The following is a 57,499-nucleotide window of genomic DNA, read 5'->3' on the forward strand; positions in this document are numbered from 1 at the left end:
AGATGCGATCTACTACCTTTCTTTTTCGCGCAGCTATTTTTCCAGACCCGATAGCCAGAATGTTCACCATGGCATGGCCGGTATGCGGCTCGAAGGGAATTACCTGCTGAACGGTACGGCCCGGCAACTGGTATGCATACTGCGCGAGAACAACCGAAAGGAACTGCTGCTGAACGGGGAGGAATACAAAAAGTTCTCGGATCATATCGGCCGTTTTCCCTGTGTTATGATAGCCCCCGACGACCTGGTGCTGGTAACGGGCAGCAGCGAGGAGCGGCGGAAATTTCTCGATACCCTGCTCTCCCAGATCAACAGGTCGTACCTGCTTACCCTGATCGACTACAATAAACTGCTGCAGCAGCGCAACAGCCTGCTGAAACAGGCCGCGGAATATGGCCGGATGGATGAGGCGCTGCTGCAGGTGCTGAGCGACCAGCTGGTTGAAAAAGGCAATGCCGTATTCAGCGAACGGAAACAGTTTCTGAGCAGCTTTTTGCAGCTGGCAGGCAATATCTATACGCGGATTGCGGGCAGCGACGACGGCATATCCCTTGCCTACGAAAGCCCCCTGCTGCACGGCGATTTTGCGGCCCTGCTGCGGGAAAACCGTCACCGCGACAGCCAGCTGCAGCGAACCCATACGGGCGTACACCGCGACGACCTGGTATTTACAATGAACATGGTTCCGTTTAAATCCGAAGCCTCGCAGGGACAAAGAAAAAGCCTGTTGTTTGCGCTGAAACTGGCCGAATGGCAGGTAATACAGGAAGCCAAACAGTTCACCCCTATCCTGCTGCTGGACGATGTGTTTGAAAAACTGGATGAGCAGCGTATGCTGCAGCTGCTGCGATGGGTCTGTGCCGAGAGCGATGGCCAGGTATTTATTTCCGACACCCATTTCGAGCGCCTGGATGCAAACCTCAGGCATACCGGCGTGCATTTTCAGCTTATCGGTTTGTAAGCCGGCTGCCGGGCCTGAAAAAAGCATTCCGGTCAAATTCCTTTCCGTACCCATGCGTCCTGCCCAATTCTTATCTTTGCACCATGTCTGAATCCCATATTGGCGATGCCATCAAAGGTTTTTTGCGCAAGAGCCCGCTGCGCAACGGAGTACGTGCGGTACAGATCGAAGATATCTGGGAAACACTGATGGGAAAAACGATCGCAAAGTATACCGATAAGATCCAGATCATACAGGACAGGCTCTTTATTACCACAGCCGTGGGCCCGCTGAAAAACGAACTCCTTTACCAGAAAAAACAGATCATCGAAAGGGTGAACGAAGCTTTTGGTGAAAAAGTGGTCAGCGAGGTGATCATCCAGTAGGAATTACCCTGTTACAGGGTTGTATTGTTGAATGGCTGAATTGTTTTTGCCATCTGCGACAATGTAACCATTCAGCCATTCAACAATATACCAATCTCCGTCTACACGGCAAAAGAAGTTCCGCAACCGCAGGTCTTGCTGGCATTCGGATTGCTGAAAGTAAAACCACGGCTGTTCAGTCCGCCCTGCCAGTCCACTTCCATGCCGTACAGGTATAACCCGTGGCTTTTGTTCATGACACAGGGAATGCCTTCTATCTCGAAGCGTTCGTCTTCATCGGTGGGCTGGTCAAATCCCAGCACATAGGTCATACCGCTGCAGCCGCCGCCCTTTACGCCGATGCGCAGGCGTTGCGATACATCAAATCCTTCTTCCCCCATCAGTCTGCGCAGTTCATTGATGGCGCCTTCGGTAAGGGTTACAGGAGCAGAGGTTGCGGTGGTCATAGTCAATCTTTTTTGCGGGACGAAATTACACCGAAACCTGTTAAAGAAACTGGTAAAACTTACGAGAGAAGGAATTTCGTCGGCCTGTATTTTCAGAGCCCACATCCTGCTATTTTTGCCAAAACAGCGATTTTGGATTCAACTACCCTTTTAACGATCGTGATCGGCGTCGCCGTGGTTGGCGGACTGTATTATGTGCTGACCAATAAATCCGCCGGGAAAACCGAACCTGTATTACCCGCGGCGCCTAAATCAACTGCGTTGCAGTTGCAGGCCTATGAAAGGCTGGCCCTGCTGGCAGACCGTATGGCCATTCCCGGCCTGATCAGCCGTACGGCGGCCGAGGGACTGACCGCACGCGAGATGCAGTTTCTGCTGACGAAAAACCTCCGCGATGAATTCGATTACAATATTACGCAGCAGATCTATGTGAGCGCCGAAGTATGGAATGCGGTAAAAAGCCTGAAAGAGAAAAATCTGCTGCTGATCAACCAGGTGGCGGCAACGCTTGCGCCACAGGCCCAGGGAATGGATCTGAACCGCGCATTGCTCGATTTTCTTGTAACGGACAAACAGGCCAACCTGCCCGAACTGGTAAGCCAGGCCATCAGTTTTGAAGCCAAAAAATTACTCTGACACCCGGTTCTTTTCAAAGCCCATACGATTGCCATGACCGAAAAGAAAGTATACACCGACAGCGGTATCGAGGTAAAAAAAGTCTACTACCCGCATCCCGGGCCTGAAACTGCCGCGGAAGCGCCTGGCGTATACCCGTATACCAGGGGCATTCAGCCCGATATGTACCGCGGTAAACGCTGGACCATGCGCCAGTATGCCGGGTTTTCCACCGCGGAAGAAAGCAACAAACGCTATCATTACCTTCTCTCGCAGGGGGTGATGGGACTGAGCGTGGCGTTTGACCTGCCTACCCAGATCGGTTACGACAGCGATCATCCGCTGGCGGAAGGAGAAGTGGGTAAGGTTGGCGTGGCCATCGACAGTCTGGCCGATATGGAAATACTTTTCCAGGGCATCAGGCTGGAAGAAGTGAGTACCTCCATGACCATCAACGCAACGGGTTTTATCCTGCTTGCCCTTTACGTGGCGCTTGCCAAAAAACAGGGGGCCGACCTGGGCAAAATCAGCGGCACCATACAGAACGATATACTGAAAGAATATGCGGCCAGGGGCACTTATATCTATCCGCCCAAACCCTCCATGCGCATCATCACCGATATATTTGAATGGTGCAGCAGGGAATTACCAAAATGGAATACCATCTCCATTTCCGGTTACCATATCCGCGAAGCAGGCAGCACGGCGGTACAGGAAATTGCTTTTACCCTCAGCAATGGCAAAGCCTATGTTCAGGCGGCACTGGCAAAAGGAATGGATATCAACGTTTTTGGCAAACGGCTCTCTTTTTTCTTCAACGCGCATAACCACCTGTTTGAAGAAGTGGCCAAATTCCGCGCGGCGAGAAGGATGTGGGCGGGGATCATGAAAGAACTCGGCGCCACGGATGAAAAAGCGCTGATGCTCCGTTTTCACACGCAAACAGGCGGCGCCACACTTACCGCACAGCAGCCGCTGAACAATATCTGCCGGGTAACGGTTCAGACACTCTCGGCCGTACTGGGCGGAACACAGAGCCTGCACACCAACGGATACGACGAGGCACTGAGTCTGCCCACGGAAGAAGCCGCACGCATAGCCCTGCGCACACAGCAGATAGTGGCTTTTGAGAGCGGTGCCCCCGATACCGCAGACCCGCTGGGCGGCAGCTATTACGTAGAAGCGCTGACCGGCGAAGTGGAAGCAAAAGCCTGGCAGTTAATGGAAAAAATTGATGCCATGGGCGGCAGCGTAAACGCCATCGAGGCCGGTTTTATGCAGGACGAGATCGCCAGAAGTGCGTATGAATACCAGCGGCAGATCGAGAGCGGGGAAAAGATCATCGTGGGCGTGAACAGGTTTACGGTGGATACGGAGCAGCCGGTTCCGGGCTTTAAAATAGACGACCATATCCGCACCCTTCAATCTGAGAAACTCAGGAAACTGAAACAGCAGCGTAACCAGCAACAGGTTGCGCGATGTCTCGAAACCATCGGCCGCTGCGCCCGGGATGGAAGCAACCTGATGCCCGCAGTGATCCAAGCCGTGGAAAACCACTGCACCCTCGGCGAAATTGCCGATGTGTTACGCCGGGAGTTCGGCGAACATAAATAATCAGTAACCAGTACCAACAGTGAACCGGCAGCAGCGAACATGGCTCACTGCTGCCGGTCATTCGTTGCTGATGTTGTTACGACAATACCACGATCAGCGCATAAATCACACCGGGTATCCAGAACAGCAGCGTGAGCAGCAGGCTCAGCCAGAACTTTCCGTTGATACCGCCTTCATGGAGGGCTACCGCTAACGGCGGAAGCAGGATAGCCAGGATGACCAGCAGCACGGTGTTGGTGGATGGCTCGGGTGCGGCAGCTTCCCTGGCGGCTTTTTTCTGGGCCTTGAATTCTTTCAGCACAGCTTTGGCCTGGGCAATACGGGCTTTACGGTCGGTGCGGCGCAGGCTTTTGAATTCGCGCATGGCATCCGTTACAGCTGCGTTGTCGAGCACCAGTTCTTTTTCTCCGGTTACCTTGGTTCCCGCAACGGTTTTGTCGGTGGGTTCGGAAACCACGGAAGAAGCGTTGAGACCGAAACAGGAGATCAGTGCAAAAAATAAGAGGGTAAAATTTTTCATCAGGCTGGTTTTTGGTAAATGAATTTTAACGGTTCCATTGTAAAGTTCGGGCGACCGACCGGCATCTGTTTACACGATTAGGAAAAAGTTTTGCATAATTCACACATGGGGCAAGACCGGCGACCGGGCAAAACCCCTGTATATTCCTTATCTTCCCCCGTCAACACACGTTATGAAAAAGGCTTTTTTGTGTTACCTGCTTTTCTGTCTGCCGGGTATCGCCGCATTGGCACAGGGCGAACGTTTCGTGAAAGACAGCCTGGACGCTTTTGTGCAGCGCGGTATGAAGGATTGGGATATACCCGGACTGGCGATTGCCGTTGTAAAAGACGGGAAGATCGTGGTGATGAAAGGATACGGCGAGCGTAATACCAGCACCCATGAACCGGTGGATGAGAACACGCTGTTTTTGGTTGCCAGCAACACCAAACTGTTTACAGGCACCGCGCTTGCACAGCTGGAATACGATGGCAGGCTGTCGCTTAACGACAGGATCACCAAATATTTTCCGGGTTTCAGGGTATACGACAGGAATACGACCGAACTGGTGACCATACGCGATATGCTCGGGCACCACCTCGGCACCGGCACTTTCCAGGGAGATTTCGTTTTCTGGAATACCCGGCTCAGCCGCAGCGAGATCATGGACAGGATGCAACTGCTCAAGCCCACAGGCAGGTTTCGTCAGAGTTATGGCTACTGCAACAGTTGTTTTCTTACCGCGGGCGAGGTGATTCCGAAAGTATCCGGCAAGCCCTGGGAGGTATATGTATACGACAGCCTGGTGGTTCCGGCAGGTATGACCAACACCCATACCCTTACCACCGGCATCGGCCAGCGTCCCAATGCCTCCCGCCCGTATACCAATGCATTCGGCGGCACGCTGAAAGAACTGCCCTATGACCAGGTGGATAATTTAGGCCCGGCAGGCAGCATGGTAAGCTGTGTAAAAGACATGGCCAGGTGGCTGATGCTGCAGCTCGACAGCGGCCGGATAGATGGGCGGCGCGTACTGCCCTGGGCGGTGGTTCGCCAGACAAGGGACATGAACACCGCCATTTCAAGCAGGAAGAATGCGGTATACCCGATTCATTTCAACGGCTATGGTTTGGGCATTTTTATGAACGATTACAACGGAAGACAGGTATTCACCCATACCGGCGGCGCATTCGGGTTTGTGACAAGCACCTGCTTTATCCCGGAAGAAAAACTCGGCATCGTGATCCTTACAAACAACGATAACCAGGAATTTTTCGAGCTGCTGCGTTACCAGTTGATGGACGCCTATCTTGGCATGCCTTATACCGACAGGAGCAGGCAGCAGCTCGGCAACCACCGCAAAGAAATGGACAGTTCGGTGAATGAGATCAACGCATGGAAAGCAAGGGTAAAAGGCAACACACCCCCTCTCCCGCTCGCCGCATTCACCGGCAATTATGAAAATGAATTGTATGGCAGCATCACCGTTTCGAAGAAAGGCGACGGACTCAATATCAAATTCAACAGCCATCGCTCGCTCGAAGCGTCTTTGCAATACATGGACAACGGTGAATGGCTGATGCGCTATAACCATATCGCATTCGGTATTTTCGCAACCAGGTTTATGCTCGCCAACGGTAAAGTGGAATCGGTCAGCATCAAGGCGAGCGATTTCGTGGAATACGCGCCCTATATTTTCACAAAAAAATAAACACACAATACCTGTATATGACAAAAAGATCGGTCGTTCTGCTGGCATCGTTTATGGCAACTGCTGCATCGGCGCAACTGCCTTCGGGTTATGAACAACTCGTAAAGGAAACCACACCAAAAGTGATTGAATGGAGACGGTATTTTCACCAGTATCCCGAGTTATCCAACAGGGAATTCAACACCGGCAAAAAAATAGAAACCCAGCTGAAAGAAATGGGTATCGCCACCAGGGTGGTGGCAGGCACCGGTGTGGTAGGCGTACTGAAAGGCGGTAAACCCGGGCCTGTTGTGGCCCTGCGCGCTGATATAGACGGGCTGCCCGTTACCGAGCGCAACGATCTTCCCTACCGTTCAAAAGTAACCACCGAATACAATGGGCAGCAGGTTGGGGTAATGCATGCCTGCGGACACGATTCGCATATTGCGATGCTGCTGGGCACCGCGCAGGTGTTGGCAAAAATGAAAAACGATGTTCCCGGAACGGTGGTGTTCCTTTTCCAGCCTGCAGAAGAAGGCACACCCGATAACGAAGAAGGCGGGGCGCCGCTGATGATCAAACAGGGCGCGCTCGACAACCCGAAAGTGGATGCGGTATTCGGGATTCATATCGAAGCTTTTGGCGACCTGGGCAAAGTATATTACAAACCAGAAGCGTTCATGGCTTCTTCGGACTGGTTCACCATTAAAATAAAAGGCCGGCAAAGCCATGGTGCAGAACCCTGGAAAAGCGTAGACCCCATCGTGGTGGGCAGCGCTATCATACAGAACCTGCAAACCATTGTCAGCCGGCAGATGGACCTGACCAAGGCGCCCGTGATCATTACCGTTGGTAAATTCACCGGGGGTGTTCGTCCCAATATCATTCCCGAAGAAGCGGTGATGCAGGGAACCATCCGCACGCTCGACAGTAAAATGCAGCAGGAAGTGCACGAGCGCATCCGCAAAACAGCAAAAAGCATTGCCGATGCCTATGGCGCCACCGCTGAAGTATTGATCGACACCAAAACACTGGTTACCTATAACGATCCGAAACTGGTGGCCCAGTCTGTTCCTTCGTTACAGAAAGCGCTTGGCGCCGCTAATGTGGAACCTTATCATTGGGTGACCGGTGCAGAAGATTTTTCATTTTACGGGACCAAGGCGCCGGCTTTCTTTTTCTATCTCGGCGCACGCAGTCCCAAATACACCATGGACCAGGCCCCTGCGCACCACACGCCCGATTTTGTGATCGACGACAGCCGGCTGGATGCGGGGATAAGGGCGTTCACGCAACTGGTGTTCGACTACGCTACTAAAAAATAAACGGTAAAAACAATACGGGCTGCGGCACCGGCCCGTATCGGCAAATCATCGTTGTACACTTAATGAATCCATCATGAAACCTTTTGTCATCAGTGCACTTGCAGTTCTTTTGTTCAGTACCGCCGGTGCACAGCAGCGATTAACCCCTGAAAAACTTTGGCAGCTGGGGCGTGTAAGCGGTATCGGTCTCAGCAAAGACCGGCAGTTACTGGTGTATTCCGTGGGCATACCCGATAAAAAAGAAAACAGGATCGTTCGCAAGACCTACCTGATGGCCACCAGCGGCGGCGAATCGATGCCGCTGACGCAGCCCATGGACAGTGTGATGACAAACAGGATGGTATCGCCCAATGGCAAATACCTTGTTTTTACGAGGGAAACACCGGTGATGAAAGTTACGGGCGCAGAGCTCTATCCCGATCTGCCCAAGGCCAATGTCTACGTGTACAACTCGCTCAATTACCGCCATTGGGATACCTGGGAAGACGGCAAATTCGATCATGTGTATGTGGCGCAGCTGGTAAACGGTCATCCCGCACCGGCAACCGATATCATGGCGAACGAGCCTTATGACTGTCCGCAGAAACCGTTTGGCGGCGATGAAGACATTGTCTGGAGTCCCGACAGCAAACGCATCGTCTATACAGCCAAGAAAAAATTCGGAACCGATTATGCGGTAAGCACCAACACCGATCTGTTTGAATACAGCCTCGAAACCAGGACCACCAAAAACCTTACCGAAGACAACAAGGGTTACGATATCAATCCTTCTTTCAGCAAGGCGGGCGTACTTGCCTGGCTGCAAATGAAAAGAGACGGTTACGAATCGGATAAACAGGATATCATCATCAGCGATGGCAGGACAAAGACCAATCTCACCGCGCAGCGCGACGATATTCATGTGGAAAGCTATCTCTGGAGCAACAGCGGTGAATCCATTTATTTCATCGCCCCCATCAACGGCACTTTGCAGTTGTTTAAAGTTACCAACCCCTTTGTTACCAAAACAACCGCGGTGATCACACAGGTCACTTCGGGCGATTTTGATATTAGCGCCATCGTTGGGTTGCATGATGATGCCGTATTCCTGGCGCGCAACGATATGAATCATGCCACCGAGTTATTCCGGTATACGCTCAACAATGCCAAATTCACCCAGCTGACACGGGTAAACGATACCGCTTATGCCAGGCTGGGCATCTGCCGTACAGAGAGAAGGTTTGTGACCACCACCGATAACCAAAAAATGCTGGTATGGGTTATCCTTCCCCCCGGTTTTGATGCGACAAAAAAATACCCCACCCTGCTTTTCTGCCAGGGCGGACCGCAGTCGCCGCTTACCCAATCCTATTCTTTCCGCTGGAATTTTCAGCTGATGGCCTCACAGGGTTATATCGTGGTGGCCCCGGCACGCCGCGGCATGCCCGGTTTTGGAACGGCCTGGAATGAGCAGGTAAGCAAGGACTGGGGCGGTCAGGTGCTGAAGGATTACCTGAGTGCCATAGACGCGGTATCCAAAGAAACCTATGTAGATAAAAACCGGCTTGGCTGTATTGGCGCCAGTTTTGGCGGGTACTCCGCATTTGCACTGGAGGGCATGCACGAAGGCCGATTCAAAACCTTTATCGCACACGATGGCATCTTTGATTTCCGCAGCATGTACGGAACAACGGATGAGCTCTTCTTCGAGAACTGGGAAAAAGGAGGTAACTACTGGGACAAGAACAATGCAGCTGCGCAACGCTCCTTTGGTCAGTCGCCCAGCAATTTTGTGGACAAATGGAATACGCCGATCCTGATCGTGCAGGGCGGCCGCGATTACCGGGTACCGATCGAACAGGGGCAACAGGCATTCCAGGCTGCCCAGCTGAAAGGCATCAAAAGCCGTTTTCTTTACCTGCCCGATGAAAACCACTGGGTGCTCTCCCAGCAAAATGCACTTGTATGGCAGCGCGAGTTTTTTAAATGGCTGGAAGAAACGCTGAAATAAGTCTGTGGTTTGTAGTTGATCAGCATTTGTAGGAGACCACAGACTGCAACCTACTCTCGCGCTCCAAACAACAGGCTCCCCACCCTTACCATCGTACTGCCTTCGAAAATGGCAAGCTGGTAATCGGCGCTCATGCCCATGCTGAGGATATTCCAGTCGGGGTTAACGGAAGGGTGTTCGGCAAAACGGTCGTATAATTTTTTCAGGAAGGAGAATTCTTCTTTTACCCTGCTTTCGTCAACGGTGAACGAAGCCATGCCCATCATTCCTCTTACCCGGACATTGCCAAGTGAAGGCAGTTTCTCCATTACTTCACCGAGCTCCTCTTCACTCATGCCGAACTTGGTTTCTTCCCGGGCAATATGCACCTGCAGCAGGCAGTCGATCACGCGGTTGCATTTATCGCCCTGTCTGCCGATTTCCTTCAGCAGTTTCCAGCTATCCACGCCATGCACCAGGTGCACGAACGGAGCGATGTATTTTACCTTGTTGGACTGCAGGTGACCGATACAGTGCCAGCGGATGTCTTTGGGCAGCACCGGCTCTTTCTCCACCAGTTCCTGCACATAGTTCTCCCCGAAGTCGCGCTGTCCCAGCTCGTATAATTCCCTGATATCGGCTTCGGGTTTGGTCTTGCTGACAGCAACCAGTTGCACATGCCCTGCAGCCAGTTCTTCTTTGATGCGGTGATACGCTTCTACATTAACAGACATCCGGATGTTTTTGTAAAAGTAGGCATTCGTGGATTAGCGGATTTGTGGATTAGCGGATGATGGATTATCGGATTTACGAAGCGGTTAGCCATTTGGAAGGAAGATGCGCCAGCGGTTCACGTAAAAAATCCACTAATCCGGAATCGTTCTTCCTACCCAAGCCCGTTTTTCTTGCGCCATACAAGGTTTTCTATAAACAGCACGTGGTTGTAGGCCGGGGCGTGGTAGTAGAATTTACCGGCGGAATGCAGCCACTGTTTCAGTGGATCGGGCAGCATGGAAGCCATGTTGGCGATGAAGAAGGAGAATCTTTCGTCTTCGATCAGTTCGGTAAGACCTGTTGCGTGCCAGGCTTTTCCCTGCGGCGGCACAGCACCCCATCGCAGCAAAGCCGTACTCAGTATCACTTCCTCCATAAAACTGCGGGCATCCGCAAACGCCTGCCCGGCCTCTGCAATCAGTTGGGGACGGTATTTTTCCAGGGAAGGTATCGGCCGCAGCGCCATCAGTCGCGATAAATGATACAGGATATTGGCAGACCGGTTATAATGCGGCGAAACATAGGCCGCAGCGTGCATGTGTTTTTTTTCCGAGAGCACTTTCTCGATCAGCAGCAGGGAAGCGGAGTCGGCCGCCGTCCATGGCAGGCGGTATGACTGCACGAAATACAGGGTGTTGGCAAGAACACATACATCAAAATCCACCGGCATTTTTTTTCCGAACCAGGTAGAATAGGCGGCAATATGCTTATACCCCGCAAATGTGTTATGGATATTTCGTTCACCGCTGTTGGTATAGCCCTGCATCAGCGCATGGACCGCTTTGGCCACGGAATCCTGTGCGCGCTGCGCCATCAGCAGGATCACCGTATCGTCCATATCATCGGGCAGCGCCTGACTGCGGTTAAACCAGTTCATCCAGCCCGCATTCGGGAATATCTGTGCGGTGTCTGTGGGCCAGAAATTATAGGTATACCGGCCGCTCCTGTTGCGGAATTTGGCAAAAACCGGCAATGCCCGGTGCACGATGGCATCGGATACCCGTTGCTGTTCAGCCGAAAACTGTTGTTGAATATCTCGCAGCGTAAACACGGTGAGACCGGTATAAAAAGCGTTGATATCCGCTTTCTGTCTGTCACCGTTCCAGGCATACAGGCGGTAAGAGGGAATGCTGCCTTTGGGAAATACGCTGCTCTCCTTTGGCTGCAGCTGCGCAATGCGTTTCAGTGACCGCAGTATCAGGCTGTCGTTCGCCCTGGCGGTTACAGCCGGCAATACGGCCAGCAGCAGAAAAAAACGGCTCTTCATCATCGGTGAAAATACAGCCGATAATCGGAAAAAAAGCAGGTCCTATTGAGAACGGTGTGTCGGCAAACGATTGAATATTATTTCAGGATGCTCCTGCTGATGACGATGCGCTGCACCTCGCTGGTACCCTCATAGATCTGTGTGATCTTGGCGTCACGCATCAGCCGCTCCACATGGTATTCCTTTACAAAACCATAGCCACCATGTATCTGTACGGCTTCGGTGGTGGTCCACATGGCCGTTTCGCTTGCATATACTTTCGCCATCGAAGAACTCATCGTATAATCGAGGTTCTGGTCTTTTTCCCAGGCCGCTTTCATACAGAGCAGCCGCGATGCTTCGATACGCGTAGCCATATCCGCCAGTTTGAACTGGATGATCTGGTGGTTCATGATCTCGGTGCCAAAAGCCCTGCGCTGTTTGCTGTAACCCAGCGCCAGTTCGTAAGCCCCGCTGGCAATACCCAGTGCCTGCGAAGCAATGCCGATGCGTCCGCCGGCAAGCGTGCGCATGGCAAACTTGAACCCGAAACCATCTTCCGCGATACGGTTCTCCTTCGGCACTTTTACATCGGTAAACAGAATGCTGTGGGTATCGCTGCCGCGGATACCGAGTTTATTCTCTTTTGCCGCCACAGTAACACCGGGCGAGTTTTTTTCTACGATAAATACATTGATACCCCGGCTGCCTTTTGATACATCCGTTTGCGCAATCACCAGGTATACCGATGCAGAGGAACCGTTGGTGATCCAGTTCTTGGTGCCGTTCAGCAGGTAATGGTCATCCATCTCTTCCGCCGTGGTGCGCTGGCTGGTGGCATCACTGCCCGCTTCGGGCTCGCTGAGCAGGAATGCGCCGATATACAGTTCGCCGTCCTTGGTGCCCTGCGCCAGCGGTGTGAGGTATTTTTTCTTCTGCTCTTCCGAACCATAGGCTTCGAGTCCCCAGCAGACAAGACTGTTGTTCACACTCATACAAACGCTTACGCTGGCGTCTATCTTGCTGATCTCTTCCATGGCCAGCACATAGCTGACCGTGTCCATACCCGAACCGCCGTAATCCGGGCTCACCATCATACCCATAAAACCCAGTTCCGCCAGTTTCATAACCTGTTCTTTCGGAAACTGCTGTTTTTCGTCGCGCTCAATAACACCCGGCAAACATTCATTACGGGCAAAATCCTTGGCGGCCTGGCGGATCATCTTTTGTTCTTCTGTAAACTCAAAATGCATGGTAATCGCTGAAGTTTTGCAGCAAATGTAAGCTAACAGGTGTTAGGATTGTGTTTAAGGAGGAATTTTTTGTTCGGAGGTTCCCAATTCCTGGCTTTCTTTTATAGTCCGATTATTTAGCTTCCCGTAGAATATCCCTCCTGCTCAGCCGTCCATCCTGAAAACCCAAACATGGCCATCAAAGTTATTGTTACCGGCGCCACCGGTATGGTTGGCGAAGGCGTGGTATTCGAATGCCTGCAAAACCCGGAAGTATCCGAAGTGCTGGTCATCGGTCGCAGGCATTTTGATTATACCCATCCCAAATTGAAAGAATTGCTGGTGCCGGATTTCTTCTCTCTGTCACAATACCATGACCGATGGAAAGGGTACGATGCCTGCTTTTTTTGTGCCGGCATCAGTTCGGTGGGTTTGAACGAGGAAAAGTACACGCGGATCACATACGATACTACCATCGCATTCGCCAAAGCATTGCTGGAAGAAAACGGCAAACAAATGGCGTTCTGCTATGTTTCCGGCAGCCATACCGACAGTACGGAAACCAGTAAGATGATGTGGGCCCGTGTAAAAGGAAAAACAGAAAATGCATTGCTGCAACTGCCATTCAGGGATGTGTATAATTTCCGTCCGGGGTTCATGAAACCGGTTAAAGGACAAAAAAATGTAAAGAAATTTTTCTACCCCATCATTTTCCTGGTGCCCAAATTATTCCCGTCCAAATCGCTTACGCTGGAGCAGGTGGCACAAGCCATGATCAACAGCGTTACAAAAGGTTTTCCAAAGAAAACACTGGAAATACCTGATATCAGGGCGTTGGCAGGTAAATAGGAAATAATCTTGGTTGATCTTACACTTCACGAGGAAAAACACTCCTCTGTATCCCTGTATCTCTGTGTTGAAAATACCCTGGCATTTCAAAATTGTTGCAGACGCGGAAGTTTTTCAACACAGAGATTCTGCACAGAGGCCTACCATGGTATTTAATACTTTTTTGTTCTTACCAAAGACTCTTGCTCCTGCTGCGCCAGACCAGGATTCCTCCTAATGAACTACTTCTTTATATAGTAGGATGCCTAATTACTTGTCACGCAATCACGTTACAAAATCTTCTCTGAGAATTGAGCCATAAAACTTGGATTTTTAAAACCCAGTTAATATGTTTGTTCTCTCCCCCTTAAATAATTCGGGTTACCTAAATCGGTACATATTGTACTACTCGTCAACCTCCACTATTTCGAATGTTGAATTTATCGAGATTTGGGAACTTAAATAATAATATTTATGATCACTTTTCAATTGATACTGACATTCTTGATCTCAACGACATTGTATAATGGTACAGCGGACACTTTAAAACTTTGCGACAAAACCTACGAAAGGAAAAACCGGAAAGTGTATCTCAAAGACGAAAACCTATATGCGAACATGATAGAGGTATTGGATAGTAAAAATGATAAAGTCGTTTTTGGGTACTATTTAAAAGCCGTCAGAAACGATACAAACTTTATTTACAGTAAGCTGACGCAAACCGGGGATACGATCTATAACAGAACCTATCACAGATACAAGATCACCAACAGAACCGACTCAACTGTTTCCAGATATATCTGCAGCCCGCGAGGATTGGTATTTTACAACCACCAGCGATTCTGGAATGGCAGCCTCGTAAGCAACGAATTGTTCAATAAAAAAATCAACTGAAGAAGTGATCGCTTCCCCGTCGGAAAGAATGTTCTTACCAAAGACTCTTGCTCCTGCTGCGCTTGGTGCTGCCTCCCAGGCCAAGTGCGCCCAATAAACTCCTTGTCAGTACGGAAGCGGCCGTGCGGCCTGCCTGGCGTACGATCGGATTATCGAAGAAACTTTCTTCCCTGGCAGCTTTTGCTGCAGGCCTGGTTTCTTCCTGGCTGCGTTCCTTTGCCTCCTGCAGTTTCGCGGTCAGTATCTCATATGCGCTTTTGCTATCGATCTCCCTGTCGTATTTGGCTGATAGTTTACTATGCGAAACGATTGCGTTGATCTCCGCATCGGATAAGACATCCATACGGCTTCTGGGACATGCCAGCAGGGTATGCACCAGTGGCGTGGGAATTCCCTTTTCATTCAGTAAAGTCACCAGTGCTTCGCCGATACCGAGCTGTGTCAACAGCTCATCGGTGTCATAAAATTTTGTCTCGGGAAAATTCTCCGCAGCCTGTTTGATCGTTTTCCTGTCGGCCGCGGTAAATGCACGCAACGCATGCTGAATCTTCATACCGAGCTGGCTCAGGATCGGCGCCGGTATATCCTGCGGGTTCTGCGTACAGAAAAAGATACCGATGCCTTTCGACCTGATCAGTTTGATCACCGTTTCCAGCTGGTCGAGCAGCGCATCCGTTGCCTCGCTGAATACAAGATGGGCCTCATCGATGAACATCACCAGCTTGGGTTTGTCCAGATCGCCTTCTTCGGGACAGCTGGCATACAATTCTGCCAGCAGTTGCAGCATAAAGGTTGAAAACAGTTTGGGACGGTTCTGCATATCGGTCACACGCAGTATGTTGACCATGCCGCGCCCCTCGTCGTTGATACGCATCAGATCGGCCACTTCAAAACTCGGTTCGCCGAAAAAGATATCGGCGCCCTGCTGCTGCAGTTCCACCACTTTGCGCAGGATGGTGCCTGTTGAGGTGGTCGATATCTTTCCGTAATCTTTTTCCAGTTCCTTTTTCCCCTCGTTGCCTATGTACTGCAATACCTTGGTAAAATCTTTCAGGTTCAGCAGCGGCATCTGGTGGTCGTCGCAGTATTTGAATATCATCGATACCAGACCTGCCTGCGTATCGTTCAGCCCCAGTATTTTGCTGAGCAGTATCGGGCCGAACTCGCTCACCGTTGCGCGAAGCCTGGCGCCTTTTTCATCGCTCAGTGTCAGTAATTCGGCCGGGAAAGCCTGTGGCTGGTAGGTGATCTCCAGTTTGGTGCAGCGGTCCTGTATCTTATCATTGCTGCCTCCTGCCGCGGCAATACCGCTCAGGTCTCCCTTGATATCCATCAGCAGCACCGGTATGCTGTTATCGCTCAAATACTCGCTGATCATTTGCAGGGTTTTGGTTTTACCCGTACCCGTTGCACCCGCGATCAGGCCGTGCCGGTTCATGGTCTTAAGCGGCAGGTGCACGTCTGCGCCCGCTACCACCTCGCCGTTCAACATCCCCCGTCCTATTTTAACCGATTCGCCTTTACAGGTATACCCTTCCGAAATCGCCTGCTGAAAATGCTGTTGGTCTGCCATAGTTGATTGGTTTCGTACAACAAATTACAAAAACCTTCGGAGCGGCGATAACGGGGCGCAAAAAAAAACCCGGACAAAGTCCGGGCATCATTCATCACTGTTTACGGTTTGCTACGGTGCGTTACATCGGCACCACTTCCGCACTCGCATTTACGCGGTTGGAATGCACCACACCGTTCATATCGATGGTACGAACAATGTACTGCGTCTGGTAGTTGGAACCGATGGTTTCGGTGATATCGTATACACCGCTGTGTTTGCTCAGCACTGCGTCCACCACACTCTGCGGAACAGCATTGTTAAGAACGGGCAGCGATATCGGATAGCTTTCACCACGGGGAGCATAGTAACCCAGGGTATACCAGGGACCATTGTCATAGTAAGTAACCCGGTACCAGTCGTCATCCACTTTATACCACATAGTACGCGTTGCCGCGGGATAGGTTACCCTGAAGGCACGGTCTGCATACATTGGCACTACCACGGTGGTTGTAACCGGGGCCACATATACGGTTGAATCCGGTGCGGTGGTATAAATGGTGGTAGTGGTGCTGACGGGTGTGGGGGTTGGCTCCTGTGCCATGGATTTGATTCCTGCGCCTGCAAGTAAGAGCAGGCCTAAGATGATCTTTTTCATAATTCCTGTTTTTAGTAAAAAATTTTACAGCCATACCGATAGGAAAATTATGCCAGCAGGCATCGCCGGCTCCCGGTCTGTCAGACAGGCCATTTGAAGAAATTATTTCGCATAAAAAGCCATCCCCACTGCCGAAATGTAGAGCGGAATGCGCAGGTGGGGAACAGAAACCACAGCAGTTATCGGCGTGGCGGAAGACCGGTAACCCGGCGACGCGATCATCCCTTGCAATTGTCGGTATCGCCCCTTTTCATACCGGATAATGCTGGCTACTTTTACTTTATCAAAAAACAACCACTATGGAACAGAAAACAAAAGTTACGGTCACAGCCACCGTTCATGCACCAGTAGAAAAAGTATGGCAGTCATGGAACAATCCCGACGAGATCGTGCAATGGAATGCAGCTTCTCCCGACTGGCATTCGCCCCGCGCTGCGGTTGACCTGCGTACCGGCGGCACATTCAATATCCGCATGGAAGCAAAAGACGGCAGTATGGGCTTCGATTTCGGCGGGGTATACGATGTGGTTGACGAACACCGGCAGATCGATTATACCATGGGCGATGGCCGCAGGGTTTGGGTAAATTTTGCAGCCGGCCAGGATGGCACCACCCATATCACCGAAACATTCGAAGCCGAAGACCAGCACCCCGTAGATTTCCAGCAAAGCGGATGGCAGTCGATCATGGACTCGTTCAGGAAATACGTTGAAAGTAAGTAGTCGGGGAAGAATTAGTGGATTATGGATTAACGGATTACGGATTATGAATTGATGAGTAATCATCAATCGGCAATCGGCAGTGGCAGTGGCATTCGCCAGTCCCTAATACGCAAATCCGTTAATCCGCCAATCCGCTGATCCTTTTTACCGAACCCCCGCCCCGCTGACCGAATAGCGCGGCAAAAACATCGGTGGCATTTGAGCAGACTACTTAACATTGCAGTTTACTCAACCTTCTCAACTATGATCCTACAACGTTCCCGTGTATACCTGGCCATTGCATTGGCTGCCGGTATTGCATCTGTGCATGCACAGAACACGCCACCTGCCAATGCGCCGCGCCGTGGCTTCGGCACCGAGCAGGCCGATCCGAATGCGCCTGCCACCAAGTACAGTTATTACGATGCATTCGCGCCTTTCTTTTACACCAAGAACGGCTCTGAATACCGGGCTGCTACGGGCGAGCCCGGGCCACGCTACTGGCAGAACCGGGCCGACTACGAACTCGCCGTAAAACTCAACGACGAAACCAACGAGATCGCCGGCACCGAAACACTTACCTATACAAACAACAGTCCGCAGAAAATGGGCTTTGTCTGGATGCAGCTTGACCAGAACCTGTTTAAACCCGATTCGCGCGGCAGCCTGATCGTTCCCACCACCGGCAGCCGCAATGCCGGTCACGGGCAGGTGTTTGACGCGGGTTTTACAATCAAATCGGTAAAACTGCTGGGCGGAGCCAATAATGCAGCGGCAACAGATGTAAAGTTCCTGATCGAAGACACGCGTATGCAGGTGTTCCTTCCCAAAGAACTCAATGCGAACGGCGGTGTGCTGAAACTGAAAATTGAATTTTCGTTTACCTCACCCGAGTATGGTTCCGACAGGATGGGCATCCTGAAAACAAAGAACGGAAAGGTATTCACCGTTGCGCAGTGGTATCCGCGTATGTGCGTGTTCGACGATGTGCTGGGCTGGAACACCCTGCCCTATACCGGCCCCGGGGAATTTTACCTCGAGTACGGCGATTTCGATATCAAGATCACGGCACAGGCAAAGGACATCGTGGTGTGTTCCGGCGAACTGCTGAATCCGCAGGAAGTGTATACCGCCGATCAGTTGAAACGCTGGGCTGCCGCTGAAAAAAGCGAAAAAACAGTGATCATCCGGTCAAAGGACGAAGTGACGGATCCCGCATCACGCCCTTCGGGCAAACCGGAACTGACCTGGCATTTCCGGATCAAAAATGCCCGCGATGCTTCCTGGGCCGCCTCGCCCGCATTTGTTATCGACGCGGCGAAAATGGTATTGCCCAGCGGCAAAAAATCGACTGCCATCTCTGCCTATCCCGTAGAGAGCGATACCGCCAGCAATGGCTGGAGAAGGTCTACCGAATTCGTCAAGGAATCCATCGAATTCAATTCCGGCAAATGGTTTGAATATCCCTACCCCGCCGCTACAGCGGTTGCAGGCGCACCCGGCGGCATGGAATACCCCGGCATCGTGTTCTGCGGCGCACGCGCCAGCGGCCGCGGTTTATGGGGTGTGCACGATCATGAGTTCGGTCATACCTGGTTTCCGATGATCGTTGGGTCGAATGAAAGACTGTATGGCTGGATGGATGAGGGTTTCAATACTTTCATCAATACACTTTCCACCAACGATTTCAATAAGGGCGAGTTCAGGTCTGCCCGCCGGGCGGATATGCACCAGCTGGCCGCCCTTGTTTATACCGTTCCAACGCTGGAACCGGTACTGAGCAATGGCCCGGATAACCTCAAGGAAAGAAACAACGGCACTTTGCTGTACAGCAAACCCAGTCTGGGACTGGTTATGCTGCGCGAACAGATACTCGGGCCCGAGCGTTTTGATTTCGCTTTTAAGACCTATATCAACCGCTGGGCGTTCAAACATCCCACACCCGATGATTTTTTCCGCACCATCGAAAACGCCGCGGGCGAAAGCCTGCAGTGGTTCTGGCGCGGCTGGTTTGTGAATAACTGGCGGCTGGATGTGGGCGTACGCGGGGTGCGGTATGCAGACAGCACCGATTATTCAAAGGGCGCATTCATTACGCTCGATAACCTGGAAAAAATGGCGATGCCCGTTATACTGGAGATCAAAACAAAAAGCGGCAAGACCAGCCGGGTGAAACTGCCGGTTGAGATATGGGAACGCAATACAGGCTGGACCTTCAAATATCCTTCCAGCGAGGAGATCGAATCTGTAACTTATGATCCAGACCGCGTGTTTCCGGATCATAACAACAGCAATGATGTGTGGACTGCTGCCAAAACCAAATAACTGCTGGCTATTGATAAATCCTGAAATCGGGGAATGGGAAATGGAACTATCGCAACAGCCATTTCAGCATTGCCCGGTTCACAAATACAATCCGCCATGTCAAACAGCATCGATAACTACATTGCTCCGTTTCCGGAAGACACAAGGGAACGCCTGCAGAAATTCCGCGAAACGATAGCGAAGGCCGCGCCGGGTGCGGAAGAAACCATCGGCTATGGCATCCCCACTTTTGTGTTGGCGGGTAACCTGGTTCATTTTGCAGGTTATAAAAACCATATCGGTTTCTATCCCGCCTCCTCTGCCATCCGGGAATTTGCCGATGAACTCGCTGTTTACAAAACGGCCAAAGGATCCATTCAATTCCCGCTCGATCAGAAAATGCCCTGGGCGCTGATCACCAGGATGGTCAAATTCCGGGTAAAAGAAAACCTCGCCAAAGCGAGGGCTAAAGCCGGGGGGCGAAAAAAATAGCGGGTGGGCATGCCTTTGCTTTCTGTTCAATGGCTGCACTGTTACATTGCTACATGGTTACATGGCTATTACTGTTAAACGATAAACAATTTAACAGTAATAGCCATGTAACAATTCACTCCCATTCTATTTCCGCTTCGCCTTAAATTCCGAACCCTCTTTCCATTTCGGCCATTCCCTGTCAAAAACGATCCTCCTGCCTACGCGGAACAGCAGTTCAAGATCCTGCATGGCGCCATCCAGGTTCCACCGTGCCGGATCGTATTCGTCCTTGGGCTGGTGGTATAAATGATCTGTATAAAATGCATGGAACGCCTCCCCTGCCGCTTTTCCTTTCTCTGCATCGTCTACACCGCTTTCGGTGGTCAATGCAGGCACACCCGCTTTGGCAAAATTGAAATGATCGGAACGGAAATAACTTCCTGCCTCGGGATGCGCTTCGGGCGCTATATACCTTCCTTGCTTTTTCGCTTCCTCCGCCAGGTAGTCTTCCAGGTCTGACTGACCCGAGCCTACGATCTGAAAATCCCTGGTCTTACCCATATTGTTGATCACATCGATATTGATATTGGCAAGCGTTTTTTCAACCGGGTATACCGGGTACGCCGAATAATATTGGGAACCCAGCAGCCCCTGTTCCTCACCTGTTACAGCCAGGAACACCACGGTGCGTTCGGGTTTTGTCTTCATCGATTTGAAAGCCCTTGCCATCTGCAGCAGGGCAGCTGTGCCGCTGGCATTATCCAGGGCACCGTTGTAAATGCTGTCGCCCATCGCATCCGGTTTGCCGATCCCGAAATGATCCCAGTGCGCGGTGTATATAAGGTATTCATCCGGGTACTTACTGCCGGTGATCCTGCCGATCACATTTTTCGAATTCTTGAAATCGGCTTTCACTTTCATGGAGGTACTGACTGCGGTCTTCAGCGGAACGGCCCTGAACCCTTTTTCATTGGCTTTTGTGAGCATAGCCGTATCCTGACCCGAGGCGGTGATGATTTTTCTGGCTGCCGCTTCCGTGATCCATCCTTCAACAGCACAGCGATATTCGTTGCTGCCACGCGTATCGAGGTGCAGCTGCGATTTGCCCCAGGAATTCTGTACCACCGAAAAAGGATAGGAAGCCGATACAGTGTTGTGTATCACCAGGCAGCCTTTGGCGCCCTGTCTTGCCGCTTCTTCGAATTTATAGGTCCAGCGGCCATAATACGTCATCGCCTTCCCTTTGAACAGCGCCGAATCACCGATGCCGCGGTGACCGGGATCGTTTACCAGCACCATCACCACTTTGTTCTTTACATCGATCCCTGCATAATCGTTCCAGCCGTATTCGGGTGCCACCACACCGTATCCCGCAAAAACCACCTCGTTTGCATCCAGCGAAACCTGGGGATCGGTATTCTCCGTCCATATCACATAATCGTCTGTTTTCTTCAGGTCAAAGCCTGTTTTCTGCGCCTGCACTTTCATAACCGGCGATAATTCCGGCGATATTTCCACCATGGGCACGTCCTGGAAATAGCTGCCGCCATTACCGGCTTCCAGGCCAATGGATGCGAATTGCTTTTGCAGGTAGTCAACCGTAACCGCTTCTCCTGCGCTGAAAGGTCTTCTTCCCTGGAAAGAATCGGAAGCCAGTATTTTGATCTCGGCAACCAGGCTGTCTTTGTTCAGACCCGATACGCCGTCGTTATCGTCAACCGATGAGGTGGAAGATTTGCAGGCCGCGATAAGGACCAGCGAAGCAACCAGCCAATGTTTTGTTTTCATAGGGAATGATTAAATAACGGTGAAAGAAATTACATGTATTTCTTCTGTAAGTTATACAATACGCTTTTATCCGCCTCATTGATGCGCCGGGTGGTGTCCTGCATAAAATGACGTTTGAAGGCGCGGATGGCCGCTGTGGTGTCTTTCACATCATAGCCTACCATGCGCAACGCCTGTATATGGTTGAAACCCGCGGGCACAGAATCGCGGGTATCATCGAACCAGAGACCGAACCCCTTATCGGCCAGTTTTTTCCAGGGAAAATAAACATTGGGATCGACTTTTCTTGCAGGCGCAATATCACTGTGACCGATAAAGTTGGCCGCGGAGATGGCGTACTCGCTTTTTAATCTGCCCAGCAGGCTGAGCAGGCTGTTGATCTGCAGGCTGTCGAATGACTGAAACCCGTTGTTATCGAGTTCAATGCCGATCGAGGAAGAGTTTACATCGATCAGGTTTCCCCAGCGGCTTACCCCGGCATGCGCGGCCCGCAGGTAATCGTTCAGCATATGGTGCACCGTTCCGTCTTTGCAGATCACATAATGCGCGCTCACGGCCGACCGGGGCGTGGTAAACGTGGTCAGGGTTTCGGGACAGGAATGCTGCGCTGTATGGTGGATGATCACAAAACTCGGTTTGCGCAGGTTAAAATTGGTGGTGCCCACCCAGTAAGCAGGTTGTTTGATCGTATCGTTGACAGGGTCAACCGGCTGTCCCAGCAACTGTCTGGTCAGTGACTTCGACCGTTCGCGGTACATTTTATTGGTACTGCCATAAGGTTTCGGGCTGCAGGCATATATCACCAGAACGATGGCCGCAAATACGATGGTTTTTTGTTTCATACCGGTTGTTTTTTTTATAGCGCCGGTGGGGCAAGTGATAAAGGGTGTAAAATACAAAGAGTCGGCTATTCCGTTTTCAATACAGTTTATCAGCGGTATGTATTTCGAGGCTCCCGATTCCCCACCCCGTCCGCCATGTCAGCCCAGCGCCTATCTTTGGAGAAACCGGTGAATATGTCGTTACAATTAGGAAGATCTGTTTTTGGCGACCCGTTACATACAGGCAATACCTTAACCAGGGAGGAGGCGATGCAGCTGTTTGATGAATGGGTACTGAACCCGCGCCTCAAACTGCATATGCTGCAGGTGGCCGCGCTTATGAAAGCATGGGCTTTGGAAAAAGAGGGGCTGAACGAGTCCGGCAGCTGGCACTGGGAAATGGCCGGTCTGCTGCATGATGCCGACTGGGATCAATGGCCCGAACTGCATTGCAAAAAAATCATCGAAGAACTGGAAAAACGGAAGGTGGATCCCGAGATCATCCATGCCATCGCATCGCATGGGCACCTGCATTTTGGGGTGATACCGGAGACAAAAATGGACAAGATGCTGTATGCTTTCGATGAACTGTCGGGGCTGATCCATGCCTATTCGCTTATGCGGCCCGGGGGGTATGCCGGCATGGACCTTACAGGCGTGAAAAAACGTCTGAAGGAAAAATCCTTCGCCGCCAATGTATCCCGCGACGATATCAGCGACGCCTGCGAACGGGCCGGTATCCCGTTAGACGAGCTGGTAGCCTTTATCATCCCGGTACAGGCAGCGGCAGGATCGGGTGTAGGGAACGATTAATTTTTTCACAGGCAACCGTTCTGCAGCCGGCTGCGTCTTTGGTAAGGTAATACAAACACTAACACTATGGAACGCAGACATTTTATTGAAACCTTATCAGCGCCCGTGCTGGTAGCATGTGCTGTATGTATGGGAGCCTGCAGCAAAAGCGGCGGTGGCACCAATACCGGCGGCACCAACGGCGGTGGCACCGGCGGTTCGGCCAGTTTTACCGTAGACCTTGGCAGTAACCTGCTGGCTGTTGGTTCATCGCTGGTTCAATCGGGTGTGATCATTGTGCGGCTGGCCGCAGGAAACACACCGGCGTCTTTTACCGCCGTACAGGTGGCCTGCACCCATGAAGGCACTGCGATCAACTACAATGCCTCGCAGAACAAATTTATCTGTCCCAACCACGGCTCCACCTTCTCCACGAATGGCGCCGTAACACTCGGTCCCGCTGCCGCCAACCTGAAAAGCTACAATATCAGCATCAGCGGAAATACGATGACGATTGCGGGATAAAGAAAAGAGGAAAAGGGGAACAGATGAACAAGGAACGGAGGAGCAAGGAATGGCGATCGGATTGAGGAAGAATGGTGGCCGGCTTGTTTCGGCAATTCGATGGCTCTGCTCAACTGTTCATCTGTTCCCTGCTCGTCTGTTCATCTGTTCCTTACTCCGGTTCCTGCTGGCTGAGGCAATGGAAACTGCCGAGGCCCCAGATGATGTCGGTAGAATCAATGCCCGTTACCTCCCTGTCGGGAAAACACTGTGACAGCAGGGACAGGGCCTTGTCGTCTTTGTCGCAGCGGTAGGTAGGCACGATTACATGGCCGTTGCTGATGTAAAAATTGGCATAGGATGCAGGCAGACGCTGGTCTTCGTATACCACGGCATCGGGCATGGGAAGTTCAACAATAGTAAGCTGCCGGCCATTCAGCAAGCGCATCGCTTTGAGTTGTTTCAGGTTATGCTGCAGTAATTCGTAATTCTCATCAGCTTTGTCTTCTTCGATCACGGTAACCACGGTGTCTTCGTTCACAAAACGAACGGTATCATCGATATGTCCATCGGTATCGTCGCCCACAATACCTTCATCCACCCACAATACCTGCTCCACGCCATAATAGTCAAACAGGTATTGTTCTATTTGCTGCTGGTTAAGATGCGGGTTGCGGTTGGGGTTCAGCAGGCAGGCAGTGGAAGTAAGCAGGGTTCCTTTTCCGTTGAATTCAACAGAACCCCCTTCCATTACGATACCGGGATGGTGCACCGGCATAGCAAAATGTTTACCGATCAGCGTGGGGATCACATCATCCAGGTCATAGGGCGGGTATTTGTCGCCCCAGGCATTGTAGCCCCAGTCAACGATCACTTTCTTTTGCGCTGCCGAGGGATTAACCAGAAATGCCGGCCCATGATCCCGGCACCAGGCATCATTTGTCGGATGCAGGAAGAACTGAACCTTCTCCATGTTCACGCCCGCATTGCGCAGATGCGCTGTTGCCGCAGACCGCATGGCCTCATCGGCAACATTAATCCGCACCAGTTCCGTTTCGGCAAGGTATTTCACAAACAGGCTGTAATTGGGATAGATGGCATCGATCTTACCCGGCCAGCTGGCTTCCTTATGCGGCCAGCTCAGCCAGGTGGCTTCATGCCTGGCAAATTCGGCGGGGAAATAATAACCCAAAGATTTGGGCGTCGGTAAAGCAGTAACAGTATTCAAAGTTGTTTTTTATGCTGCAGTTAATGATTGACGGAGAGTATTCAGCATGAAGGAAGCTCCGCACGGAAATGATTCGAGCGTTCCCTGCCTGCTATTCTTCATCAATAAATCGCCTGGTTATCTGCTGGTAGGAATCGATCCGCCTGTCGCGCATAAAAGGCCAGTGTGTGCGGTAGCGTTCTGTTTTTTGGGTATCGATGTCCACCACCGCAACCTCTTCTTCCTCGTGCGATGCTTTGTATAATAAACTGCCGAACGGATTGCTGACAAAAGAGCCACCCCAGAATTTCATGGCGCCGTCCTGTTCAAACCCTACCCTGTTTACACTCACCACATGTACGCCGTTGGCAACGGCATGACTGCGCTGTATTGTTTGCCAGGCATTGTACTGCTCCGTATTGGTCTCCGCATCCTGCGAACTGGCCCAGCCGATTGCTGTGGGATAGAACAATATCTCGGCTCCCATCAGCGATGTGATACGCGCCGCTTCGGGATACCACTGGTCCCAGCAGATCAGCACCCCGAACGTGGCAAATTTTGTTCTGAAAACCTTATAGCCCAGGTCGCCCGGGGTAAAATAAAATTTCTCGTAATAGGCAGGGTCATCGGGGATGTGCATCTTGCGGTATTTGCCAAGATAGCTGCCATCGGCGTCGAGCACCGCGGTGGTGTTATGGTAAAGCCCCTGCGCGCGTTTCTCAAACAGCGAGGCGATGACCACTATGTTCAGTTCCGCGGCTACCGCACTGAGCGCATCGGTGGACGGACCGGGAATTGCTTCCGCCAGATCAAAATTGCGGTAGTCCTCCACATCGCAGAAATACAGCGAGGTGAACAGTTCCTGCAGGCAAACGATCTGCGCGCCTTTTGCCGCAGCTTCGCGCAGTTTGCTGATCGCTTTTGCCAGGTTCTCCTGTTTGTTTGCCGTGCAGCTCATCTGCACAAGACCTATTTTTACGATTGACATATGCTATACTTGAGAAGGTTAATCAATAAACGGCGAAACACAAGCCCGTAACTTTAGGTGATCTGCTGTATGAACGCGTTAAAACCGGATACACCCAGCGTTTTCTGGGTACAGAATCCTTCCCCAAATCCTACGCCAATCCTTTTGCCGAGCATCAGCGCCCTTGCTTTTATCGTTTCCAGAAACTGCGGCGTGGAGATATAGGTCTGCGGCTCGTCGCTGTCGGGGTTGGGGTTGAAGAACTGCGTACCATAGGCCAGTATCGACTCTATCTTGCGATCCATGTGAGCGGTAATGTCCACTACAAAAGAAGGTTCGATAAACCTGTCCTGGATATAGTGAAACACATAACTCGGCTTCCATACTTCCTGCGGCTGCCCGTCGGAAACGGTTTCAATTTTTCGCAGTCCTGCCAGGAAAGCCGCGTCGGCAACCAGTTTACCGCTGCGTCCATGGTCGGGGTGACGGTCTTCGAGCGAATTGGCCAGCAGGATGCGGGGCCGGTATGTACGGATAACGGTGATAACTTTGCGGAGGCTGGCTTCGTCGTTCTGAAAAAAACCGTCGGCAAGACGCAGGTTTTCGCGCACATCGATGCCCAGTATGCGGGCAGCGGCAGCGGCCTCCTGGTCACGGATATCCGCAGAACCGCGCGTACCCAGTTCTCCCCGGGTAATGTCTACAATGCCTACTTTTTTCCCCTCCGCCATGGCGGTAAGAAGGGTGCCCGAACAGCCGAGTTCCACATCGTCGGGGTGCACCCCGAAAGCGAGTATGTCGAGTTGTGTCATAGTCTTTTTGCTGGCTGCAAAAGTAATGTCAAATCCCGAATACGGCAGGCATTTAACGATAGCATACATACAGCGCCGGGCAGCGGCCGGTTCAGGGAAGGGATATGAGCAGCAAAACCAGCATGGTCAGGACCAGCAGGATGCCGGATAATTTTTTCTGCGTCATGGCTTGCATTTTCTTAATGACACGAAACAGCCCGTTTGTGTTACCTCGCGGCGTCTCTTTTTTTGGGACCGGTAAAAGAGGGTAAAAAAAATCCCGCCGGAGGCGGGATAATATGATCGCAGCAAAAGCTTAGTCTTTCTTTGCGTAACGCTTTTTGAATTTGTCGATACGACCCGCAGTATCCACCAGTACGTTCTTACCGGTATAGAATGGATGCGAAGTATTCGAGATCTCCAGTTTGATCAATGGATATTCGTTGCCGTCTTCCCATTTGATGCTCTCTTTGGAACCGGCTGTAGACTTGCCCAGGAAGGAGGTACCGTTACTCATGTCTTTGAAAACAACAAAACGGTAGCTTTCCGGATGGATACCTTGTTTCATACGATTGTTTTTAGGTTGCACGGATTTGGCCGTACGATTATTAAAAGGATGGCAAAGGTAGCATAAATGCGGGAAGGGAAAAAGAACTCGGGAAAATTAATAATCAGTACTTAGTAATAAATAACTTACATATTATATTTAAAATGTAATTAATTAATTAGTTCTTCATATTCACATACTGCAGGGGCAGCCCCAGCTGTGCACCGCGGCAGAGGGCGATCACTTCCTGGAGATCGTCGATCTTTTTACCGGTAACGCGGATGATATCGTCCATAATGGCCGCCTGTACCTTGATGCCGCTGTCCTTGATCAGTTTAACGATCTTTTTGGCATCATCCTGTTTCAACCCATTGCGTACGGTCACTTCTTTCTTCACCACCTTGCCGCTGGGATAAGCGTCCTTGCTGAAATCGAAGGCACCGGCATCGATGCCCTGTTTCATGGCGCGACTGATCACCACATCGATCACCTGTTTCATCTTCATATCGCTCTCTACCTCCAGGCTGATCACATAGCTTTTTTTATCCAGCTCGATCGAAACCGGAGATCCCCGGAAATCAAACCGGTTGCTGATCTCTTTTTTCACGGTGTTAACCGCATTATCGAGGGTCTGCAGATCCACTTCGCTGGCAATGTCAAAAGAAGGCATATCATTGGCTTTCGACAAATATCGTTAAATCCGGGAATTCAGGGGAAGGAAACCTGAGCCGGCGTGAGTTATCGTAAGTTGTTGTGAGGCGGAGAAAAAAAAAAAATTGAGGCACCGAATATTTTTGCTCTGCCTCCTGCTGCTCCGTTCCTTGTTCTTCCATTCCTTGCTCCTTGTTCTTCTGTTCCTCTGTTCCTTTGCTCCTTGTTCTTCCGTTCCTTGCTCCTTGCTCTTCTGTTCCTTGCTCTTTGCTCTTCTGTTCCTCTGTTCTTATTCTTCCGTCACACGAAAAAGCCCCGATAGACATCGGGGCCGGTTCTATATAATGCACATGAGAAAAAACGATTATCTGGGTCCAAAGTTGCCGATCTGTGCAATATGATGGCGGGCTTTTGGTATGAACGGCGTTAATGAAATGTTAGCAGGATAAACAACCGCGTATTTTACGGAGAACACTGCGTTTGATTTGCCGTTTCATTACATGAACGGTTGTTAGTTGTTACCACCACCCACACGGTTGGTTTCATCAACGGTATTGCGTTTACGCTGCTGCACGGTTTTGCCTTTATTGAACCGGTAACTGAAGCTCAGGTTCAGCTGCCGGCTGTCGCGCTGCTGGCGGATACTGACATCGATATTCTGGTATTTGCTGTAGCCGCTGAATATTTGTGTGAGGAATACATCGCGCAATACCAGCCTGATGGAACCTTTGTTCTTCATCACCTGCTTGGAAATGCCCAGGTTCATACCCCACATATCGTTCGATGCCAGCACGCCCTGTACCTGCGGCGACCTGTAAAAACCGCTCAGTTCCCCACCCCATCCTTTCGGGAAACTGAACTGGTTGTTTACGTTGGCCATAAAAGAACTTCCGTTCACTTCAATATAACCGCCGTTTACGATACCGCTGAATTTGTTGTTGAATGCATTCAGGTAAACACTTGTCCTGAACCATTTTGTCACCGGCGCATTCAGGCTGACCGAAACGCCGAAGCTTTGTCTTTTCGCAATATTGGCTTTCTTGATAAAACTGGTATTGGTGCTGTCTACCTGTTCCAGCACTTCCTGGATGATATCATTGGTTGTACTGTAATTCAATGAGGTGGTCAGAAAACCGCGGTAGGTATGGTTCAGCTCAATATTATGGCTGAATTGTGGGTTCAGGTAAGGATTGCCCACCTGGTAGGTGTATTTATCCAGGAAGTTATAGAAAGGGTTCAGGTCCTGGTAATTCGGACGATCGATACGGCGGCCATAGCTCAGGCCAAACTGGTGTTTATCGCCCGGCGTAAAACTCAGGTACGCAGTGGGGAACACCTGGGTGTAACTCCTGGTAAAGGTTTGCCCGCTGGTTAGCTGGTTACCCCTGATATTGGTGTTCTCCATACGCAAACCCAGTTGTGCGCCCCATACCTTGGTGAGCTGCTTACTCAGATTCAGGTAAGCGGCATTGATGTTTTCCCTGTATAAAAAATGATTGCTGCGCGCTATGTCCACATCGTATTTGCCCGCGGTATTATTCCAGTTGGCGTACTGCGCGTTGTTATCGGTGCTTACATAACTGCTTTTCAGACCGGCTTCAAAACGGCTTCCGTTTTTCAGGGGCTGCAGGTAATCCAGTTTGCCGCTGTAGATATTGATATCGGAAGGGATATTGCCTTTCAGCAGTTCATCGGGTTTCTGCTTGTTGCCCGCATTGTCGTAGAACAGGTTGCTCAGCAACTGGTCGGCGCCCGAGCTGTAGTTCACGTAATCCAGGTCCATGGTCAGTTCTTTACCCGCACTGTCAAATACATGTCTGCCGTTTATGTTCACGCCCACATTCCTGAAAAAAGATTTCATATCGTTAACCGCCTGGGTACGGGTGGTCAGCGCTCCCGATGCGTTGTTGATCAGTGTCACATTGTCCACGAGTTCGGTGTTGCGGCTGTCGTAACCGGTTACCACCACGCCGAGTGTTGTTTTCCGGCTCATAAAATAATCAACGCCGGCCTTATAGTTAAGTCCTTTGTTATCCCGCATACTGTGTGCGTTCTGGTCAAATACCGAGAGCACGTTAGCCCCGCTCTTATCGCGGAACCTGCGTAAAATATACAGGTCGCCAAAGTTCTCGCTGTAGTTGGTGCTTGCGTTGCCGAAAAAGTTGAGTTTGTTATGACGGTAATTGAGGTTGGCGCTGAGGCTGGCTTTGGGATAGATGCCCTGCGCATAACTGGCCGTAACACTGCCGTTATACCCCATGGTCTTTGTTTTCTTGGTCTTGATATTGATCACACCCGAATTACCCGACGCGTCAAACTTGGCCGGCGGGTTGGTCATGATCTCTATCTGGTCCAGGTTGGCGCTGGGCATGCCTTTCAGCATATTGGCCAGGTCGGCGGAACTCAGGTAAGTGGGCTTGCCGTCCATCATCACCATCACGCCCTGTTTTCCCTTCAGGCTGATGTTGCCGTCTTTGTCAACAGAAATACCCGGCGATTTTTCCAGCAGTTCCATAACCGTGGTGCCGGTATTGGAAGGAGTGGCATCCACATTGATGATGGTCCTGTCCACTTTCTGTTCAACAAAAGGACGCTGCGATACCACCGTAACACCACTCAATTCCCTGGATGCGGTTTGTAATACGATCGGCTTAACGGTATACGAAGGACTGGCTTCGCTGATCTCAAATGCCTCGCTGTAAAATTTTACAAAACCCAGCGATTGGGTCATCACCCGGTACCGCCCGTTTGCCACTTTTTCGATCGCAAACTGACCGGCTTTGTCCGATACAGCCATTTTTACCATGGCCGAATCCTTTACCCTAACCAGGGCCACCGATGCAGATTCCACCGCTTTGTCGGCCCCGGAAACAGTGCCGTTCACTTTCCCGTTTGATTGTGCTTGGCTGACAAATGAAAAGGATAAGATCCCGAAAGCAGTCAGCAGGCTTAGCAATTTCTTCATGATTATCAATTTATTAGATTAAATTTTTAGAACTATTTGTTGCTAATTACAGGTCAAAACTATGTACTATGTTTTGCATAGTACATAGTTTTACAATGAGCGGCGCTAAATGAGGATGAATGGTAGGGATGGGAAGGCGGCGAGTGCCGGAGGAGCTTGAGGGGGCGTGAGTTATCGTGAGACCTCAGACATAAGACAGGCACTGTTCTGAAGCGGGATCGGGGTTGTGGCGTGAAGGGGTGAATCACTATTGGCGTGATCTGGCGGGAGTCACTACATTCAGCAAAAAAAAACTGCTGGATGGAGGCCAAACAGCAGCTTGAAAAATTCTTACCTGTCAGATCAAGTCCTGACTATTACAACGCACGATTGATGTTTGCCGTTTCTCCGTTAAACCATTTTTTTGATTTCACGATCAGCACTACGCCGGCTATGACCAGCAGCAGGGAGATGATCTCGGCCTGTGTTGGTTTGAAGGGAAGGAATTCGTATTTCGTATTGATCCGTATCTGTTCGATGAAGAAACGCTCCATGCCGTTAAAGATGAGGTAAAGACCGGATAGCTGTCCTGCCAGTTTGATGCGTTTGCGCACAGACCAGAGTACAAAGAACAGCACCAGGCACATCAGGAATTCATACAGCGACGTAGGATATACGCCCACGGGCAATTGGTTGCAGTACTGACCTGCACAGTCCCGGATCGGCGTTCCTTCCTGCAGCACATTGTGCGGGTATTTGTAAGACCACATCCAGTCGGGCAGCCAGGCAAAAGGTTTGCGGCTGATATTCGGTTCACCCCAGTCGCCATCGCCCGAGAGATGGCAGCCCAATCGCCCTACGGCATAGGCCAGCATCATGGCAGGCGCTGTGGCATCGCAGAGATGGATGACACTGATGTTTTTCTTCCTGCTGTAATAAATAATGGCGGCTCCCGCGCAGATCAGTCCGCCGTAAAAAGTAAGTCCGCTGAAAGATACCAGCGAACCCCATGGGTCTTTTACAAATTCGTTCCAGTTCTCCAGGTTATGAAAGATCTTGGCGCCGAGAAAACCGAATATGGCGGCGTAGATCACGATGTCTCCCACCCTGTCGTGCGGCCAGATGCGTACGGTGCGTGTTTCCGGTTTCTCCAGACGCTGTTTGCGTTTCTCCCACCATTTCAGTCCGCAGAACAGCGCGCCGGTTGCCAGTCCGAGCCATGCGTTGCCGCGCGCGGAAAGAATAAACGATTGCGGGTCGTTCAGGGCGTCGTCGATCGTAAAGGCGCCGATGATCTTATAGCCGAATATAAACCCGAGTATAAAATTCACAAAGAGTTCGCTGAACGATGCCGGTGCGCCGATGGTGATGGTTTCATCGGTATGTTGAAACAAACCCTGCTGCTGTTTGCGTTTCAGTTCTTTGGTCAGTATCCATGCCGCGGCAAGAAACGACAGCGCCACCACAAAGCCGAATGTGTTTACGATCTTCAATCCGTTCCATTCAACCCCAAAAAAATCTCTGAATGCGTAGTATAAATTAGGATACATGTGGTCGGTGCAGTTTTAGCGCTGAAAGATGCAATGTTAGTTGTTTCGATTGATATGCCGAAGGCAGAAATGATGACCCGTTCCAATTCCCGAAAAAAGTAAGGCCCCACTTGCGTGAGGCCTGTACTTACTAACCCATCTATAAACAAAACTAAGTGAAAATTAATTACAATGTTTATCAAATTCTGAAATCAGGTGCTGCGCAATCACCTGGGCCGGACGGCCTTCTATCTGGTGACGTTCCACCATGCTCACCAGTTTCCCGTCTTTGAACAGGGCTATGGCGGGCGAGGAAGGCGGGTAAGGCAGCAGATGCGATCTTACCTGGTTAACGGCTTCCACATCAAAGCCGGCAAAAGCGGTGGTAAGCCTGTCAGGGCGTTTGGCCGAATTATGCACCGCCATCAACACACCCGGTCTGCAAGCGCCTGCTGCACAACCACATACGGAATTAATAACTACTAATGTGGTGCCTTTCTTCTGCAAGGTTTCATCCACTTCACTGGCTGATACCAGCTCATCAAAGCCGTTTTCGGTAAGCTCGGCTTTCATCGGTATTACGATTTCTGCGGGATACATATCAGGGTCTCCTTCTTTCTTTGGTTTGAAAAACAAAGGTACATTAAAAGTACATACATCTATGTACACGCTTTTGAACAGACAAAATGGCTTTAACACCCCTTTAATAAGGTCATTTTGTCATATTTTCATCTGCTTTTCGACCATATCCGGCAGGAAAAACGCAATGGTATACTGTTTGGGCCTGGTTGATCAAATCATTAATCAAACAAAACAACAGATCGTATGACACTCGTAAAACACAATCCATCTAACCTGGGCGTATTATTCGATGAGTTCTTTCAGGGTTTTCCCGGCACATGGGGAAGGGATATCCAGAACGGTTTTTCTCCTGCCGTAAACGTGCACGAGACCAGGGATGCCTACCATGTTGAACTGAACGCTCCAGGCCGCAACAAGGAAGATTTCAAGATCAGTCTCGACAAGGGCCTGCTCACCGTCAGCTATGAGAAACAGGCTGAGTCGGAGAACAAAGATTACAAAACGATCCGTAAGGAATTTTCGTACAGCGGCTTCAAACGCAGCTTTACGATCGATGATAAGATCAATGTGGCCGGTATCCAGGCAAAATATGAGAACGGGGTGCTGAAAGTATTCCTTCCCAAAAAAGAAACGGTGACTGTTGAACCGCAGCAGATCGCCATCAGCTGACAAGTAAGAAAGTACTGTTTCATAAGCAGTTGGTTTTGGTTAAAGCGCCTCGTGTATCTACACGGGGCTTGTTTTTTTACCGTAACCGGTAATATTTTACAGGAAATGCCTACTTATGCAAAAAGCTTTTGCATGAAGAAATGGTGTTGTGCACTGATGATGGCCATGTGCTGGCTGGTTACCGATGCGCAGAGCGGCGTTTCCTCTCTTTTGTGGCAGGTCAGCGGCAACGGACTGCAGCAGCCCTCCTACCTGTTTGGCACCTTTCATATTGTCTGCAAAGACGATTTCCAGATCACCGATACCCTGCAGCAGAAACTGCTTTCAACCCGGCAGCTGTACGGAGAACTGGATATGGATACGCCCGGTCAGGAAATGCAGCTGGCACTGAAAATGATGATGAAGGACAAAACCCTGCAGCAGCTTTTTTCTCCCGCCGATTACAAACAGGTAAGCGACAGCTTCCAGCGTATTACGGGTATGCCGCTGGCGATGTTCAACAATTTTATCCCGTTTGTGCCCATGAGTCTTGCCGTACTCAACAGCGTTGCCTGCGCGGAAAAACTGCAGCCCGAAACAGAATTCATGAAAATTGCAAAGCAGCACCAACTCGAGGTGCTGGGTCTGGAAACGATACAGGACCAGGTGGATGCGATCAATACGCAGCCGATTGATTCGATGGTATTGCAGCTGAAAAACATGCTGCTGAATTTTGACAGCAGCAAACAGTCGATGCAGGAGATGATAACGATGTACAAAAAAAGAAATATCGATACGATCTACGGGTACATGAAAAGCAAAGGCGTGGGTGCGGAATTTGAAACGGAACTGCTGATCAAGCGCAACCGCCGTTGGGTGCCGCTGATAGAGAAGGCCATGACAGACAAACCCAGTTTTTTTGCGGTGGGCGCCGGTCATCTCGGCGGACCGGAAGGCGTTGTAAGCCTGCTGCGGAAACAAGGATACCAGGTAAGTCCTGTCAGCTATTAACCAGACGAATGCCATCGGAAAAGGAATTCATAACATTACTCAACCAGCACCAGAAGATCGTACACAAGGTCTGCAACCTGTATATGGACAGGCATTCGGACCGGGAGGATCTTTTCCAGGAGATCACGCTGCAGGCATGGAAGGCATATGGCAGCTTTCGGGGAGACGCCAAATTCTCTACCTGGCTGTACCGGGTGGCATTGAACACTGCGATCACTTTTTTCAGGAAGGAGAAAAAACAACCCGAAACCTACTCAACCGATACGGTTCCGGAAAGACCCGATGATGGATACGACCCGGTGGAAGAACAGGTAAAAGCCATGTATGCTGCAATAGGCGAACTGTCAAAAATCGATAAGGCGATCATAATGCTCTACCTCGAAGACTATCAATACAACGAGATCGGCGAGATGATGGGCATCACCGCCAATAATGTTGCGGTAAAGATGAACCGTATCAAAACCAAACTGAAAGAGAAAACCCAACAACAAATGGCGCATCAATAAAACGGAACATGGAATTAGACGACCTCAAATACCATCTGCAAAACAAACTGGCCAACGATCACGCGGGCAGGTCCGACAATGATATTGCTTCGCTGCTGAACCGTAAAACGATTTCCCTGACGGAGAAACTGCAAAAGAACCTCTGGTTCGAAATCGTCTGCAGTATCCTTGTGGTGATTGGTTTTTTCGCGATCAGTTTTGTTACGTCTTACGCCTCCGTGAGAATTTATTTCAGGGTGTTCGGCCTGCTTTCGCTCGGCTTTATCGGATTGCTGTTCTTCCTGCTCAAACGAACAAAAACGCTCAGCGCCACCGCCCTGCCGGTAAAAAGCAACCTGCAGACGATCGTGAAGATCATGGAAGAATTTATCAAACGGTATTTCCAGTTTACGATGGCGCTGATACCGATCTGTATCGTCTTTGCCTTTATCCTGATGTACACCGATAACCAACGCATAGCCGCTGCCGACCACCTGGCTAAAAACCGTTTCAACCATTCCTGGAAAGTGATCGCATTTGTACTGGTATACTTCACCGCTCTGGCAACCGGCGTTTATTATTTCACCAAATGGTACCTGCGCAAACTGTACGGCAGGTATGTGCAGCAGTTGAAAGAATGCATCGGCGAACTGGAGGAAGAAGAGAAATAACCGTGCAAAGAAAATTATGCGGGTGGAACGCGCCTACTGTTTTACCTCTGCGCAGCCCTGTTTTACCCTGGTATCAACAATGTACTGGATCTTCCAGCCATTGGCGGTTCTGACAAGCTGGAAGGAGTTGATACCGCAGTGGCTGAACTGGCCGTTCATATAGAACTGGTAGGGCGTCCAGACCGAAGCCAGGGCACCCTCCTGTTTTACCATATCGAAACTGATCCGCTCGTCGGCCGACCCCTTTGGCAGCGTAGCGATAAAAGCGGCAAAAGCGGCAAGCGGCTGGGTTTTTACCACGGCTCCGCCTGTCTTATCGCGCGCTATGGTTTGCATGATGGCACTGTCAGTGAAACATTCCTTCAGCAATACCGCATCGCTGCGCTTCATTGCCAGGAACAGTTTTTCAACAGTTCCCTTCACCGAATCAACCGCGGTCTGCGCCTGCAAAGCGCCGCAGCAGGATACGAGCGACAATACGAAAAACAGTTTTCTCATTTTAATCGTTGCGTTTTCTTCAGTTCATGCTATCGCAGGTACCCTAAAATCTTCAGCATACTCTGCGCCGTCTGTTCTTTTGCATACACCCAGTCAACCAGTTTGCCGTTCTTGTCGTGCTCCACAATGATGTGCTGCGGCGATGGTATCAGGCAGTGTTTGATGCCGCCGTAGCCGCTGATCTGGTCCTGGTAGGCGCCGGTATGGAAAAACCCTACGTACAATGATTCTTTGTTGGCAATCTCTGTTTTGGGTTCGTTCGAAGCCAGCTTGGGCAGGAACACTTCGTTGATATGTTCTTCGGAATCGTAATAATCGTGGCTGTCGCAGGTAATGCCGCCCAATACCACCCGGTGGTATTCATTCTCCCACTTGTTGATCGGCAGCATCAGGAATTTTTCACCTATGCCCCAGGTGTCGGGCAGCGTGGTAATAAAAGAAGAATCGATCATATACCAGCACTCGCGGTCATTCTGTATCTTCTGTCCCACCACACTGTAAATATGCGCCATGCTTTCGCCAACCGTAAAACTGCCGAACTCGGTGTAGATATTGGGCATGGGCACTTTGGCCTTCTTGCAGGCTTTCTTGATATTACCCACGATCTCGTTGATCATGAACTGGTAGTCGTATTCAAAACCCAGCGAGTGTTTGATCGGGAACCCGCCGCCGATATTGATCGAATCCAGTTCGGGACAGATCTTCTTCAGCTGGCAGTACAGGTTGATGATCTTGTTCAGCTCCGACCAGTAATAGATATCATCCTTGATACCCTTGTTCAGGAAGATATGGAGCATTTTTAACTGGAAGCGGTCTTCATAGCCCTCGATCTCATCCACATAGAACTCCAGTATGTCTTTTGCCCGGATACCGAGGCGGGAAGTATAGAACGGGAAAGTGGGTTCCTCTTCCGCGGCAACGCGTATGCCAAGACGGAAGGGCTGTTTAACGCTGCGTTTGTAAGCGGTCAGTTCTTCCTTGTTATCCAGTATGGGGATCACGTTCTTGAACCCGGTATTGATCAGTTTGGCTATACGGGAGGTGTAGGCTTTCTGTTTGTAGCCGTTGCAGATGATATAGGTTTCCTTATTGATCTTGCGCCGCTCGTACAGGCGGTTGATGATCTCGATATCGTAGGCGTACGATGTTTCCAGATGGATATTGTGCTTCAGCGCCTCCTCTACCACAAAAGAAAAATGCGAGCTCTTGGTACAGTAGCAATAATAATATTCGCCCTCGTAATTGTGTTTTCTGAAAGCATTGGCAAACATCTTCTTGGCCTTGTTGATCTGCATCCCGATCTTGGGAAGATAGGTAAGCTTCATGGGCGTACCGTACTTATCGATCAGCGCTTTGATGTCAAGACCATTGAATTGGAGGTAACCGTCATCATTCAGGTCAAAGCCCTCCTGGGGAAAATGGAAGGTCTGGTTGACCAGCGAAGTATAGCTATTGTTCATTTACCGGGTTAGCGTTTTTTAGCGTGAGCAGGAATAACACGCAAAAATAATAGAATGTTGATATGGATGGGGAAAGAAATGGTTACTTTTTGGGAAAGGGGGCATGAGACATGAGGCCTGAGTTGAGGGAGTTGGGGGATAAAAAAACCGGAGCTTGGGGCTCCGGTTTATATGGGTGGTGATTTTTGGCTGTTATTTTACAGAAGCGATCAGGGCTTTGAAGCTGGCTGGTTCGTTCATGGCGAGATCGGCCAGTACTTTACGGTTGAGGTCGATGCCTTTTACCGCAAGTTTGTTGATGAACTGGCTGTAGGTAAGACCTTCTTCCCTTACGGCTGCATTGATACGCGCGATCCAGAGCTGGCGGTATTCGCGTTTTTTCAGTTTGCGGCCTACATAGGCGTATGTCTGACCTTTCTCTACGATGTTCTTCGCTACTGTATAGACGTTTTTACGTTTGCCGTAAAAACCTTTGGCCTGTTTGAGAACCCTTTTTCTCCTGGCCCTTGATGCTACTGCATTTTTTGAACGTGGCATGTTGTATCAGTTTGGGGTTTCCGCCGGGGCGGAATAACCGGTTTGTTAATGTGGGTGATTATCCTTTCAGACGTAATAAACGCAGAACGAAATCTTTGTTGGTTGAACCAACCAGACCTTTTTTACGCAATGCTCTTTTGCGTTTGGTGGATTTCTTCGTGAGGATGTGACGTTTAAAAGCTTTCTGGAAGGTGATCTCTCCTGTACCGGTCACCTTAAAGCGCTTCTTGGCGCTGGAGTTTGTTTTTACCTTTGGCATGTTTGATAATCTGTTACGATTATACCCTGCTGGCGTTCCCGAACGGTCGGGAAACTTGTTGAGCCTTGTGGGAAATGGAGCGCAAAGGTAGGAAGGAGTTGCGGGAATTGCAAGAAGAAAAAGAAATTGGCAGCAATCAATCAATAATTAATCATTTATAATATTAAAATGATTAATTACCAATCGGTTACTGCCAATAATGACTATTTCTTCTTCCCTGTTTTGGGCGTAAATATCGCGAACATGCGTTTGCCTTCCAGTTTGGGCATGCTTTCAAGCGTACCCGCTTCTGCCAGACGTTCCGCAAATTTCAGCAGCAGCAGCTGGCCCCTGTCCTGGAACATAATGGCGCGGCCCTTGAACTGCACATAGGCTTTTACCTTGTTGCCGTCTTTCAGGAATTTTTCTGCGTGCTTGGCTTTGAAGTCAAAATCATGGTCGTCTGTTCCAGGCGTAAAGCGGATCTCTTTGACCTCGCTCTGCTTGGAGTTAGCCTTCATCTCCTTTTCCTTCTTCTTCTTTTCGTAGAGGAATTTCTTATAGTCGATCACCTTGCAGACCGGCGGATCGGCGGTTGGAGATATCTCCACCAGATCCATTTCCTGCGCCTGTGCAATTTTGAGTGCTTCCTGTGTGGGATAAACGCCGACCGTTACGTTGTCGCCTACCAATCTGACCTGTGGTACCCGGATTCTCTCGTTGATACGATGTTCAGGCTCGGGCTGCCTGTTAAACCTGGGGTTGAATCTTCCGCCCCCTCTTGGTGGTAATGCCATTAAAAGCTGTTTAATGAATAATTGTTTTCGTGATAAAGGTAGATAATTTGAAAATTTGAAAATTTGAAAATTTGGGAATGGAGGAGGTAATGGTTAAATGGTTGGATGGCTTTCTTGCTGTTTTGCGCGGCCATCCGACAATTTAACAAGTATCCCCGTTTTCATTTTCAAATTTTCAAATCATCAAATTTTCAGATTATTTCCTATTTCCTGTTTTCTATTTCTTCAACGATCGCATCTACAAATGCCGATATATCCTGGGCGCCGATATCTCCCTGGCCCTGGCGGCGCACCGAAACCTTGTTCTCTGTCATTTCCTTTTCGCCCACCACCAGCATATATGGCACTTTCATCAGTTCGGTATCGCGTATTTTCTTACCGATCTTTTCCTGCCTGTCGTCGATTTCCACCCGAACACCTGCGCGTTTCAGCCGCTTTTCCACCTCCAGCGCATACGCCTGGAACTTGTCACTGATAGGCAATATCCGTGCCTGAAGCGGCGCCAGCCATACGGGGAATTTGCCCGCATAATGCTCCAGCAGGAAGCCGATAAAACGTTCATGGGTACCCAGCGGCGCCCGGTGTATGACCAGGGGTATCTCGGCTTCGTTCTCCTTATTGGTGAAGGAAAGACCGAAACTGCGCGGCTGTGCAAAATCCACCTGGTTGGTGGCCAGCGTAAACTCCCTTCCTATCGCGCTCCATATCTGTACGTCGATCTTGGGACCGTAAAACGCACCCTCTCCTTTTACTTCCACAAAAGGAACCCCTGTTTCAATGAGTACATTTCTCACCAGTTCCTCGGTCTCCTTCCACAACACGGGTTCGTTGATGTATTTCTGCCCCAGTTTCTCCGGATCGTGCAGTGACAGGCGCATCACATACTTCTCGATCCCGAAGATCTTGAAATATTTCAGGTACATATCGTTCACCGCCTGGAACTCCTGTTTGAACTGTTCTTTGGAACAATAGATATGCGCATCGTTCATGTGCAGGCAGCGCACGCGCATCAGGCCAAACAGTTCACCGCTCTGTTCATACCGGTAACAGGTGCCGTATTCGGCTATCCGGTAAGGCAGGTCGCGGTAGCTTTTGGGTTCCGCATCGAATATCTTATGGTGATGCGGACAGTTCATTGCCTTGAGGTAGTACTTCTCTCCTTCGAGTTCCATCGGCGGGTACATACTGTCTGCATAATACGGCAGGTGCCCGCTGGTCAGGTACAGGTTCTCTTTGGCGATATGCGGTGTTACCACGCGCTTGTACCCCGCGGCCTGTTCTGTTTCCTTTGCCAGTTTCTCCAGTTCTTCGATGATCACGGTGCCGTTCGGCATCCAGAGTATCAGTCCCTGGCCGATATCATCGTTCATGGTATAGATACCCAGTTCTTTGCCCAGTTTGCGGTGATCGCGTTTCTTCGCTTCCTCCAGCATCACCAGGTATTCGTCCAGTTCTTTCTGGTTGGGGAAGGTGATGCCGTATACACGGGTAAGCATTTTGTTTTTCTCATCGCCTTTCCAGTAAGCACCCGCAATACCTGTCAGCCGGATGGCCTTGATAAAACCGGTGTTGGGAATATGCGGTCCGCGGCACAGATCGGTAAACCCGCCCTGGCTGTAAAAGGTGATGCTGCCGTCTTCGAGGTTTTGCAGCAGGTCTATCTTGTACTGGTCGCCTTTGTCGTTAAAATACTGTAACGCATCCGACTTGGTTATTTCCCGGCGGTTATACGGATTGGCCTGTTTGGCCAGATCGTTCATTCTTTTTTCCAGTTCCCGCAGGTCCTCCTCGGTCATCTTACGATCGCCCAGGTCCATATCGTAATAAAATCCTTTGTCGATGGCAGGTCCAACCCAGAACTTCACCCCGGGAAACAGCGCTTCCACCGCCTCCGCCATCAGGTGGGCGGATGAATGCCAGAACGTGCTTTGTCCCTCGGTATCCGTCCAGGTAAGCAACTGCAGGGCAGCGTCCTGGTTGATGGGGCGTGTGGCATCCCATACTTCTCCGTTTACTTTGGCCGCCAGCACTTTTTTGGCCAGGCCTTCGCTGATCGATTTGGCGATGCCCAGTGCGGTCGTCCCATTCTCATACTGCCTTACGGCTCCATCCGGAAAACTGATATTGATCATTGTTGCTGTTGAATCGTCTTTTTACAAGGAATGCAAAGGTAGGGGACAAATGGCAATTGGCGATTGCCGATTGGGGATGGCCGATTGCCGATGGATTGCGGATTAGCGCGCTGCTGGCAGCGCGCGAACTTCCAAATCAATCGGCAATCGGCCATCCCCCATTCGCCAATCCATTATTAACGGTTCTTTACCAGCAGTTACTATATTGCGCCCTTAGTTTTGTGACATGAGATTGAGTTTTACGATTTTTTCTCTTTTATTGTTGGCTGGCACGGCAGATGCGCAAAAGATCACGGGCATCTGGAGGGGGTATTTTACATCGAGCCCCATCATCAAAGATGGTCTGGGGGAAGAAAGGTATAAATACGAAGTACAGATCGAGCAGAAATCGAACAACGGTATTGCGGGCGTTACCTATTCCTATAAAACCACCGTTTTTTACGGTAAAGCCGAACTGACCGGCATTCTTACCCTGCCCGCCAAAACCCTGATTCTCCGCGAAACAAAACTGGTTGACCTCAAGATCGGCGATAAAAGCGAACCCTGCCTGATGACCTGCTACCTGGATTATACCCGGATCGGCAAGCTCGAGGTGCTGGAGGGTACCTTTATTTCCACCAACATGAAAGACAAAAGAGATTGCGGCAGTGGAAAAGTGTACTTGGAGAAAGTGACCGAATCGGATTTTCAGAAAGAGGATTTTCTGGTAAAGAAAACGGATAAGCCGGCTGCGAACAACAAAACAGCCCAGGCAACGAACAAGCCACCTGCACAAAAAACGCCTCCGCAGGCCGGGACCAGAACCGGTATGGCAAAGCTTGCGCCAAAGCCACCTGCAGCCAGTCCGAAAGTTTCCACGAATGCCGGCAATGCAAAAGGCAATGTGGCACCGAACAGCCGGCAACCCGAAAAGACCATTGAACAACCCGCTATTGTAACCGTACCCAAAACGCCATCACCCGGTATTACACAGCAGACGGAGAATATCCCGAAAAAGTTCCCTACACCAAAAGCCCTGATCGAAAGGGAAAACAACCTGGTAAAGACAATCAACGTGTACGATCCATATGTTACGGTGGAGTTGTATGATAACGGAACCATCGATAACGATACGGTAACCGTATACCATAATAACCAGCTGGCCATCTCCAAAGCCAGGCTCAGCTATTCCCCGCTTTCGGTAAAACTGCACTGCTCGGAGGAAGATGCGCGGCATGAATTTGTCATGGTGGCGGAGAACCTGGGCGAATTTCCGCCCAATACCGCCATTATGGTGATCAAGGTGGGAAAAGACAGGTTTGTTGCGCGCCACGAGATCACCCTGTCCGCCAACGAACAACGCAATGCCAAAGTGATCATCAATTATATCCCCAAACAGTAAAGAAACGCAAGCCTGTACTGGCGGATTGATACAAGCCCCATCACCGTTTGCCGCAGGCATCGCCACCGCTACAACCTGATATTCCAGGTAACCGACGGTATAACCGGGAACAGCGAAACCTGTTTGGCGGTAACTTTCACCGTACCCGTGTTATCAGCGATCTCCTGGTCGTAATAGATAAAATAAGGGTTCAGACGGCTATAGAGATTGTAGATACTGAACACCCAGCTGCTGGTAAACTTCCTCGGTTTCTTAGGCTGGGGCGTATAGGTGGCCGATATATCCATGCGGTGATAGGCACTCATACGATAGGCGTTGATATTGCTGTATTCCTGCGTAAGCACCCCTCCCACCATATAGAACCGTTCGGGCAACGAAGTGGCATTGCCCGTGCCATAGATAAATATTCCCGACACTTTCCATTTGGGGCTGATCTCATAACTGCTCACCACCGACAGATCGTGCCTGCGGTCGTAGCGGCTGGGGTATTGCCGGCCATTGTTCAGATCCGGAAACCGGCGCCATGTCCAGCTAAGCGTGTACCCAATCCAGCCGGTCCACCGGCCTTTTACTTTGTTCACAAAAAATTCGGCGCCATAGCTCCATCCTTTTCCGAATACAAATTCTTCTTCCGGATCTTTCAGAGAGGGCGTGTACCCTTCCCGGTACTCTATCTGGTTCTCCATGGTTTTGTAATACGCTTCCACAGAGGTTTCAAACATGCCTTCGTTAAAATTCCGGAAATAGCCCACCGCGTACTGCCATCCTATCTGCGGTTTTACGCGCAGGGTACTCGGCACCCACAGATCGGTAGGCAGGGTTGTGCCTGCATTGGTCACAAGGTGTATATACTGCAGGTTGCGTGTAACGGCCGCCTTGATGGATGCCCGATCGCTGATGGCATACCGCAGGGTGGCCCGGGGCTCAAACCCGCCGTAGGCTTTTACGGTCTGCCCGCTGCCATACACGGTGCTGTCGGTTTTGTTACCGCTTGCATCACGCAGGTAATTGGTATACCGGCCCACCTGCTGAAACACACTGTAACGGATACCTGCATGCAGTTTCCATTTAGGGCCCAGCTCCCAATCGTCCTGCAGGTACACCGCGTATTCGTTGGCGTATTTCTTCGTCGCATTGTTGGGTCTGAACACGGTACTGTCCTGTCTTCCGCTTAACACATTGGGCAGAAAAGTATGATAGGTGTACTGGAAGCCGAACCGCAGTTTGTGTTCGGGGGCGGGATAAAAATCAATATCTGTTTTGGCGTTCAGGTCGCGGATACCCGACGACAGATTCAACCTGAAATCGTTGCGTTTGCCGTCGAGGGAGAACTGGTAATCGTTATAGACCAGTGTGGTATTGGCAAACAGTTTTTTGTTGAAGATATGGTTCCAGCGGAATGTGGCGGTGGTATTGCCCCAGGGTATTTCGGTATTGAAAGAGCGCTTGCTGTTGTTGAAATTGAATTTGTCGCGACCAAAATAACCGCTCAGGTAAATACGGTCCTTTTCTGAGAACTGGTAATTCACTTTTGCGTTCAGGTCGTAGAAATAATAACCGGAGCCGTAGTATTCGCTGGTTTTTTTGATGAAAGGCTTTACCAGCGCGTCCACATATGTCCGGCGGGCCGAGATCATATAGGATGCCTTGTTTTTTTTCAAAGGTCCCTGTATGGAAAAACGCGAAGCGATCAGCCCGATACCGGCGTCTATCTGTGTTTTATGCTGGTTGCCTTCTTTCATGGCGATATCCACCACAGACGAAAGTCTTCCCCCGTATTGCGAAGGCATACCGCCTTTAATCAGGGTTACGTTCTTGATGGCGTCCGAATTAAATATTGAAAAGAAACCAAACAGGTGCCCGGTATTGTATACCACGGCATCATCGAGCAGGATCAGGTTTTGATCGGGTCCGCCGCCCCTGACATAAAAACCGGCATTCCCCTCTCCGGCATTCCGCACACCGGGCAGTAACTGCAGTGTCTTCAGCACATCCACTTCTCCCAGGAAGGCAGGTAATGCTTTTGCGGTGGCCACACTCAGTTCAAACTTACCCATCTGGGCGGTTTTCACATTGTTGTCGCGTTTCCGGCCTATAACGGTTACGTTATTGATCAGCGCAGAAGCGGGGGAAAGCAATATGTTATCCTGTATGCTGCCATTCAGCGCCAGCGGTATCTCCCTGGAAACATAGCCGACAAAAGAACAGGTAATGGTATAATTTCCCTTGGGCAGGGTGATAGAGAAAAAGCCGTACTGGTTGGTGGTAATGCCTTTTTCGGCCGACTGCACCCTCAGCGTGGCGCCGATCAGTGTTTCGCCCGACAGCGAATCCTTCACATACCCGTTGAATGTGAATTTCTCCTGCGCAGCGCAGGTCAGGTATCCCAGTAACAGCAGGCAGCAGATGCCGTATTTTCTCCTCATAAGAATTGCCTTATCAATATAACAACGCCTTATTGTTTTGGTCTGAAATCGATGGAATCTTTTATCTCGCCGCATTCCGGCATTTTCTTCGGGATATAGGGATTACGAACCGCGGGCGAACTGCTGAGCCAGGCGGCTCCCTGGTCGTTGAACGCCATCGGACAGTACTGCTGGTACACCACCGCCCTGTCATACTGCACCAGGCGCACCAGATCGTACAGCTGGTCGCTCACCATCTGAAAAGATTTTCTTTTTGCCTCCAGACCGGTTTCCCCGGCCAGTCCTTTCAGCTCGGCCACAACCACTTCTGTATATATCACCGCATTTGCCAGCAGCGCAGAATCCGCCCCGAGCTCGGTCAGCTGCAGACTGTCGGCAGCGGCCATCAGGGTATAGCCCAGCCTGTTCAGCGTGGTATCGCTGTCTTCGGACACAAACCCTTCTTTCAATGCATAATAATCGGACAGTAATTTACCGAACGAACGGTTAAACGCCTCCGACCGGGCGCTTTTCCCATTGGCTGCCGGCACCGCGGTACCCGAGGGTTGCCGGTTCCGGCTGTTACAGGCGGCGGCCATAAGCAGTACCGCACCAAGAGCGAGGTATATGTTTTTGCAAGACATTTCCAAACAAAGGTAACCGCAAATTGAATTGACGCTGTTTGCCTTTACCTTTGCGGCCTTAAATACCTCTTAAGAGATGCTGATCGGATTACAGAACCTGACTTTTGAATTTGGCGCAAGGGCCATCGTGGAAGACGCCACATGGCATATACAACCCGGCGACCGCGTTGGCCTGGTGGGGTATAACGGCACCGGAAAATCAACCATACTGAAGGTACTGGTGGGCGAATACCTGCCTTCGAAAGGTTCTGTGGAGAAAAGCAAGGATACCACCATCGGTTACCTGCACCAGGACCTGCTGAGCTTCGACACCAGCGAAAGCATCACCGAAGTGGCGTTAAGCGCATTTGAGAGAGTGAGGCGGCTGGAAAAAGAGATCGAGCAGCTGGGCATGGAACTGGAAAAAAATCCGGAGGATGAAGCTTTGCTGCTGAAATACACAGACAGTCTTCATGAGATGGATGTGCTTGACGGGTACAATATCCATCACAAAGCGGAAGAAGTATTGCATGGTCTTGGCTTTGGCAACGAAGACCTGGCCCGACCCTACCAGGAGTTCAGCGGCGGCTGGCGGATGCGGGTGCTGCTGGCAAAAATGATCCTGCAGCAACCGGATGTATTGCTGCTGGATGAACCTACCAACCACCTCGACCTTCCTTCTATCGAATGGCTGGAGAAATACCTGGTGCATTACCAGGGAAGTGTGGTGATCGTAAGCCACGATAAATTTTTCCTGAACCGGATGGTCAACAAGATCGTGGAAGTGTACCAGCAGCAACTGCATATCTACAGTGGCAATTATGAATACTATGAAACGGAAAAGCTGATCCGGATAGAAATGCAGCAGAAAGCTTACGAGAACCAGCAGGATTATATACGGCAGCAGGAACGTTTTATCGAACGCTTCAAGGCCAAGGCCAGCAAAGCGGCCCAGGCGCAGAGTGTGCAGAAACGGCTCGATAAACTGGATAAGATCGAAGACGCCAAACTGGAGCGCCCCGATTTACGCATCAATTTTCAGCTGGAAAAAATTCCGGGTAAGATACTGGCCTCACTGAAACATGTCAGCAAGCATTTTGGCGAACTGACCATTGTTGAAAACACCACCGCAGAAATTGACCGCGGAGACAAGATCGCGCTGATCGGCGCCAACGGAAAAGGTAAATCAACGGTGCTGCGTATGATCGCGGGCACCGAACCGTTCGAAGGCGAGCGTGTATGGGGACATAATGTGGAAGAGAGTTTTTATGCACAGCACCAGCTGGAAGCACTTACACTGAGCAATACCATCCTGGAAGAAATGCAGCAATGCGGCAGTAAAAAAACGGATGTGGAACTGCGGATGCTGCTGGGATCCTTTCTTTTCAGCGGCGATGATGTAGAAAAGAAAATCCGGGTACTGAGCGGTGGCGAAAAAGCGAGGGTGGCGCTGGCAAAAACCATTGTAAGCAAGGCGAACTTCCTGATGCTCGACGAACCCACCAACCACCTCGATATGCATTCGGTGGAACTGCTTGCGGAAGCCCTGAATAAATACGAAGGCAGTTATATCCTGGTAAGCCATGACCGTTATTTTATTTCAAAAACGGCCAATAAGATATGGGAGATCGTTGATCACCAGATCAAGGAATTCAAAGGCAGCTACCAGGAATGGGTGGAATGGAACGAACGCATGGCGAAGATCGAAGCGGAGAAACAGAAAAACACGGGCGCCAATAAACCCGCACCGCAGCCGGCGGCAGTTGCTCCTCAGGATCCCAAACCCGCAGCCGTATCGATCAACAAGGAATTACAGAAGGAACTCCAGAAAGAACAGCGCAGGCTTGAGAAACTGGAAGCCGATCTGAACAAGGCAAAAGAGGCTGAACAAAAACTCGAAGCCGCTCTGGGCGACCCTGCCAACTATGCCGATCATTCCAGATTTGCCACCATCGAATCCGATTACAAAAAAGCCAGGTCCCAGCGCGAAAATCTCAACAAACAATACGAAGAGACATTTGAGAAAGTGATGGAGCTGGAAGGGAAAATGTAACGCGTGAGACGTCAATCGTGAGTTATCGTGAGTTGGCGTGAGTGAATTCGGCGTTGCTGTAAGCTGAAGTTTTTGAAAACCCAAAAACAACCTGACACATCCTGGTCTGGACTGCCAGCCTGACTTCCACACATTAACTCACGCCAACTCACGATAACTCACGTCTCACCTCCCCCTACTCCCCGCTCATCGCTTTCACAAAATCGCTCACCAGGTAGCCGATCAGTTTACCTGTGGCGGGGTCTTCCCTTCCGTCGGAAAGCCGGGTTGCCCCTTCGCAGATATGCAGGTAAGCGATCTTATTCCCCGCCGCGGCATAGGTAATGAACTGGCGGGCATGGTTTGCGGTGAGCCCCACCGGACTGGCAGCGCTGCTGAGCGTGTTCCTGATACAGTCGAGATCCAGCTCAAGTCCGCATAAAGTATCATCGGTAAAATCCGTTGCATGCGCGATGGCCTGAACGAAATTCCGTTTTTCATGAAGGAAGATATCTTCATAGGTAATGCAATCAATAAAAGGATTGTTCACCATATCCACCCACACATTCTGCGGCAGGTAGTTCTCGTGTAAGCCGATCACACAATATTTTTCCAGGTAGCCGTCCGCTTCCGCATAGGAAAACCCGTTGCCGCTGTGCCTGCCTTCCATCGGTCTGAAATCGGCATGTGCATCCAGGTTGATGGCATTGATCTGCGCGATGGGCAGTACCCCGGCTTTGTAAAATCCTTTTGCGGCGCCTTTGATACAGGGATAGGAATTGTTATGACCTCCCCCGATAACGATCGGTATTTTTTTATTCTGCGTTACAATATGGATCAGTTGCTCCACCGCTTCGTCGATCGTATTCACGGCATGACGGTAGGCTTCCAGTTTCTCATCCTGGTCCTGCGCATTCTGATCGATCAGCCTGGCCATATCGGAAAAATCGAAATGCCCCAGCAACAGCAGCTCGGTACCCTCGAGAAAATCGTTGCTTTGAATATTCAGGAACGATTGCAAAAAAGGCATCCAGGCAGAATCTGTTCCGCCAACGCCCATATTGGCTTTTACACCGATGTCTTCGGGTATACCGATCAGCACAAATGCCGCATCGGACTGCAGCAACGACTGCTCCAGCCGGGAGGGATCGGCCAGCACCTGTATCCGCTCACCCAGTTTTGTTTCGAATCGGCGGATACGGGTAAGCGATAGTATGTCCTTTTTGTTATAAAACCTGAAATGGGTCATATGGCGCGGTTTTATGTTCCTGCTGCAATCCCGCAGGAAAATAAATATACTAAATAAATGCGCCGTTGATCATCACTTTATCGATAAGGTTTGAACCGAAAGCATAAGGCAGGTAGGCTATGGAGGGGATGGGCCGGGTGAAGATCAGGTTGGCTTTTTTTCCGAGGGTAATGCTGCCCAGCTGTTCGCCGCAGCCCATTGCATAGGCGCCGTTGAGCGTGGCCGCGTTGATGGCTTCCGCGGGCAGCATTTTCATTTGTATACAGCTCATGGATACCACCAGGTTCATGTTGCCGCTCGGGCTTGATCCCGGGTTATAATCCGAAGCAAGCGCCACGATGCTTCCCGCATCGATCAGTTTTCTTGCCGGCTGAAAAGGCATACGCAGAAAAAACGCCGCCGTAGGCAGTAAGGTGCCGATGGTATCCGAACCCGCCAGCGCCTGTATCGCCGCATCATCCATGGTCTCCAGGTGATCAACAGACAGGGCGCCCAGCGATACCCCCAATTCAACACCTCCCGACAGGCTCAGCTGGTTGGCATGTATCTTGGGCTGCAGCCCGATTGCCATGCCTGCTCTGCAGATGGTTTCTGTTTCCGCAACGGAAAAAAAACCTTCTTCGCAAAACACATCGATGTACTCGGCCAGGCCTTCGCCCGCAATCGCGGGCAACATTTCCTGTATGATCAGATCGATATACCCCCGGTGGTCGCTCCGGTATTCGGGCGGGAATGCATGGGCACCCAGAAAACTGGCTTTAACCGGTATGGGCGTTTTCTCTTTGATCCGCCTGATCACCCGCAGCATTTTCAGCTCCGACTGCACCGTAAGGCCATAACCGCTTTTGATCTCTATGGCTCCTGTGCCCAAGCGCATCAGCTCCTGCAACCGGTTCCATGCCTGTTCAAAAAGCGCGTCTTCGGATGTGTCGGCAAGTTTCCTTGCAGAGTTCAGTATGCCACCGCCTTTGGCTGCAATGGCCGCATAACTCAATCCCTGCAGCTTGTCCACAAATTCCTCCTCCCGGCTTGCCGCAAAAACAAGATGGGTATGGCTGTCGCACCAGCAAGGCAGCACGCTGCTTCCTTCCGCGTTGATCAGCGGCAGGTTTGCATACGGCCCCTCCGGCAGATCCGCCATGGCACCATAATCGCCGATGCGTCCGTCGCGAACAACCAGGTAAGCATTTTCAAGCACAGGCAGTTGGGCCAGTTCTGCGCCTCGCAGCGGATGCGATGTACCGCGCACATTGACCAGGTGGCGTATATTGGTGATCAGGGCGTTCATGGCAACAAAATAAGCAGAAATGGCAAGCAAAAATCAACCCGCATAACCGGGGCTGCTAAAATCCGCAACCTAAGCCCAACTCCCCTATTTTCGTCCCATGTTAACCGCACTTGTCATTGTACGCTATCCCCGGTGGCTGGGCTGGGCCGGGTTTTTATCAATGGCCGTATTCCGCTGGCCGCTGGCGCTATCGGGCAGGGTACGGTTCTGGAAATTGCTGGGCTGCGGCAGGAACGGCACATTCGATATCCGGCCCGATTGGCGTCAGTGGGCGGTGTTGGTGGTATGGAACGAAGAACCGGCAACGAATGCCGCCCTTCCCCGGTTTCTCCGGCAGTGGTGGCGCTTTTTTCGCTGCGAGCTGTGCAGCTTCACGATGCAGGCACTGGAAGGACACGGTACCTGGGACAAACAGGCCTGTTTCGGAGAATACAGCGGGCAGGCCGGGCACGATGGAATGATCGCCGTGCTGACAAGGGCAACCATCAGGATCAATCGCCTCCGGCAGTTCTGGGGCAACGTAAGCAGGGTGACGCAGCAGATGCAGCAGGCAGACGGATTCCTGTTTTCGGCGGGCATTGGGGAAGTTCCCTGGATCAAACAGGCCACTTTCAGCATCTGGCAAACCAAAGAAGCCATGAAACAGTTCGCCTACCGCTCCGCAGAACACGCCGATGTGATCAGAAAGACCAGGTCGAATGACTGGTACAGCGAGGAAATGTTTGTCCGCTTCCGCATCGTTAACATAAAAGGAACACTGAAGGGAAAAAGTCCTTTGGAGGGAATGGCGTAATTTTGGTCTGCGGGTTTGCCGTGTTGGTTATTTGTCCTGGGTTGATTGGCTGGTCGGTATATGCAGGGAAATCCTGCAGAAATGAGGCTACCGAAGACCGGATGATGAAAATCGTTACCTCAGTGGGCGGTATCACCGCTTTTTCTTCGATATGCAAACAGGTATTCGTTACCGCCTGCCGGTCAGCGACAACAGACTGATAGCTACGCCACAGCGCACCCCACACTATATTCTCAATCAATCTGTCTGTATGGATAACAGGTTATCTGTTGGTTCTGAAATCGGCGTTCTGAAGCGTTTGCTGGTGCACAGTCCTGATAGCGGGCTGGGTAAAGTTGTGCCGTCCAAGGCGCAGGACTGGCTTTTTGAAGACATTGTTCACTTGGATACGATCCGTCGCGACGAGTACGATTATTATACCAAAGTGCTGTTGTATTTTCTCGATCCCGGAAAAATCAGGGGCCGGCTCGCCGAACTGGATGCGCCGGGTTATCAACGCGATTTCTATAAACCCGAGAGCCCGGCATTTTACCGCTCCGACAAGGTGGTGGAACTGCAATGGCTGCTGGCAGATATTCTGGAGGTGCCGGAACTGCGTTCAAAACTGATCGCAGCCGTTTGCGCGATCGAGCGGTGTACCTGGGAAACGGAAAACAGCCTGCAGCAATATGCGCCGGTGCAACTGGCCAAAACATTTATCTCCGGCACGGCCGATAACAAGGAACTGCTGTTTCCGCCGATACCCAATTTTATTTTTACACGCGATATCGGCATCACCATCAAAGACCATATCCTGCTCAACAAACCGGCAAAAAAAGCAAGGGCAAGAGAAACCCTGCTGGCGCGGTATATTTTCTTTCACCACCCCCTGTTCAGGGATTACCAGCAGCACATCATCGAGATCCCCGATTCGCACCATGGCTTCCTGCTGCCCAAGGAAGAAGACGAACGCAAGATCACCCTCGAGGGCGGGGATATTATGGTGGTAAGCGATGGGCATATGCTGATCGGTGTAAGCGAACGCACTTCTTCTGAAGCGGCGGTGAAGATCACCAACATCGTATTTGAAAAAGGGCTGATGGAAAAAGTGACGATCATACGCATACCCAAGAAACGCGATTACATGCATATTGATACCATCTTTACCCAGGTAAGAAAAGACGTGTGGGTGATGCTGGGTAATTTTTCAAGAAAAGCGGTGCGTTTTGAAGATGCCAGCCCGATTGAAAAGATCATGGAGATCAAGAAAGAGGAGAAGATAAAAATACTCCAGTTTCACAAACAGTTCCCCGATCACCCGGTTGGTTTTGAAACACTGGAAGACCTTTTGACCGATATCAGCCGCACCGATCTGGGCTGCAGCCAGGATATCCGTTTTATCTATTCCGGTAACAATGAATTTCCGTATAGCGCCAGGGAACAATGGACCGATTCCTGCAACCTGCTGGCGCTGAAGGAAGGCGTGGTGCTGGCCTACGACCGCAACGATAAAACCACAGAGGCCTTCCGTGAGGCAGGGTTCTCCATTATTCATGTGAAAGAACTGTTACCCAAACTCGAGTCGGGCGAAATGAATGCCGACACGATCACAGACACCGTGATACTGATGCCATCCGCCGAACTGTCGCGCGCCCGCGGCGGTTTTCACTGTATGAGCCTGCCACTGTGCAGGGAAAAACTTTCCTGACCATTCCTATGACCAACGCACAAAACACTTCGCACCTGCTGATGATCAGACCCGTGAATTTCCGTTTCAATACGGAAACCGCGGTTAACAACAGCTTCCAGCAGGACGCTGCCGATCAGCAGGTACAGGAAAAAGCGGCGGCGGAATTCGACAGCCTGGTTGCGCAACTGCGCAGCCATGGTATCCGGGTAACGGTGGTAAACGATACCCCCGATCCGTATACACCGGATTCCATTTTTCCGAATAACTGGGTATCGTTTCATGCCAGCGGGCGCATCTACCTCTATCCTATGTTCGCGGCCAACAGGCGCCTGGAAAGAAAGCAGCATGTGATCGAAGCCGTGCAGGGACAATACCACATCAGAGAACGCATCGATCTGTCGGGCTACGAACAGGATGCTGTTTTCCTGGAAGGCACCGGCAGTATGGTGCTGGACCGGGAAAATAAAATCGCGTATGCCTGTCTCTCGCCCCGCACGCATGAAAAAGCGCTGCAGGATTTTTGCGAAAGGGAAAATTACCGGCCCATCGGTTTTACCGCAACGGATGAGCAGGGGCAGCCGATCTACCATACCAATGTGATGATGTGTGTTGCCGACCGGTATGTGGTGATCTGCGCAGACAGCATACAGCATCCGAACGAAAAAGAATGGGTGCTGGATACGATCATCGGTACGGGCAAACAGGTGATCCCCATCAGCCGGAACCAGATGAACCATTTTGCGGGGAACATGCTGCAGGTATGCAATGCATCGGGAGAACCATTCCTGGTAATGTCTACGCAGGCATACCGGAGTCTTTCGGCAGAGCAGCTGCATGCACTGACCCAATACAATGCCGTCATCCATTCCGATATCTCGGATATCGAAACCAATGGCGGCGGAAGCGCACGTTGCATGATCGCCGAAATATTTCTGCCGGAACAATCCTGACCCCGTTTTCATACTAACGGTCATTAGCACAGAAAACGTTTGCGGTAGAAAACTGTTGATAAATCCATTGTTCAGAAAACGTTTACACCCACATCGATTGCCATTTATTTTCAAATGCTTACTTTTGAAACTCGTGTAGGAGTTACACACCCAGTTCGCGATTGCCCAAGTTTCTATTACTCAATTCATTAAGAAGAATTGCCGAATTACAATGTCTGCTAAACAAGTTACTAAGATCGGGGTACTTACTTCAGGAGGGGATGCGCCGGGCATGAATGCCGCCATCAGGGCCGTTGCAAGAACCGGAATTTATCATGGTCTCGAAGTGTATGGCGTTATGCGCGGTTACAGCGGTATGATCGATGATGATATTTTCAGGATGGAATCCCGTTCTGTTGCCAACATCATTCAGCGCGGTGGCACCATACTCAAAACTGCCCGCAGCAAAGAGTTCTTCGAATACGAAGGGCGCAAGAAAGCTTACGAGAACCTGAAAAGAAGGGGTATCGACTCGCTGGTGATCATCGGCGGCGACGGCAGTTTCCGCGGCGCACAGAAATTCAGTAATGAATTCGATATCCCCTGTATCGGGTTACCCGGCACCATCGACAAGGATATTGCCGGAAGCGATTTCACCATCGGCTTCGATACGGCCGTGAACACCGCTGTGGAAGCCATCGACAAAGTGCGCGACACGGCCGACGCACACGACCGTTTGTTCATCGTGGAAGTGATGGGACGCGATGCGGGATATATCGCCCTGCACAGCGGTATCGCAACCGGTGCGGAAAACATCCTGATACCCGAAACCAAAACAGATATCGACGAACTGGTCAGTTCCCTTTCCGAAAAAGAGAAAAGGAAAAAACTGGTGAACCTCGTGGTGGTGGCGGAAGGTGATGAGTTCGGCGGCGGTAACGAGATCGCATCGATCATAAGAGAAAGACTGCCGCATCTCGATACCAGGGTTTGCATACTCGGTCATATCCAGCGCGGCGGCTCGCCAACCTGTCTCGACAGGCTGATCGCCAGCCGTATGGGTTATCATGCAGTGGAGTGTCTGCTCAACGGCAAACACAATGTGATGGTGGGTATACTGAACAACAAACTGCATTATACACCGCTGAACAGCGCGGTAAAAGCCAAGCAGAAAATCTCTGATGACTGGTTGAAGATCGTTAAGATACTCGCCAGCTGATCATCCAATAAAAAGACCCCATTTTCGAACCCCAATAAGAAAAAATGTCAAAGAACCTCGACAAATACCTGCACAGGAATATGGATAAGGAAGCAGGTGTGGCCCACATGAACCATCGTACCAAGATCGTTGCAACCGTTGGCCCGGCCTGTGATACCTATGAAAAACTGCTGGAACTGGTGAAAGCAGGCGTTAACGTGTTCCGACTGAATTTTTCGCACGGAAGTCATGAAGACAAACTCAATATCATCGAGCATATCCGCAACATCAACAAAAGCGAACCCTATAATATCGCCATCCTTGGCGATCTGCAGGGACCTAAACTGCGTGTTGGCGAGATAGAGAACAATGCACTGGAAGTAAAAGTGGGTGATATCCTCACTTTCACCAACACCAAATGCATCGGCACAAAAGAAAAGATCTATGTCTCATACCCCAACCTCGCCGGCGATGTAACGGTGGGCAATGTGATCATGATCGACGATGGCAAGATAGAAGTGAAAGTGGCCAGCATAGAAACCAATGGCGATGTGAAAGTGCTGGTAACGCTGGGTGGCGTACTGTCTTCCAAAAAAGGCATCAACCTGCCCGATACAAAAATATCCCTGCCCGCATTGACGGACAAAGACCTGGTGGATCTTGAATTCATCATTGAACAGAAATGCGACTGGGTGGCGCTCAGCTTTGTGCGCAGCGTAAACGATATCGTCAGTCTGCGTGAAAAACTGAATGCGAAAAAGAGCAAGACCAAGATCATTGCCAAGATAGAAAAACCGGAGGCCCTGGTGAATATCCGCGATATCATCATCGAAAGCGACGGTATCATGGTGGCTCGTGGCGACCTTGGTGTTGAACTGCCGGTGGAAAAAATACCGCTGATACAGAAAGAGCTGATCCGTAAATGTATCCACCGCGCCAAGCCTGTTATCGTGGCCACGCAGATGATGGAGAGCATGATAGACCGCGTAAAACCAAACCGCAGCGAGATCACCGACGTAGCCAATGCCGTACTGGAAGGCGCCGATGCCGTTATGCTGAGCGGCGAAACGGCCACCGGCCAGCACCCGGCGCTGGTGGTGGAAACCATGTGCAAGATCATTGCGGAAGTGGAGAAAAGAGAATACCGGTATAACCGCGCGGAAGACCTGAAACCACAGCCGCATTCTCCCTCTTTTCACAGCGATGCGGTGTGTTATAATGCAGCCAAGATATCTACCGATGTGGAGGCCAGCGCACTGATCGGGATGACGCAGAGCGGCTACACTGCTTTTATGCTGAGCAGCTATCGCCCCTTCTCTCCCCTGTATATTTTTACCAAGGAAAAAACACTGGTAAACCAGCTGAGCCTAAGTTGGGGCGTGCGTGCGTTTTATTACGACGAAGAAGACAGTTTGGACGACATCATCCACGATCAGATCAATATCCTCAAAGAAAGGGGCTTTGTCAAGGCGGGAGATGTGGTGGTGAATACCGGAAGCACCCCTGTGCACCTGCACCTGCCGACAAATATCATCAAGCTGACAACGATCGAGTAAATTCAATCGGTTGTCTTAAAATATTCAGGTAAAGATTCCCGCTAACCCGGGAATCTTTTTTATTTTCACTCGCTGTTTAGCCAAAAAAGCACTGCCACATGGTTGATTCATTTGAAAAAATCCCCGTTTCCATTTACCCCAACGCCAAAGAAGGTTCAAAATATGTAGCGGAGGAAATAGCAAAACTGATCCGCGAAAAACAGGCCGCCGGCGAAAAATGCGTGCTCGGTATGGCCACAGGGGGTACGCCCATCCTGCTGTACGAAGAACTGGTGCGTATGCACAAAGAGGAAGGACTGAGTTTCCGCAATGTGATTACATTCAACCTGGATGAGTACTACCCGATAGAAAAAACAGCTTACCAGAGTTACTGGTCTTTTATGCACCGTAACCTGTTTGATCATATCGATATCGACCGCAGCAATATTCATATACCCGATGGCACCTGGTCAAAAGAAGAGATCAAACAGCACTGTGCGGCATACGAAAAAGAGTTTGAAGCGGCAGGCGGCATCGATCTCCAGATACTGGGTATCGGTTTGAACGGGCATATCGGTTTCAACGAACCGGGTTCGAGCATCCATTCGAAAACGCGGCTGGTAAACCTCGAGAACACCACGCGTATTGCC

54 protein-coding genes (2 of these 54 only partly in view) are annotated in these 57,499 nt (G+C 50.6%); 26 read left to right on the forward strand and 28 right to left on the reverse strand.

Annotated elements, in window-relative coordinates; genetic code table 11:
* Both recF and GWC94_RS06790 read left to right on the forward strand, forming a co-directional pair.
* On the forward strand, positions 1 to 961 hold the 3' portion of the coding sequence (gene recF / locus GWC94_RS06785; RefSeq protein ID WP_161834272.1) for a DNA replication/repair protein RecF. The gene continues 122 nt to the left of window position 1, outside the view; only the last 961 of its 1,083 coding nucleotides appear in the window; its start codon lies off the left edge, out of view; it ends in the stop codon at positions 959 to 961.
* An 83-nt stretch (positions 962 to 1,044) separates the two neighbouring features.
* A complete protein-coding gene (locus GWC94_RS06790) occupies positions 1,045 to 1,326 on the forward strand; it encodes a DUF721 domain-containing protein (protein WP_161834273.1) in 282 nt (93 codons plus the stop codon).
* Positions 1,327 to 1,427: 101 nt separating this feature from the next.
* Here the strand turns inward: GWC94_RS06790 and GWC94_RS06795 are convergent, their stop codons facing one another.
* Positions 1,428 to 1,772: a HesB/IscA family protein gene (locus GWC94_RS06795; protein ID WP_161834274.1), complete on the reverse strand. Its 345-nt coding sequence runs from the start codon at positions 1,770 to 1,772 to the stop codon at positions 1,428 to 1,430.
* A gap of 132 nt (positions 1,773 to 1,904) precedes the next feature.
* On the opposite strand from GWC94_RS06795, the gene GWC94_RS06800 reads away from it, so the two are divergent.
* Both GWC94_RS06800 and GWC94_RS06805 read left to right on the forward strand, forming a co-directional pair.
* Entirely contained in the window at positions 1,905 to 2,408 is a 504-nt protein-coding gene (locus GWC94_RS06800; protein ID WP_161834275.1) for a DUF7935 family protein, read from the forward strand.
* A 33-nt stretch (positions 2,409 to 2,441) separates the two neighbouring features.
* The gene (locus tag GWC94_RS06805; RefSeq protein ID WP_161834276.1) at positions 2,442 to 4,001 is read left to right on the forward strand and encodes an acyl-CoA mutase large subunit family protein; all 1,560 of its coding nucleotides are present in this window, start codon (positions 2,442 to 2,444) and stop codon (positions 3,999 to 4,001) included.
* Between the two features lie 76 nt (positions 4,002 to 4,077).
* Here the strand turns inward: GWC94_RS06805 and GWC94_RS16790 are convergent, their stop codons facing one another.
* Entirely contained in the window at positions 4,078 to 4,521 is a 444-nt protein-coding gene (locus tag GWC94_RS16790) for a YqaE/Pmp3 family membrane protein (RefSeq protein WP_235918473.1), read from the reverse strand.
* Between the two features lie 172 nt (positions 4,522 to 4,693).
* Between GWC94_RS16790 and GWC94_RS06815 the strand changes: the two genes are divergently transcribed.
* The 3 genes from GWC94_RS06815 (at position 4,694) to GWC94_RS06825 (ending at position 9,505) form a co-directional block, all read left to right on the forward strand.
* Positions 4,694 to 6,211, forward strand: a complete 1,518-nt coding sequence (locus GWC94_RS06815) for a serine hydrolase (protein ID WP_161834277.1) — start codon at positions 4,694 to 4,696, stop codon at positions 6,209 to 6,211.
* A 17-nt stretch (positions 6,212 to 6,228) separates the two neighbouring features.
* Positions 6,229 to 7,515, forward strand: a complete 1,287-nt coding sequence (locus tag GWC94_RS06820; RefSeq protein ID WP_161834278.1) for an amidohydrolase — start codon at positions 6,229 to 6,231, stop codon at positions 7,513 to 7,515.
* A gap of 73 nt (positions 7,516 to 7,588) precedes the next feature.
* Positions 7,589 to 9,505: a S9 family peptidase gene (locus tag GWC94_RS06825; RefSeq protein WP_161834279.1), complete on the forward strand. Its 1,917-nt coding sequence runs from the start codon at positions 7,589 to 7,591 to the stop codon at positions 9,503 to 9,505.
* A gap of 50 nt (positions 9,506 to 9,555) precedes the next feature.
* Here the strand turns inward: GWC94_RS06825 and GWC94_RS06830 are convergent, their stop codons facing one another.
* From GWC94_RS06830 to GWC94_RS06840, 3 genes are all read right to left on the reverse strand, one after another.
* Positions 9,556 to 10,218 (reverse strand): YggS family pyridoxal phosphate-dependent enzyme, encoded by a 663-nt coding sequence (locus tag GWC94_RS06830; protein ID WP_161834280.1) that lies wholly within the window; start codon positions 10,216 to 10,218, stop codon positions 9,556 to 9,558.
* Between the two features lie 152 nt (positions 10,219 to 10,370).
* A complete protein-coding gene (locus GWC94_RS06835; protein WP_161834281.1) occupies positions 10,371 to 11,528 on the reverse strand; it encodes a hypothetical protein in 1,158 nt (385 codons plus the stop codon).
* 74 nt (positions 11,529 to 11,602) lie between these two features.
* Entirely contained in the window at positions 11,603 to 12,757 is a 1,155-nt protein-coding gene (locus GWC94_RS06840; RefSeq protein ID WP_161834282.1) for an acyl-CoA dehydrogenase family protein, read from the reverse strand.
* A gap of 171 nt (positions 12,758 to 12,928) precedes the next feature.
* Here GWC94_RS06840 and GWC94_RS06845 point away from each other — a divergent pair, with 171 nt between their 5' ends.
* A complete protein-coding gene (locus GWC94_RS06845; RefSeq protein WP_161834283.1) occupies positions 12,929 to 13,585 on the forward strand; it encodes an NAD-dependent epimerase/dehydratase family protein in 657 nt (218 codons plus the stop codon).
* 597 nt (positions 13,586 to 14,182) lie between these two features.
* A complete protein-coding gene (locus GWC94_RS06850) occupies positions 14,183 to 14,458 on the forward strand; it encodes a hypothetical protein (protein WP_161834284.1) in 276 nt (91 codons plus the stop codon).
* A gap of 34 nt (positions 14,459 to 14,492) precedes the next feature.
* Here GWC94_RS06850 and GWC94_RS06855 read toward each other — a convergent pair whose 3' ends face one another.
* Both GWC94_RS06855 and GWC94_RS06860 read right to left on the reverse strand, forming a co-directional pair.
* Complete coding sequence (locus tag GWC94_RS06855; protein ID WP_161834285.1) at positions 14,493 to 16,031, reverse strand: helicase HerA-like domain-containing protein; 1,539 nt, start codon at positions 16,029 to 16,031, stop codon at positions 14,493 to 14,495.
* Between the two features lie 121 nt (positions 16,032 to 16,152).
* Positions 16,153 to 16,668 carry a hypothetical protein gene (locus tag GWC94_RS06860; protein ID WP_161834286.1) on the reverse strand — a complete coding sequence of 172 codons (516 nt, stop codon included), beginning with the start codon at positions 16,666 to 16,668 and terminating at the stop codon, positions 16,153 to 16,155.
* 299 nt (positions 16,669 to 16,967) lie between these two features.
* On the opposite strand from GWC94_RS06860, the gene GWC94_RS06865 reads away from it, so the two are divergent.
* The 3 genes from GWC94_RS06865 to GWC94_RS06875 all read left to right on the forward strand — a co-directional run bounded on the left by GWC94_RS06865 (position 16,968) and on the right by GWC94_RS06875 (position 20,165).
* Complete coding sequence (locus GWC94_RS06865) at positions 16,968 to 17,390, forward strand: SRPBCC family protein (protein WP_161834287.1); 423 nt, start codon at positions 16,968 to 16,970, stop codon at positions 17,388 to 17,390.
* A gap of 243 nt (positions 17,391 to 17,633) precedes the next feature.
* Positions 17,634 to 19,694 carry a M1 family metallopeptidase gene (locus tag GWC94_RS06870; RefSeq protein ID WP_161834288.1) on the forward strand — a complete coding sequence of 687 codons (2,061 nt, stop codon included), beginning with the start codon at positions 17,634 to 17,636 and terminating at the stop codon, positions 19,692 to 19,694.
* Between the two features lie 96 nt (positions 19,695 to 19,790).
* A complete protein-coding gene (locus GWC94_RS06875) occupies positions 19,791 to 20,165 on the forward strand; it encodes an iron chaperone (RefSeq protein ID WP_161834289.1) in 375 nt (124 codons plus the stop codon).
* A gap of 126 nt (positions 20,166 to 20,291) precedes the next feature.
* Here GWC94_RS06875 and GWC94_RS06880 read toward each other — a convergent pair whose 3' ends face one another.
* Both GWC94_RS06880 and GWC94_RS06885 read right to left on the reverse strand, forming a co-directional pair.
* Positions 20,292 to 21,935, reverse strand: coding sequence for a M28 family metallopeptidase (locus GWC94_RS06880; RefSeq protein WP_161834290.1), 1,644 nt, complete (start codon positions 21,933 to 21,935; stop codon positions 20,292 to 20,294).
* 29 nt (positions 21,936 to 21,964) lie between these two features.
* Entirely contained in the window at positions 21,965 to 22,777 is an 813-nt protein-coding gene (locus GWC94_RS06885; RefSeq protein ID WP_161834291.1) for an N-acetylmuramoyl-L-alanine amidase, read from the reverse strand.
* A 174-nt stretch (positions 22,778 to 22,951) separates the two neighbouring features.
* On the opposite strand from GWC94_RS06885, the gene GWC94_RS06890 reads away from it, so the two are divergent.
* Both GWC94_RS06890 and GWC94_RS06895 read left to right on the forward strand, forming a co-directional pair.
* Positions 22,952 to 23,569 (forward strand): hydrolase, encoded by a 618-nt coding sequence (locus GWC94_RS06890; protein WP_161834292.1) that lies wholly within the window; start codon positions 22,952 to 22,954, stop codon positions 23,567 to 23,569.
* A gap of 66 nt (positions 23,570 to 23,635) precedes the next feature.
* On the forward strand, positions 23,636 to 24,073 hold the full coding sequence (locus GWC94_RS06895) for a QcrA and Rieske domain-containing protein (protein ID WP_161834293.1): 438 nt from the start codon (positions 23,636 to 23,638) through the stop codon (positions 24,071 to 24,073).
* 151 nt (positions 24,074 to 24,224) lie between these two features.
* On the opposite strand, the gene GWC94_RS06900 is transcribed toward GWC94_RS06895, so the two are convergent.
* The 9 genes from GWC94_RS06900 to GWC94_RS06940 form a co-directional block, all read right to left on the reverse strand.
* Complete coding sequence (locus GWC94_RS06900; RefSeq protein WP_161834294.1) at positions 24,225 to 25,280, reverse strand: agmatine deiminase family protein; 1,056 nt, start codon at positions 25,278 to 25,280, stop codon at positions 24,225 to 24,227.
* A gap of 91 nt (positions 25,281 to 25,371) precedes the next feature.
* Positions 25,372 to 26,247: a carbon-nitrogen hydrolase gene (locus GWC94_RS06905; protein ID WP_161834295.1), complete on the reverse strand. Its 876-nt coding sequence runs from the start codon at positions 26,245 to 26,247 to the stop codon at positions 25,372 to 25,374.
* Between the two features lie 53 nt (positions 26,248 to 26,300).
* Positions 26,301 to 27,038 (reverse strand): bacillithiol biosynthesis deacetylase BshB1, encoded by a 738-nt coding sequence (bshB1, locus tag GWC94_RS06910; RefSeq protein ID WP_161834296.1) that lies wholly within the window; start codon positions 27,036 to 27,038, stop codon positions 26,301 to 26,303.
* 295 nt (positions 27,039 to 27,333) lie between these two features.
* The gene (locus tag GWC94_RS06915) at positions 27,334 to 27,585 is read right to left on the reverse strand and encodes a type B 50S ribosomal protein L31 (protein ID WP_161834297.1); all 252 of its coding nucleotides are present in this window, start codon (positions 27,583 to 27,585) and stop codon (positions 27,334 to 27,336) included.
* A gap of 157 nt (positions 27,586 to 27,742) precedes the next feature.
* Positions 27,743 to 28,234, reverse strand: coding sequence for a YajQ family cyclic di-GMP-binding protein (locus tag GWC94_RS06920; RefSeq protein WP_161834298.1), 492 nt, complete (start codon positions 28,232 to 28,234; stop codon positions 27,743 to 27,745).
* A gap of 1 nt (position 28,235) precedes the next feature.
* A complete protein-coding gene (locus GWC94_RS06925) occupies positions 28,236 to 28,541 on the reverse strand; it encodes a hypothetical protein (protein WP_161834299.1) in 306 nt (101 codons plus the stop codon).
* 185 nt (positions 28,542 to 28,726) lie between these two features.
* Entirely contained in the window at positions 28,727 to 31,180 is a 2,454-nt protein-coding gene (locus GWC94_RS06930) for an outer membrane beta-barrel family protein (RefSeq protein WP_161834300.1), read from the reverse strand.
* A 356-nt stretch (positions 31,181 to 31,536) separates the two neighbouring features.
* Positions 31,537 to 32,709 (reverse strand): prolipoprotein diacylglyceryl transferase, encoded by a 1,173-nt coding sequence (locus tag GWC94_RS06935; RefSeq protein WP_161834301.1) that lies wholly within the window; start codon positions 32,707 to 32,709, stop codon positions 31,537 to 31,539.
* Positions 32,710 to 32,871: 162 nt separating this feature from the next.
* Positions 32,872 to 33,288 (reverse strand): BrxA/BrxB family bacilliredoxin, encoded by a 417-nt coding sequence (locus GWC94_RS06940; protein WP_161834302.1) that lies wholly within the window; start codon positions 33,286 to 33,288, stop codon positions 32,872 to 32,874.
* Positions 33,289 to 33,513: 225 nt separating this feature from the next.
* Here GWC94_RS06940 and GWC94_RS06945 point away from each other — a divergent pair, with 225 nt between their 5' ends.
* The 4 genes from GWC94_RS06945 to GWC94_RS06960 all read left to right on the forward strand — a co-directional run bounded on the left by GWC94_RS06945 (position 33,514) and on the right by GWC94_RS06960 (position 36,085).
* Positions 33,514 to 33,939, forward strand: coding sequence for an Hsp20/alpha crystallin family protein (locus GWC94_RS06945; RefSeq protein WP_161834303.1), 426 nt, complete (start codon positions 33,514 to 33,516; stop codon positions 33,937 to 33,939).
* 132 nt (positions 33,940 to 34,071) lie between these two features.
* Positions 34,072 to 34,929 (forward strand): TraB/GumN family protein, encoded by an 858-nt coding sequence (locus tag GWC94_RS06950; RefSeq protein ID WP_161834304.1) that lies wholly within the window; start codon positions 34,072 to 34,074, stop codon positions 34,927 to 34,929.
* Positions 34,930 to 34,937: 8 nt separating this feature from the next.
* On the forward strand, positions 34,938 to 35,435 hold the full coding sequence (locus tag GWC94_RS06955) for an RNA polymerase sigma factor (protein WP_161834305.1): 498 nt from the start codon (positions 34,938 to 34,940) through the stop codon (positions 35,433 to 35,435).
* A gap of 8 nt (positions 35,436 to 35,443) precedes the next feature.
* On the forward strand, positions 35,444 to 36,085 hold the full coding sequence (locus tag GWC94_RS06960) for a hypothetical protein (RefSeq protein WP_161834306.1): 642 nt from the start codon (positions 35,444 to 35,446) through the stop codon (positions 36,083 to 36,085).
* Between the two features lie 33 nt (positions 36,086 to 36,118).
* Here the strand turns inward: GWC94_RS06960 and GWC94_RS06965 are convergent, their stop codons facing one another.
* From GWC94_RS06965 to thrS, 6 genes are all read right to left on the reverse strand, one after another.
* Complete coding sequence (locus GWC94_RS06965; RefSeq protein WP_161834307.1) at positions 36,119 to 36,583, reverse strand: hypothetical protein; 465 nt, start codon at positions 36,581 to 36,583, stop codon at positions 36,119 to 36,121.
* Positions 36,584 to 36,612: 29 nt separating this feature from the next.
* The gene (locus tag GWC94_RS06970) at positions 36,613 to 38,043 is read right to left on the reverse strand and encodes a type III PLP-dependent enzyme domain-containing protein (RefSeq protein ID WP_161834308.1); all 1,431 of its coding nucleotides are present in this window, start codon (positions 38,041 to 38,043) and stop codon (positions 36,613 to 36,615) included.
* 192 nt (positions 38,044 to 38,235) lie between these two features.
* Complete coding sequence (gene rplT / locus GWC94_RS06975) at positions 38,236 to 38,580, reverse strand: 50S ribosomal protein L20 (RefSeq protein ID WP_161834309.1); 345 nt, start codon at positions 38,578 to 38,580, stop codon at positions 38,236 to 38,238.
* Between the two features lie 58 nt (positions 38,581 to 38,638).
* Positions 38,639 to 38,839 (reverse strand): 50S ribosomal protein L35, encoded by a 201-nt coding sequence (rpmI, locus tag GWC94_RS06980; RefSeq protein ID WP_161834310.1) that lies wholly within the window; start codon positions 38,837 to 38,839, stop codon positions 38,639 to 38,641.
* A gap of 203 nt (positions 38,840 to 39,042) precedes the next feature.
* Positions 39,043 to 39,615, reverse strand: a complete 573-nt coding sequence (infC, locus tag GWC94_RS06985) for a translation initiation factor IF-3 (RefSeq protein WP_161834311.1) — start codon at positions 39,613 to 39,615, stop codon at positions 39,043 to 39,045.
* Between the two features lie 203 nt (positions 39,616 to 39,818).
* Positions 39,819 to 41,747, reverse strand: a complete 1,929-nt coding sequence (thrS, locus tag GWC94_RS06990) for a threonine--tRNA ligase (protein WP_161834312.1) — start codon at positions 41,745 to 41,747, stop codon at positions 39,819 to 39,821.
* A 226-nt stretch (positions 41,748 to 41,973) separates the two neighbouring features.
* Here thrS and GWC94_RS06995 point away from each other — a divergent pair, with 226 nt between their 5' ends.
* A complete protein-coding gene (locus GWC94_RS06995) occupies positions 41,974 to 43,128 on the forward strand; it encodes a hypothetical protein (RefSeq protein ID WP_161834313.1) in 1,155 nt (384 codons plus the stop codon).
* Positions 43,129 to 43,196: 68 nt separating this feature from the next.
* Here the strand turns inward: GWC94_RS06995 and GWC94_RS07000 are convergent, their stop codons facing one another.
* On the reverse strand, positions 43,197 to 45,554 hold the full coding sequence (locus GWC94_RS07000) for a TonB-dependent receptor (RefSeq protein WP_161834314.1): 2,358 nt from the start codon (positions 45,552 to 45,554) through the stop codon (positions 43,197 to 43,199).
* A 29-nt stretch (positions 45,555 to 45,583) separates the two neighbouring features.
* Entirely contained in the window at positions 45,584 to 46,177 is a 594-nt protein-coding gene (locus GWC94_RS07005) for a DUF3347 domain-containing protein (RefSeq protein WP_161834315.1), read from the reverse strand.
* A 76-nt stretch (positions 46,178 to 46,253) separates the two neighbouring features.
* Between GWC94_RS07005 and GWC94_RS07010 the strand changes: the two genes are divergently transcribed.
* Positions 46,254 to 48,209 (forward strand): ABC-F family ATP-binding cassette domain-containing protein, encoded by a 1,956-nt coding sequence (locus GWC94_RS07010; RefSeq protein ID WP_161834316.1) that lies wholly within the window; start codon positions 46,254 to 46,256, stop codon positions 48,207 to 48,209.
* Positions 48,210 to 48,384: 175 nt separating this feature from the next.
* On the opposite strand, the gene GWC94_RS07015 is transcribed toward GWC94_RS07010, so the two are convergent.
* Together GWC94_RS07015 and hutI are read right to left on the reverse strand one after the other, a co-directional pair.
* Complete coding sequence (locus tag GWC94_RS07015) at positions 48,385 to 49,437, reverse strand: formimidoylglutamase (protein ID WP_161834317.1); 1,053 nt, start codon at positions 49,435 to 49,437, stop codon at positions 48,385 to 48,387.
* Positions 49,438 to 49,486: 49 nt separating this feature from the next.
* Entirely contained in the window at positions 49,487 to 50,725 is a 1,239-nt protein-coding gene (hutI, locus tag GWC94_RS07020) for an imidazolonepropionase (protein WP_161834318.1), read from the reverse strand.
* A 97-nt stretch (positions 50,726 to 50,822) separates the two neighbouring features.
* Here hutI and GWC94_RS07025 point away from each other — a divergent pair, with 97 nt between their 5' ends.
* The 6 genes from GWC94_RS07025 to nagB all read left to right on the forward strand — a co-directional run.
* A complete protein-coding gene (locus GWC94_RS07025; RefSeq protein ID WP_161834319.1) occupies positions 50,823 to 51,518 on the forward strand; it encodes a DUF3291 domain-containing protein in 696 nt (231 codons plus the stop codon).
* 250 nt (positions 51,519 to 51,768) lie between these two features.
* Positions 51,769 to 53,205 carry an arginine deiminase family protein gene (locus tag GWC94_RS07030; protein ID WP_161834320.1) on the forward strand — a complete coding sequence of 479 codons (1,437 nt, stop codon included), beginning with the start codon at positions 51,769 to 51,771 and terminating at the stop codon, positions 53,203 to 53,205.
* A gap of 8 nt (positions 53,206 to 53,213) precedes the next feature.
* The gene (gene ctlX / locus GWC94_RS07035) at positions 53,214 to 54,137 is read left to right on the forward strand and encodes a citrulline utilization hydrolase CtlX (RefSeq protein ID WP_235918475.1); all 924 of its coding nucleotides are present in this window, start codon (positions 53,214 to 53,216) and stop codon (positions 54,135 to 54,137) included.
* Between the two features lie 211 nt (positions 54,138 to 54,348).
* On the forward strand, positions 54,349 to 55,335 hold the full coding sequence (gene pfkA / locus GWC94_RS07040) for a 6-phosphofructokinase (RefSeq protein WP_161834321.1): 987 nt from the start codon (positions 54,349 to 54,351) through the stop codon (positions 55,333 to 55,335).
* A gap of 44 nt (positions 55,336 to 55,379) precedes the next feature.
* Positions 55,380 to 56,870 (forward strand): pyruvate kinase, encoded by a 1,491-nt coding sequence (gene pyk / locus GWC94_RS07045; protein ID WP_161834322.1) that lies wholly within the window; start codon positions 55,380 to 55,382, stop codon positions 56,868 to 56,870.
* Positions 56,871 to 56,968: 98 nt separating this feature from the next.
* Positions 56,969 to 57,499, forward strand: the start of a protein-coding gene (gene nagB, locus GWC94_RS07050; RefSeq protein ID WP_161834323.1) for a glucosamine-6-phosphate deaminase. Its footprint extends 1,368 nt past the window's final position; the window shows 531 of its 1,899 coding nt (coding positions 1-531); its start codon is at positions 56,969 to 56,971; its stop codon lies beyond the right edge, outside the window.

It is taken from the genome of Sediminibacterium soli (assembly GCF_009939225.1).
In the GTDB taxonomy this organism is placed as follows: Bacteria; Bacteroidota; Bacteroidia; order Chitinophagales; family Chitinophagaceae; genus Sediminibacterium; species Sediminibacterium soli.

What these genes read in the sequence shown, in the direction of transcription:
- GWC94_RS06790 (WP_161834273.1), top strand. Translation starts at nt 1,045, where the DNA reads ATGTCTGAATCCCATATTGGCGATGCCATCAAAGGTTTTTTGCGCAAG.
- GWC94_RS06795 (WP_161834274.1), bottom strand. Translation starts at nt 1,772, where the DNA reads ATGACCACCGCAACCTCTGCTCCTGTAACCCTTACCGAAGGCGCCATC.
- GWC94_RS06805 (WP_161834276.1), top strand. Translation starts at nt 2,442, where the DNA reads ATGACCGAAAAGAAAGTATACACCGACAGCGGTATCGAGGTAAAAAAA.
- GWC94_RS16790 (WP_235918473.1), bottom strand. Translation starts at nt 4,521, where the DNA reads ATGAAAAATTTTACCCTCTTATTTTTTGCACTGATCTCCTGTTTCGGT.
- GWC94_RS06815 (WP_161834277.1), top strand. Translation starts at nt 4,694, where the DNA reads ATGAAAAAGGCTTTTTTGTGTTACCTGCTTTTCTGTCTGCCGGGTATC.
- GWC94_RS06820 (WP_161834278.1), top strand. Translation starts at nt 6,229, where the DNA reads ATGACAAAAAGATCGGTCGTTCTGCTGGCATCGTTTATGGCAACTGCT.
- GWC94_RS06825 (WP_161834279.1), top strand. Translation starts at nt 7,589, where the DNA reads ATGAAACCTTTTGTCATCAGTGCACTTGCAGTTCTTTTGTTCAGTACC.
- GWC94_RS06830 (WP_161834280.1), bottom strand. Translation starts at nt 10,218, where the DNA reads ATGTCTGTTAATGTAGAAGCGTATCACCGCATCAAAGAAGAACTGGCT.
- GWC94_RS06835 (WP_161834281.1), bottom strand. Translation starts at nt 11,528, where the DNA reads ATGATGAAGAGCCGTTTTTTTCTGCTGCTGGCCGTATTGCCGGCTGTA.
- GWC94_RS06840 (WP_161834282.1), bottom strand. Translation starts at nt 12,757, where the DNA reads ATGCATTTTGAGTTTACAGAAGAACAAAAGATGATCCGCCAGGCCGCC.
- GWC94_RS06845 (WP_161834283.1), top strand. Translation starts at nt 12,929, where the DNA reads ATGGCCATCAAAGTTATTGTTACCGGCGCCACCGGTATGGTTGGCGAA.
- GWC94_RS06850 (WP_161834284.1), top strand. Translation starts at nt 14,183, where the DNA reads ATGATAGAGGTATTGGATAGTAAAAATGATAAAGTCGTTTTTGGGTAC.
- GWC94_RS06855 (WP_161834285.1), bottom strand. Translation starts at nt 16,031, where the DNA reads ATGGCAGACCAACAGCATTTTCAGCAGGCGATTTCGGAAGGGTATACC.
- GWC94_RS06860 (WP_161834286.1), bottom strand. Translation starts at nt 16,668, where the DNA reads ATGAAAAAGATCATCTTAGGCCTGCTCTTACTTGCAGGCGCAGGAATC.
- GWC94_RS06865 (WP_161834287.1), top strand. Translation starts at nt 16,968, where the DNA reads ATGGAACAGAAAACAAAAGTTACGGTCACAGCCACCGTTCATGCACCA.
- GWC94_RS06870 (WP_161834288.1), top strand. Translation starts at nt 17,634, where the DNA reads ATGATCCTACAACGTTCCCGTGTATACCTGGCCATTGCATTGGCTGCC.
- GWC94_RS06875 (WP_161834289.1), top strand. Translation starts at nt 19,791, where the DNA reads ATGTCAAACAGCATCGATAACTACATTGCTCCGTTTCCGGAAGACACA.
- GWC94_RS06880 (WP_161834290.1), bottom strand. Translation starts at nt 21,935, where the DNA reads ATGAAAACAAAACATTGGCTGGTTGCTTCGCTGGTCCTTATCGCGGCC.
- GWC94_RS06885 (WP_161834291.1), bottom strand. Translation starts at nt 22,777, where the DNA reads ATGAAACAAAAAACCATCGTATTTGCGGCCATCGTTCTGGTGATATAT.
- GWC94_RS06890 (WP_161834292.1), top strand. Translation starts at nt 22,952, where the DNA reads ATGTCGTTACAATTAGGAAGATCTGTTTTTGGCGACCCGTTACATACA.
- GWC94_RS06895 (WP_161834293.1), top strand. Translation starts at nt 23,636, where the DNA reads ATGGAACGCAGACATTTTATTGAAACCTTATCAGCGCCCGTGCTGGTA.
- GWC94_RS06905 (WP_161834295.1), bottom strand. Translation starts at nt 26,247, where the DNA reads ATGTCAATCGTAAAAATAGGTCTTGTGCAGATGAGCTGCACGGCAAAC.
- bshB1 (WP_161834296.1), bottom strand. Translation starts at nt 27,038, where the DNA reads ATGACACAACTCGACATACTCGCTTTCGGGGTGCACCCCGACGATGTG.
- GWC94_RS06915 (WP_161834297.1), bottom strand. Translation starts at nt 27,585, where the DNA reads ATGAAACAAGGTATCCATCCGGAAAGCTACCGTTTTGTTGTTTTCAAA.
- GWC94_RS06920 (WP_161834298.1), bottom strand. Translation starts at nt 28,234, where the DNA reads ATGCCTTCTTTTGACATTGCCAGCGAAGTGGATCTGCAGACCCTCGAT.
- GWC94_RS06925 (WP_161834299.1), bottom strand. Translation starts at nt 28,541, where the DNA reads ATGTCTATCGGGGCTTTTTCGTGTGACGGAAGAATAAGAACAGAGGAA.
- GWC94_RS06930 (WP_161834300.1), bottom strand. Translation starts at nt 31,180, where the DNA reads ATGAAGAAATTGCTAAGCCTGCTGACTGCTTTCGGGATCTTATCCTTT.
- GWC94_RS06935 (WP_161834301.1), bottom strand. Translation starts at nt 32,709, where the DNA reads ATGTATCCTAATTTATACTACGCATTCAGAGATTTTTTTGGGGTTGAA.
- GWC94_RS06940 (WP_161834302.1), bottom strand. Translation starts at nt 33,288, where the DNA reads ATGTATCCCGCAGAAATCGTAATACCGATGAAAGCCGAGCTTACCGAA.
- GWC94_RS06945 (WP_161834303.1), top strand. Translation starts at nt 33,514, where the DNA reads ATGACACTCGTAAAACACAATCCATCTAACCTGGGCGTATTATTCGAT.
- GWC94_RS06950 (WP_161834304.1), top strand. Translation starts at nt 34,072, where the DNA reads ATGAAGAAATGGTGTTGTGCACTGATGATGGCCATGTGCTGGCTGGTT.
- GWC94_RS06955 (WP_161834305.1), top strand. Translation starts at nt 34,938, where the DNA reads ATGCCATCGGAAAAGGAATTCATAACATTACTCAACCAGCACCAGAAG.
- GWC94_RS06960 (WP_161834306.1), top strand. Translation starts at nt 35,444, where the DNA reads ATGGAATTAGACGACCTCAAATACCATCTGCAAAACAAACTGGCCAAC.
- GWC94_RS06965 (WP_161834307.1), bottom strand. Translation starts at nt 36,583, where the DNA reads ATGAGAAAACTGTTTTTCGTATTGTCGCTCGTATCCTGCTGCGGCGCT.
- GWC94_RS06970 (WP_161834308.1), bottom strand. Translation starts at nt 38,043, where the DNA reads ATGAACAATAGCTATACTTCGCTGGTCAACCAGACCTTCCATTTTCCC.
- rplT (WP_161834309.1), bottom strand. Translation starts at nt 38,580, where the DNA reads ATGCCACGTTCAAAAAATGCAGTAGCATCAAGGGCCAGGAGAAAAAGG.
- rpmI (WP_161834310.1), bottom strand. Translation starts at nt 38,839, where the DNA reads ATGCCAAAGGTAAAAACAAACTCCAGCGCCAAGAAGCGCTTTAAGGTG.
- infC (WP_161834311.1), bottom strand. Translation starts at nt 39,615, where the DNA reads ATGGCATTACCACCAAGAGGGGGCGGAAGATTCAACCCCAGGTTTAAC.
- thrS (WP_161834312.1), bottom strand. Translation starts at nt 41,747, where the DNA reads ATGATCAATATCAGTTTTCCGGATGGAGCCGTAAGGCAGTATGAGAAT.
- GWC94_RS06995 (WP_161834313.1), top strand. Translation starts at nt 41,974, where the DNA reads ATGAGATTGAGTTTTACGATTTTTTCTCTTTTATTGTTGGCTGGCACG.
- GWC94_RS07000 (WP_161834314.1), bottom strand. Translation starts at nt 45,554, where the DNA reads ATGAGGAGAAAATACGGCATCTGCTGCCTGCTGTTACTGGGATACCTG.
- GWC94_RS07005 (WP_161834315.1), bottom strand. Translation starts at nt 46,177, where the DNA reads ATGTCTTGCAAAAACATATACCTCGCTCTTGGTGCGGTACTGCTTATG.
- GWC94_RS07010 (WP_161834316.1), top strand. Translation starts at nt 46,254, where the DNA reads ATGCTGATCGGATTACAGAACCTGACTTTTGAATTTGGCGCAAGGGCC.
- GWC94_RS07015 (WP_161834317.1), bottom strand. Translation starts at nt 49,437, where the DNA reads ATGACCCATTTCAGGTTTTATAACAAAAAGGACATACTATCGCTTACC.
- hutI (WP_161834318.1), bottom strand. Translation starts at nt 50,725, where the DNA reads ATGAACGCCCTGATCACCAATATACGCCACCTGGTCAATGTGCGCGGT.
- GWC94_RS07025 (WP_161834319.1), top strand. Translation starts at nt 50,823, where the DNA reads ATGTTAACCGCACTTGTCATTGTACGCTATCCCCGGTGGCTGGGCTGG.
- GWC94_RS07030 (WP_161834320.1), top strand. Translation starts at nt 51,769, where the DNA reads ATGGATAACAGGTTATCTGTTGGTTCTGAAATCGGCGTTCTGAAGCGT.
- ctlX (WP_235918475.1), top strand. Translation starts at nt 53,214, where the DNA reads ATGACCAACGCACAAAACACTTCGCACCTGCTGATGATCAGACCCGTG.
- pfkA (WP_161834321.1), top strand. Translation starts at nt 54,349, where the DNA reads ATGTCTGCTAAACAAGTTACTAAGATCGGGGTACTTACTTCAGGAGGG.
- pyk (WP_161834322.1), top strand. Translation starts at nt 55,380, where the DNA reads ATGTCAAAGAACCTCGACAAATACCTGCACAGGAATATGGATAAGGAA.